This is a genomic window from Pseudoalteromonas sp. SG45-5, assembly GCF_014164085.1.
Taxonomy (GTDB): domain Bacteria; phylum Pseudomonadota; class Gammaproteobacteria; order Enterobacterales; family Alteromonadaceae; genus Pseudoalteromonas; species Pseudoalteromonas aliena.
This window is the reverse complement of record NZ_JACJEM010000032.1, coordinates 1-52,432: the sequence shown is the minus strand read 5'-3', so window position 1 is coordinate 52,432 and position 52,432 is coordinate 1. Positions and strand designations below refer to the sequence as shown.

The window sequence follows — 52,432 nt, the reverse complement described above, 5'->3', positions numbered from 1 at the left end:
AAAAATGACCCTTTTATTAAAACTAAAAACAATACTTTTTAACTATACAAAATCTAGTGTTTTTTTATGTGTTTTTTTATGTGTTTTTTTATTTTTTGTCATCTGCTTTGCTTTCAGAGAGTTTAAGCTCAGTTAAGCCCAATTTAAACTGGTTATAGGCACTATCCCACTCGGCTGTTGAATTAACGATTCGCGGCGTAACCAATACCACTAGCTCTGTTTTATTAGTGTTGTTATCGGTGCTATCAAATAATCGGCCAAACAATGGGATTGTTGAAAGAAACGGTACTGAGCGATCATTCAAGCTGCTGTTTTCGCTAATTAAGCCGCCCAACATAATAGTTTGCCCATCACCGGCTATGACCTCGGTTTGTAGTGAGCGATCAAAAATAATTGGATTGCCATTGGCTCCCGTAGCTTTTGCTTGATTACTTATTTTTTGGGTTATCTCCATTAATACCACCCCTTGGGCGTTGATGGTTGGAGTAACCTGTAAATTAATACCAGTTTCTAAATATTCAGACTCGGCGCGCGCGCCATTAACCGGATCGGTAATTATATCGCCCACCACAGGAATACGATTACCCACCGTTATACTCGCTTGTACGCCATCGCGTACTGCAAGGCTTGGGCGTGAAAGCACATTTACATAAGAATTTTTTTGCAGCAAATTCAGAGTGAAACTGCCTTGCATACCACTTAGTACGTACGATAGCCCTGTATCAGTACTGTTTAACTTAAAGCCACCTTGCTTTGCTACGCCTTGATTGGTTAACGCAAACTCCACCCCTTGTTTAAACTCATCGGTTAGGGTGACTTCGGCAATCATCATTTCGAGTACGACTTGTTTTGGCATTATATCAAGGCGCTTGATCATAGGTAGTAAATTACGATATGCATCCCCTGTGGTGTAAAAAATGAGTGAGTTAGAGCGCGAATCCACCACCATTTTCATGCCATCAACGCTGACTGAAATACTTTGCTTGGTGTTACTTTTAGTATTATTGCCACCGTTAACACTATTACCAATTTGCTTATTTTGGCTCGCCGCTGAGGTTGAGTTGCTCAAACTTTGAGAGGCTCCCCCGCCTAATAGTGCTTGTAGGCTTTCACCTAAATCTGATGCTCTGGCAAATTCAGGGTTAAACACAAAATATTGCGCTTGATTGCCATCGGCGGGTTGATCAAGTTGTTTCGCCCAATATGCGACTCTTTTTATAAAACGTTTGTCGTTGGTGAAAAATACCAAGGTATTAGTACGTTCTATTGGCACGACCGATACGGCTTGTTCATTTGAGGCATTAATGCTTACAGAAATACCCTCTTGCTTCATTAAGCTTTGTAGCTGCTTAGCTAGCTCATCAACCGGTATAAAGGTTGATTTATACATGCCTATTGAGCGGTTTCTAAATGCGGGTTGATCGACCAACTGCATAAATTCAAGCGCTTTTATTATGTCGCTGCGCTTGCCTTTAAACATAACCGCTTGCTGATCAAACATAGGCCTTGCGTCTACGCCCGTCAGCTGCTTAATGGTATTTGCTAGTGATACCTGCATGCCCGCTTTAAAGGGTGCCAATTGTACAATTTCGTTTGCTGAATTAGGGACGTTTTCTGGGCTTGCACCATAGCCGTACACTAAGTTACTTGAATTACCACTTTCAGTTTTATGAATATAGTAAACGCCCTCTTGATAACGAATGAGTATGTTGCGCTCTTGCAACATTTGCTCACTCAAGGAGAATAGCTTTTGCTTACTTAGCTCATCTTGCAGATTAAGGGTTATTTGATCTTTAGAATTATTAAGTTGCTCACCTAAAATGTAATTTACGTTAAGTAACTCACCAAACACATAATGCAGGTAGTCTTTTACTAATAAGCTGTCGGCAGTTAGCTTTACTGTTTCGGTACTGCTAAATTTACTGGCTAAGTCGGCTTGGGTGCTTTGGCTTGTTTTGTTGCTTGCTAAAGGCTCTAAATACGTGATGCCGTGCTGAGCTGCGGTTTTAGAATCGCTAGTGCTACTTGGGCTTTTTTCATCGTTTGCTTTAACGTTTACTATGGCATCTTTTTTTAAATACGATGGCTTAGGTGCAATACCGCTATTGGTGGTGTTACAACCCGCTAATACGCCACTTGCCAGTAATCCTAAAATAAGTGTTTTGCTGTGTTTCATAATTTTTCCGTGCAATAGTGTATTAAGCAATTAACCGCGCTGGTACATTACTAAAGTAATATGTTGCGGCGCGTTATTAAGCGCCACCTGTGTATTTGACAATATACTTAACGTATACCCTGCCACGCTTTGCTCATTTATATATTTAACTAGCGTAGTTTGCTGCGTTTTTATATTTTTTTGTTCTATAAGTACATAAGGTATTGGTGCAAAAATAACCGCTTTAAGGCTCAATTCTAAATCGCCTGCAAATACGCTTAATAACTCACCATTTTGCGCCGCTTGCGCTGCTTTACTCAGGCCTTGCTCTGTTTGTACTGGCTTAGTCACCTCAACATAATTAGTGTAAAGCTGTGTTAGCTGTGTATTTGCCGTATCTGACAATAAAGGCAGAGGCTGTATATTATTAATACCGGCAGCAAAGTCGTTGTGTGCCTGCGGCTGTTTTTGTATAAAACGCCCCGTAATATCGCTAATTAATAATAATGTACATGCCGCAATAGCCGCTAAGGTTAGTTTATTCATAGCGCCTCCTGCATTGCTGTAGTTTGTTCACTTTTTGACTGCTGCATATAAAAAGCAAGCTCTATGGTGCCTTCTACTCGGCCTAGCTGCTCATTATTTTGCCCTTTAAGGTTTATATTAAAGGTTTTTAACTCAGCCTTTGGCGCGGTGTTTTCAAGCAAGGTTATTAATTTTATATAATTGAGCGTACTGCCCTTTATATTTAAACGCAGTTGATGGCGCATTAATTGCCCATTAGCGACTAACAAACTAGGAAGCCAGCTACTGGTGTTTATTTGCAGCTGCTTGCTGGCAATGGTTTGCTCTATTTGCTGTTGCATGGCTAATTTAAATTCAGCCTCGCTTTTATAGTTAATAAATAAGCTATTAATTGCTTTTAGCTGTGCATTAATTTGCTGCTGAGTTTTACTTATTTGGTTTTGGTTAATAATTACATTTTGCGATTTGCTGGCACGTTTTTGTAAATTAGCAAGCTGACTCAATTGTTCATTTTGCCAATCAAACAATGGCACTATTATAAACTTTAAAGTAATAAGTAATGTTAATGCAGCGAGGGCCAACTGGTGTTTAGGCTGTTTTAAGTCAAACATGGTTATTTAGCCTCACGAGTTATATTGGATGCAGTAGGCATGCTTTGATCTTGTAACGTTGTGAGTGTAAAGCTAATTACAAAGCTCTCGCCACGGCGCTCTTTACGCGATGGGTAGTCAAATTTTGCGTTATTTACCCGTGGATTGTTTATTATTATTTGCAAGGCGTTAGTGGCTTTATCTGCGGTGCCGCGTAGTACATAACGACCCTCTTCAAAGCGTATATTACTGAGCTCTGCTGATAAAAATAACGGATGCAGTACAAAAAACAATGAACTTGAAATTTGCTGGCTTTGGGTAAAACTTTGCAGCGTTTTGAGCGTGTCGGACGAAGTTTGAAATTGCTCTAACGTAGTAAGCGCTTGGTTAACTGCACCTTTATTTTGTGCCAGTTCACTTTGCAGCGACTGTGTTTTATACATTAAATAACCGCTGGTTAACGCAACATATGCACCAAAAAATACGCTAAATATTATGGCTGATTTTTTTAGCTGTGCTTTAGTAAAAAGCCCTGAAGGCAACGTAAAAAATGCGGCTAGTTGCTGCTTAGGTTGTGCTTGCAAACCTTTAATTAGCGTTTGGGCGTACTGTGCGGGGTCGCTAATATTAATAACATGCTTGCAAGGTATGCCAAACATGGCAGCAAAGCGTTCAGCACTATTAACGAGCGGACTTGTTAACGCCGAAAACACACTTTGCTGATGCTGAGTTACAAACATAGCCGCAAATGCGCTGCTGCTTATAACTTGTTCAGTTTTGAGTGTTTGGCTTAGTAATAAAGTTTCGGGCAAGTTTAACCATGCTTTAGGCACGCCAGTAAAGTGCCAATGCGTTACTTTACTTTGATCTTGCTCTAGGGCCTTAATAATATAAGCACTGTGTGTATTAGGTTTATTAATAACAGTAGAGTTATTAATTTTAATTAAATTAATCAGCTCTTTTTTATTGCCTATGGGGTAGTTTTCACTTTGCTCTGAGTAATGTATACGCCCTACTATTTGTATTAGGGCTGTGTTTTTATTTTCATCACTTACAACGGGCATTGGTACTAAAGTGAATTTTTGCTCGCCATTTAAAGCAAACTTATAGGGTGCATTGCTGTAGTAAACTACATTTTTGCACAGCCACTTTTTTATCCATAATGTTAGTTTACTTTTAATCATTAAATACTCTACTGCGCCTTAACTGCAACAATGTTCACAACAAGCTGCTTATTTGGTTGCAAATGGTAATAAATTACTTTTTTTATGTTTGCATCGCCTACATGCGCTTGCAAGGTTACTTTAAATAAGTTTGACGGGTATAAAATAATATCTTCACTCTCGTGAAAACCCGTTACTTGTGCAAACTCATTTACTGTTAACTGTTTTGCATTACGCAGCATAATAACATGACTTGCTACGTCGTTACTTAACAAGGCATTAAGTAATGAATCTGGCGCTGTCATGGGGTTAAATAGCCCCCTTTTATATTGCGTTGTATTAGCCTGCAATGCATTTAACTGCTTTGGCTGTAATCCTAAATGTTTTAACTCACTAATATCGTGAATAGCAGCATGGCGCGCGGTTACATTATTTGGTAAGTAATCGCTGCGTGCATCTAAACTTTGCCAATCTATTATTTGCTGCGAAGTTAGCTGCGCATCATAATCATTTAGACCACTGTAGGTCAATAGTTGGGTTAAGCGCTGCTTATTAGGGTAGTGTAAATTAAGTAAGCCCCGTAAATCTTGCAACGCGATATTTACATATTCGTTGTATTTAAACTCTTTGTCATGAAAGTTCCAATTTGCAATAAGCGCGCTATTACTTTGATTAACTGTTTGCTTGCGAGATTGCGGATTTTTGTCTTCTGTTAGCAAAGCATACAGTATATTGGCTTCGGCGTTATGAAGCTCGACATAGGCTTGTGCTTTGTCGACCATTAAGGTGGCATTATGCACTTGGTTACGCGCTGATTGAGTAAAATATAAGGCTAATATAGAAAGCACCGCAACTATTAGCAGTACTTGTACTAAGGCAATGCCCGAGATACCGCGCTGCATTAAAAGTCACCTGTTTGTATATAGTTACTAAACCAGCTATTAGATTCTTTATCTAACTGGCTGTAAAACGCGAGTACTTGTTGGTTTTTAACGAGGATGATTTTTATTTTTTGTGGCGTAAGTTGCTGATCTAACCCCGAGTAGCTAGTTTGCCAAGTCGGCACTACGCCAGGAGTTTGCATTGCCATTTCATCCAGGCTTTTCCAGCCCAAATAACTTATGTTTACCTCATCTAAGTTAGTTAATAAGGTTTTTTGCTGTGTAAACTCTATATTTTGCTCGCTATTAATTAGCAGTAACTCACTGCCGGATATAGCTTGATAAACTAGGTTGTATTTACCATTGGGATTTTGCACAGCGGTTAGCCGAAATATTTCGGGGTTTTGTGTATCTATAAGGCCGCGCTTAGTAATGGCTAATAGGCTATCAGTGCCTCCTACAAAAAACATTTCTGGACGACCTTTTTTATTTTTAATTAAATAAGGTTCGATACCGTCAATGGTATTTTGTAATAGATAAACAGCTCTAGTTTGCGCTGCATTTTGTTCAAAACTGCCCAATTCTTTATCCCAACGCGAGGCTAACTGCATATACACGTAGTTACCAGTAAACATCAGTAACGACAGTAACGTTACCGATATTAGCAATTCAATAAGGGTAAAGCCTTGCTGCTTATGCATCGTGCCAGCTTACTTCGTTAAAGGTATAGTTTTTTACAATGCCGTTGCTGTTAATAGTTAAAACAACTTGCCATAATTTAAATTGCTTTTTTAATGCCATTTGCTCACCAAACTCTAACTTACTTACATCGTCGGTTACAGTTTTAGTTTGTTGCACCGTGGCTTGCCACGTATATGTACTTTGCCAAGCACTGCCTTGGCCGTTTAATTGCGTTTGCTGTGGGTTTGCATTTTGTACATCTTGTTTTATTTGGCTTAATAATGCGGGCACGTTAGCCACTATGTTAACGTGGTTGCTGGCTTTTTCGCTTGATATAAACGCACCTCGGTAAATAAGCGATACGGCCCCCATAGCGGTGAATAAAATAATGGTGGCAACCAGTAACTCTATGAGTGTAAACCCGCTATTGTTGTTATTTTTCATTCGCAAGCTCTAACGAAATAGATAATGGTTGCCCTCTAAAGTGGCCATTTATTTGTTGCGGACTAACAAAACCATTTGCATTAAAGTTAACCCACTGCAGGGTGAATTTTAGCGATTCTAAGGTTTTTGTTTTAATCAACTCGTTGCTTGGTTTTGAATATAAATTTAATGTATTGCCATTGAGTTCTAGTGCATAATTTTGCTGTTCGATGAACGCTTGAAAACCAATGTTTTTAATCCACTTTGTAGTAGTTAACAGCTCTGTTTTAGCTTCTGTTTTATCAACCGCTTTAATAGAAATAGGCGCGACAACTGCCAATAATAAACCGACAATACTAAGCACAATAATAAGCTCAATTAGGGTAAACCCTTTATTAAACCTACGAGTAACTAAGTACATTTAAAAACCTACGTCGTTTAATGAAATCATGCTCATTAGCATTACAACAACAATACCACCGACAAATCCGCCCATAAATAAAATCATTAATGGTTCTATTAATGCGGTCATGTTGTCGGTCCAGGTTTCAAAATCTTGGCGTGAGCGATTGGCTATTTCTTCAAACACAATATCGAGGTTTCCCGATTCTTCACCTACTTCGAGTAGTGAAATATAAAATGGTGGATACAAAGATGTTTGCTCAAGTGTAGGCGTTAGCTGGCTACCACGTTTAACTTTTTTACGGGCAATATTCATCTCGCGATTTAACACGTGATTTTTAATATTACCGGTTGAGAGCTCAAGGGCTTGATCGATAGGTACACCGGCTTTAAGCATTAAGCTTAAACCGCTATTAAAACGTATGCGCTCTACCGTTATAGTGGCGTTAGCAACAACAGGCAGTTTAAGTGCCGATGTGTGCCACCACTTTAAAAATGCTGGCTTTTTTGAAGCCCACATTAATGCCGGTATTGCAGCTACAACCCCTAGTACGAGCAACCCTTGGTATTGATTCATCCAGGCGCTAATAGATAACATTAGCTCAGTGTACCAAGGCATAGTGTCGAGCTGACCAAACATATCGGCCATTTTAGGTATGATAAAGTTAAATATAAAAAATATACTTAATACACATACAAACAAAATAACGCAGGGGTAGGTAAGCGAGCCTATTATTTTACGTTGCAGCTCTCGTTTAAATTTTAGATCTTTGGCAAGTCCTGCAAATATTTCGCTTAAATTCCCTGAGGCTTCACCTAACTCAATTAAGTTACAGTAAAGGTTATCGAATACCTCAGGATGCGCCCTACAGGCTTGCGATAAGCTACTGCCCTTTTTTATTGTGTTGCTTATGTCGCCTAGCATTTTAGCCAATGCAGGCTTTGCTTTGGTGCGCCTAATTATATCTAAACCACGATCGATTCTAACCCCTGTTGCTAATAACAAACTTAGCTCTGCGGTTAAAAATTCGAGATCCGATAACGATATTTTGTTATTAAACGATAGCCCAAACGATACGTGTTTTTTTTCTTCATTTACTTCAAAGGCTAGTAACTTTTGGCTTTTTAATTTTGCTATAGCATCTTGTTGGCTAAGCGCATCTATTTGCCCTTGCGATTTAGCGCCTGAAGCATCGTACGCCTTGTAATTAAATAGTGGCATTAACCTGCTACCCTAATCACTTCTGCTATAGTTGTGTGCCCAAGTACCGCTTTGTATAAACCATCTTCGAGCAATGTGCGTCTGTTTAAGCTTTGATTATGCTGCTTAGCTTTAGGTATAAAGTCGGCATCTTTAGGCATTGCTTTTATTTCGCTATCACAACGTAAATACTCCGTTACAGCCATACGGCCTTTATACCCTGTTTGGCTACAGTGCTCGCAGCCTTTGCCACGTTTTAATTCTATTTTTGGTAGATTAAAGCGCTGAGCAAAGCTATCTAAGTTGTATTTTTCTATGAGTTTTTGTGCATCTGGTTCTGGCTCTGAGCAATGCGCACAAATTTTACGAGCTAAACGCTGAGCAACAATTGATACGAGTGCTGCATTAAGTAAAAATTCTTCAACGCCTAAGTCAAGTAAACGTGTATACGCACTGGCTGCATCGTTGGTATGTACAGTACTAAATACTAAGTGCCCCGTTAGCGCTGATTGCAACGCTATTTGTGCTGTTTCTTTGTCGCGTATTTCACCTAACATTATGACGTCGGGATCTTGACGTACAATTGAACGCAGGCCTGCCGAAAAGTCAAAACCTATGTCACTGTTAACCTGTACTTGGTTTATACCAGGAAGCTGGTATTCAACAGGATCCTCTAAAGTAATGATTTTTACATCATCGTTATTTAAGGCGTTTAAAAATGTGTATAAGGTCGTTGTTTTACCTGAGCCTGTTGGTCCTGTAAGCAATACAACCCCAGCGGTCGTTTTTATGTCTTCTAAAATCATTTGATTAATATCAGCAGACAAACCTAATACTGACATGTCGTAACGCACGTTTTCTTTTCGTAAAAAACGCATTACAACTGACTCGCCATCATTTAAAGGCAAAGCCGATACTCGAATATCGATTTCTTGATTGGCAATTTTCATTTCTATTTTGCCATCTTGCGGACGACGTTTTTCGGCAATATCCATACCAGACAGTATTTTTAATCGTGTAATGATAGGCAACTGTTTGCGAGCCGAAATTGTTTCAGCTTCGTGTAATACGCCGTCAACACGAAAACGTGCACGATAACGCCCTTGATAAGGTTCAAGATGCATATCGGACGCACCTTGGCGTAATGCACGACTAATTAAGGAGTTAAGTAAGTTTACTGTTGGTGCTTCTGTGGCAAGCTCTTTGAGTCGCTCCTCTTCATCAAGTGGATTGTCGTCAAAAACATCTGCGGTTGGTTCTTCGTATTTAGCAATCAGAAGCTGTATATCAACTTCATTCGCTATAAATAACGAGTACGCTTGGTTGTTTTTAATTAACCATTCATTCATTACTTGGTTTAGCGGATCTTTACATGCAAACTCAATATGCTGGGCGCTTTCACTGATAGGCACCCAGTTTTGAGCTATAAAAATATCGAGCGTTGGTTTGTCGATTACCAAAGGCGTAAAATTTGCGTATTGCTCATTAGTAAATAAAGGGATATCCAAGTATTCACTAAGTAATAACGCAACTTGATCCTCTGGCAGGCTCCCCATATTGACAAGAATTTGCTCTAACCGGCCACTGTACTTTGCTTGGTAGCTTGTTGCACGTTCAAGATCGTGCGGATCTATGCTAAATTTATTTAACAGTAAGTCGTGTAATTGCATTATTGATGAATGATATCCGCGTTATTGTCTGTACCACCTTCTTTTCCATCACTACCATAAGATTTTAAAGTGTATGGATTACCGTTTGTACCTGGTGTTTTGTAGATATACGGGTTACCCCAAGGGTCTAGCGGGATATCTTTTGGCAAGTACGGGCCATCCCAACGAGGCTCATCACCTTGACGTAATTTTGATAGATCTGTTGGGTATTTACCTAAATCAAGACGATAAGTATCGATTGCGGTTTCAAATGATGACATTTGCGCTGCAGCAATTTTACGTTCAGATGAACTTAGTTTTGAGAAAAACTTAGGCGCTACTAACGACATTAGCAAACCCAAAATAACAATAACGACGAGTAATTCCATCATTGTAAAACCGTGATTTTTTTTCATAACTCTCTCTTTATTCATGAATGCTTACTATTTTTTTTTCTTAAAAAACGCGCTACTTTCCAGCAATGCTGTAACGCTAATGCGTAAAATACAAAAACAAGTATAAATAACGCAAGCATTAACCACTCTGGTACTTGTAATATTTCACCGATGATCCCTACTGAACTCATTACGATTGCAAAAAACAATATTGCACTCAAAGCTCTACGAGGACTGAAGCCTACTCTCATAAAAATATGATGCAAGTGATCTCTATCTGCATGAAACGGAGAAATGCCTTTACGTGTGCGACGAATTATTATGGCCATCATATCCATTAATGGCACTGCAATTATCCATAATGCAGTAACGGGCCTAAATGCTGGCTCACTCGCTTGTGTACTTACCATCAAAAACCATATTACGCTTAAGCCAATAAACATTGAGCCTGCGTCACCCATAAATATTTTCTTATTTTTATGGCCTTTAACACCTAAGTTAAAAGCTAAATAAGGCACAACTGTCGCAACAATAATAAGTGGCAGATAAGCAAATGCATAATTGCCACTCAATAGCATTAAAATAAAGACTGAAAGTAAAGTTAGGATACTCAGTGAGCCAGCAAGACCGTCTATGCCATCAATCATGTTAAAAGCATTTATACAGGCTATAACGCTAATTATTGTAAATATAATACCTAGCCAGCTTAAATTAACATCACCAAAGGAGAAGAGATCACCCAGATTTTGAATATAGACATCGCTACCCATTATCATAACCAAAGCAACCACAACCTGTATACATAAGCGTATTTTTACACCAAGTTGGCGGTAGTCATCGACTACTCCCAAAATAACAATTGCACCTGCACATACCAAGTAGCTAATAACTTGTGTTGTAAGGGGGTAAAACGCGATAACTGATATAAATACCGCCAAAAAAATCGATAAGCCACCAATTAATGGTATCGACCCATCATGCTGTTTGCGATTGCATGGCGTATCAACTAAACCAAATTTTACCGCCAATGGCGTAATAGCAAATATAACGGCATACGAAAAGCCGAATGCAAAAACCAGCATCATAAGTTCAAATATCATAGCGAAGACCCAATTTCTCTTTAGAAATATACTTCATGTTTACAGTTTACTAATAGCAGCCACCGCTATACCCGTTTGGTAAAGGATTTGTGTTGCGGTGCTCCACAACGTTAGAGTATCGGTATGCTCTGTGTCCAGTGGTATTACTATGGTATCGCCTGGGCTCAACTCATCTGCTTTATTAGATGCAAACCATGAACCTCTATTTGGTACTTCAACTAAACCACTGGCTTTAATTATGTATATACGATCTTCATCAGCGCGTTGTTTAAACCCACCGCTTCTATTAATGTAATCATCAAGTGACAAAGCTGGATTGTAAATATGCGACGTAGCAAAGTTAACCTCTCCTACAACACTAATACTGTTACTTTTTGTTGGAATGTAAAGTATGTCTTGGTTTTGTAGTGGTAAATGCTCTTTACCCTGTTCGATAGCTGTTAAATTTACAACTAAGCGACCTACCGCTTTTACCTTCGCTAAATCATTAATCAGGCTATCCATATCTTTATAACTAAGCGATGAATCTGTAACTGAGCTATTAAAGCTTTTGGTTGCAATATCGCGTCTTAAATCTTCAGATAACTTATTTAACTGCTGTTGTTCTTGAAACCTAATTGATTCACGAGTAAAAACAGAGCCCTGTGGATAAGCGAATTCAGTAAACCCACCGGCTCTTTTTAATACATTGGTAAGGTCTTCACCTTTACGAATACTATAGACACCAGGGAAACGTACTTCACCGACAATTTCTACTTGTAGATCTTTTTGCCAGTTAGGAATAGGGTAAATACTGATTGAGTCTTTACTTTGTATAGCAAAATGCTCTTTAGAGTCACTCGAAAGAGCTTTGTTTAAATTAACAGTTACATGATTTAATGCACTTTTATTTTCGTTGTCGTAACGTGTAATTTCTGCTTTTTCAAGGTATGTTGACTCTTTTAAGCCACCGGCAGCAAGCACTGCCTCTTTCATTGTTGCATTTGCTGGTAATGGATAAACACCACTAAAACGAACTTCGCCACGGATCCCAAATATTTTAACTTGGCTGGTATACGTTGACTGTTGATTAAGCTTTGCAATAATAGGTTTTAATAGTTTTTCTCGGCTAAAAACTGAGTAGTCACTGTCTTTTAGTTCTTTTTCTTGGCTATTAAGAAAATCAGTAATGTTAGTGATTTTTTGACTTTCTTCTTCGGCCAATTGCTCTGCTAATTCTTTTTCTAGCGAGCCACCTAGATCTATAAACTCATAAAATTGTTTTTCTTCGTATTTGTCCCACAGCTTGATTCTCTCGCGTAACGCTAACTGCTCTTTTGTTAGTGCTAATGTTTTTAACGCTGTTTCTTCATCTTGTTTTGTTTGAAAACGGCTAAAAATGACAATAATATCTCTAGGCTGAAGCGCTATATCACTTTTACTATTTTGCTTTGAAGCTTCAATAGGTGAAAATTGATATATTTCAATGTCACCTTTTTGATTAATTTCACGGACAACAAGTGCATATTCATAATCCGCAGTAGGTAATAAGTCGCTTTTAATAGAGGTAAACAAACGACTGATTTTATCTCCTTGTTGCCAAGAATAGTTACCAGGATAAGTAACAGCTCCCAACAACGTTACAGCGTTATCTAACTCATCACTTGATGTAGGCACTTTTATTGTGTCGCCATTTCTAGGCTTATATTCAGTACTTTTAGTCAGATCGAGTTGTAGAATAGTTTTAGAGCTATTACCTGTAAAGCGTTCAACTACTGTTTTTTGCTGATAGGCCTCAGCTTTAAGCCCGCCCGCCATCGCGATTAAATCATCCATTGACTCTGAGCCTGTTAGCTCAAAAATAGCTGGTCGACGTACTTCACCACTAACCGTGACTTGCTTACCTACCGGCGGTATAAATACTACATCACCCGGCTTTAAAATAACGTCGTTTGAACTATCGCCTTTTATTAGTAAGTCATATAGATCGAGTGTTTGTATTGTTTTCCCCGCACGCTTTAACTGAATATTGCGCAAAGAGCCAATGTCTGATAACCCGCCACTGACAAATAGGGCATGTGTTATTGATGATAATGAAGGAATAGTATAAGCGCCAGGCTTGTAAGCCTCTCCTAGCACCATTACTCTTATAGTACGAGTTTCCCCCATAGAAACGAATGCTTTTACACCAATCATTTCTTGTTCTACTTTTTGCTTAATTAGCTCAACAACTTCGTTATATTGCATACCAGCGACATTAACTGGTTGAAGCTTATCAATTGCGAGACGACCTTCCCGATCAACTATCACTTCTCCATTAAATGACTCTTTGCCATATAAGTTAATAGTAAATGTATCACCAGGGCCAACCACATAGGTATTTGGCACTAAAGCATTTTCAGATGGTTCAAACGTGGTTGGTTCACCAGAAAATAATTCATAACCGAATGGTTTTATTTCTTCTTCTTTAGGTTTGAATTTTTCTTCGTCGGTTAACTCTTCAGTGTCTTCATTTTCTAAATCGCGAGGAAGTATTGAAGGTAATTGTTTATCACCCTTTTCTTTATCTAATGTTTGGCTAGCATCTAAAAAACCAAGTGAATCTAAATCTATACCGTATTTTTCAGCTAACGCTTTTTGCTGTGACTTGGGAAGTTTTTTAAATTGTTCAAGTTGTTGTTCTGTTGGCGCAACCCCCTGACCACTTCCTTGCGCAAATGATGGTGTTACAATTGCAAAAACAAGCAATACCGTAATTAATTTAATTAACTTCACAAAGTTTCCTTCCAATAAAAAGATAAAGAGAGCCGCAGCATGTTACATTATTTTTTAAGTAAAAAAAATGGGTAAGCATGCTTACCCATTATATATCCTATAACGGTGTTAAAAACTGTAAACAAGTGTTAATGATGTTTCAGTATCTGTGCTTTCTTTGTCATCGGCGACGTCTGAGTTGTTTGTAATGTTGTAAGCAACTTTCATTTGTAGTGAGCCGTTGATTTTTGCTAGTAACGCAGTTTCAGTGCGAGTTTTGGTGTTTGTATCACCATATTCGATAGCCACTAACTGAGTGAAACGTGCATTATCTGAAATTTTCCAGTTGTAATCTAACTTACCAAGCGCAATCACTTCTCCGTCAGACTCGCCAGCGAGTAGCTTGCCGCTATCATCTGTTTCTGTGCTGTCGTCAGGGTATGTGAAATATTTATAACCTGGGCCTATCTCGGCGCTCAACCACATCGTTTTTTCATTTAATAAACGCAAGCCATAACCTGCAGAAATTACTGATTCACTTCTATATGAGCCAAAGTAGTCTGATACGTGTGAACCATAAATGAATAGGTGAGCGTGTTTTTCATTTAATTTGTAATTACCTTGAGCAGAAATAGAGTACTTTTCGTTTGTACGCTGTTTTTCCTTGCTGCCGTTATCATTTTCAACTTCATCTTCTTTGTAGATACCGTCGATTTTGTACTCATTGTTCCAGCTTTCTAAATTATGCTGTATTTTAATACCACCTTTGAGTGTGGTCGTTTCGGTGTTACCGCTAGTGATAATTGCGCCTAGCTCACTGGTAACTTCCCATGTTTTTTGCTCAGATACTGCGTCTTCTGCGAATGCGTTAGTTACTACAGATACAGCAACTACAGCTGATAAAAACTTTAATTTCATTAAAAATAACCTTTGTATTAATTTGCGCCTATTTTATTAAAGCATGGCTTGTTAGAGCAAGCTAAATAGCTCATAAACGATTATGTTTATGAGCTATTGTGTTACTCAAGCAATCAAAAAACAGCCAAGCATTTTAAAATTAGTCTTGTTTGTGTAAATGAACATCCATTTGTGGAAATGGAATTGTAATATCGGCTTCATCTAATGCAATTTTAATATTTTCCATTAAAGACCAGTATGTAGGCCAGTAGTCAGCTGAGTTAACCCAAGGACGAACAATAAAGTTTACGCTTGAGTCACCTAACTCAGATACAGCCACAGTGTAAGCAGGGTCTTTTAGTAGACGCGCTTCTGCATCGAGTACTGATTTCAATACTTCTTTTGCTTGGCGTAAATCAGCGTCGTAACCAACACCAATGACTAAATCAATACGACGAGTAGACTCTCGTGAGAAGTTAGTAATTGCGCCCGACATTATTTGCGAATTTGGCATGATAATAACTTTATTATCTGGGGTACGCATTTCAGTTGAAAATATTTCGATTTTTTTGATTGTTCCGGCTTTTCCGCCTGCTTCTACATAATCACCCGATTTAAACGGACGAAGTAAAATAATAAGAACCCCAGATGCAAAATTAGAGAGCGAGCCCTGTAATGCCAAACCAACAGCTAAACCAGCGGCACCTAAAATAGCAATGAACGATGTGGTTTCGATACCAATTTGCGAAAGTGCCATTAAAATAGTGACAGCAAATACAAGTGTGTACACAATACTTGAAACAAATGATCCAACCGCTTTGTCGACTTTCTTTTTGTCGAACGCTTTTTCAGTTAAACGAGCACAAAGCTTAGCGATACGGCTACCAAGCAAAAAGATAACAAGCGCAACAACAGCTTGAATGCCGTAATGCAATACTAGCCCTGAGTTTTCGTTAAGCCAATTAAGTACTGAATCCATATTTACTCCAAATATTATTTATTAAGCAATTTTAAGCGTTATCATACATTAATTTACAATCCATTCTCATAAAATAATGAATTCTCACTACTGATGAAACTTGTGTCCTCAATTTTAGGTGAATTAAAAACCAACACACTATAGCTAATATTTTGAGACCTAAGCAGTCATTTTATTTTATTTTGTTTTTTTTACAAAAAAGCTTCACAACATTTATTATTTTATGTATTATGCGCGCCACACCAAACAAGGTGTGTTGTGGCGGTTGTAGCTCAGTTGGTAGAGCCCCGGATTGTGATTCCGGTTGTCGCGGGTTCAAGCCCCGTCAATCGCCCCAATTTTTCTTCCTTTTTTTAATTTCTAATCCCCTCTATAAAAAACAATCTTGTAAACTGTAACTCTTTTACTTGCTTTTAATATGACTATTTTTGAAACCAAAAAATCGCATTAAAAACAGTACTCGACAGATTTATTTAATTTGAGCTTTGTTTATACCAATTGCATTAAATTAGTTATCTATTATAGGCGCGAAGAAAACAGCTCAATAACAAGGCAAAATTACGACATATAGTTGTTCTATATGAATAATTTTAGCGCAATAAGTGAGCTGTTTAATGCACTAGAATGATCATTTCTTTAATAAATTGGTATAATACCTAACCTGAACTCTGGTTAAAAAATTTACCAACATTGAACCATAGTGATATTTAAATTTATTTTTCTCTAACCTGAATTTCTCAGTGAAAACAAGGTAGCTTTACTTGCAATAGTTGACCTATTGCAAGTAAATTCAGCGCAGTTAGCGCTGAAATAGTGACTTGAGATAAATTTAATATCCAGAGTGCAGGTTACTTAATCAATTTGAGGAATAGAACTTGTCGCTAACTGCGTTAAAATTTCTGATATACGGCTGCATGGGTATGGAACAATGCAGGAGCAATTACCTAGAACAACTAAATAACTAAATTTTTGCTTTGTTATCAACAAAGTTTTCTACCTCAAAATAGACCACTTAGTTAAGTATGTTGATATTATTTAGTTTGCAGAGACTCATAGTAGCTGTCTAAGAAATCATAGCAATTTGAGAGCGAGCAAAAATTAACACCTTTTTGAGTGCCATAATCTAAAATTTTCTCTAAATCGGAAATGCTGATATGGAATTCATTTACCCAATCACCGATTACATGTGAACTTATATATAGAGTGTCGCCACCTTTTAACTTATCAATTTTCTTAAAAACAGAATCGAGATTAATTCTATGGGAGTCAATTGAATAGGATGTCATTATTCTTTTAGGACCACTAACGTTTAAATAAGCTATATTTGGTCTGGAATCGAACTTTCGTATATATTTAAAATATTTTTTTAACACAGCATCTGTTGCTTCTGTTCCCACACCGTATGGATAAGCAAATGAGTTAACGGCAAGACCTATATTTTTCATGGCATTAAGCTGCAAAACAACTTCTTTTTCTTCCCATTTTTTAATGCCATGTTTTTTAGTATAATCTACAGCATTATAATGAAGAGTAGAGTGGTGGCCGATCTCAACGCCATTTTGCTGCAAAAACAACATAGTATTTTTATCATATTGAAAAAAATGACTTAAAAAATATGTAAAACTTGCATCATACTTAGCAAAAATATCAACATTTTTAGCAATGCTTTTCATTGATACGCCGTCATCAAAAGAAATACTTATTTGTTTCGGCCATTTTGTTTCTCGGTTATATTTATATTCACTAAATACCTGTTTCAGATTTTTTACCTCTGTGCCTTCCCCTCTAATTGTTTTTCTTAAAATATCCAGAGCAAAATTATCTACACTTCCATCTTCATTATAAATATCAGTGATCCCTGCATTCATAAGCAGTTCTGCGTTAAGCTCGGTCGGGTTTTTTAGCTCATAGATAGTAATCACTGCGCAAACTTGACTTATAACTGCGTCAGTATTTTTTGAGTAGGTTTCAGTTGATAGAGTGTTTTTAGCCAAACCTAAAGAGCTTGCCGAAACACATGACAGTCCGTAGCGCTGAAAATCCTTTACGGTAAGTGATTTAGCATCTTCATTATTAATATAATCTAGAAGACTTTTATTTTTTTCTTCTGAACAGCTAACAATAAAAAAAATAAAAAAAATATAATATAATTTCATAAACTTCCTGCAATAAAATCCATTGGTTAAATTTAAAAAAGTGGTTTTTGTAGATCTTAGGGTCTGTTGACCTTTCAGGATTAAAATTTGTTCCTCTTAGGGCTATTTTATCGCAACGCGAAGTTTGTAAATCAGTGAGATCGGTAACTACTCTTGCGTTACTCTAATGACTAACATCCCTGCAGGAATAAATAAAAACCGATCAACAAATAGTTAATCGTCCCTAGAAAGAACCCAAAGGGCAGCGCATGTTTGCCATTTATGCTGCGTTATCGACTATTTATGGGGAATAACCACACACCATAGGCTCTGCCTTGCCTAAAAACCAAACAGTCAGCTAGTCAGCTGAAAAATCAATCACGAAAGGTCAACACGCCCTAGGATTAACGAGTTTATTTAAACCCTAGTACTAAACAAAGGCGGTATTTTGCTTTCAAATATAAGTTAAATCAAGTTATTAGAGTGAGTTTGGGCCCTTATAAAATGAAGTTCTATTGATTGAACTACAATTATGCGTTTTTTATAATTGAGTGAGGCTTTACCTTGATATCAACAAAGTTTTCTTACCTTAAAATAAATTGCTTAATTAAGGAGGTAAGCGACGCTTTCAGGGGGGATTTGGCTAATTGAATTACGGACCTCGTGGAACGATTACAAGGCCCCGTAGTAAATATTTGTAAATAATATTAGGGCTTACTTTAAAAGCAACCTTAAAAAAATGCCACCTTGCGGTGGCATTTACACACGGGGTTATTTCTACTTATAGAAATTCTTTTTTTATTAATTTTTATTTAACAAATATGCTGCTGCAAAGGTAGCATTTAGGGCTTTGTGAGGCAACAGCAAAGAGTAAAGATCATATATCTGCCACATTAGTGTAATAAACCAAGTTGGCTGAACTATTTACTGCAAAAGATAAGCGCAGCTTTAGCCGCGCTTGCAAGTGTGCTAAACCTTAATGCACACGTACTTTTCTTCTAGGTATTCATCAAGCCCTTGGTGCCCTCCTTCGCGCCCTAAACCTGATTGCTTTACACCACCAAATGGTGCAACAGGGTTTGATATAACACCTTCATTTACACCGATCATGCCAAATTCAAGCCCTTCACTTATTCGGTAAATTTGCTTGATATTCTGGCTGTAAAAATACGCTGCTAAACCAAATGGTACATCGTTAGCAAGCGCAAGCACTTCGCTTTCTTCATCAAAAGGAATAACCGTTAATACTGGGCCAAATACCTCTTCGTGGTAAATATCCATCTCAGTGGTTACATTATTTACTATTAATGGATTTTGAAAGCTGCCACCTAAATCACTATTATCGCCAATAAGGGTAGCGCCTTTATCGAGTGCATCTTGTATTAACTGTTGTACTTTCTCTTTTGCTTTAGGGTAAATGAGTGGACCAATATCAACATCGTCTTCAAAACCATTTGCTACTTTTAATGCGGTAACCTTAGGGGTAATTTTTGAAAGTACTTTGTCGAGAATATTACGCTGTATAAAAATACGGTTTGCAGCAACACAGGCCTGTCCGCTATTTCTAAATTTAGCCGCCATTAACCCTTCAACGGCTTCATCTAATTCAGCACTATCAAAAATAATAAAAGGCGCGTTACCGCCAAGTTCCATTGAAGTACGTTTAATGGTAGAAGCGCACTGTGATAGTAACTGCTTACCTACACCTGTGGAGCCGGTAAATGTGAATTTACGAACAACGTCTGAGTCAGTCAGCATTTTTCCTACTGTTTTAGCATCTTGCGATACAAGCACGTTAAATGCACCTTTTACAAAACCAGCTTGATCGGCTAGATAAGCGAGTGCAATGGCGCAAAGCGGCGTGTGTTCAGAAGGTTTTAATATAAAGCTACAGCCTGCTGCGTAAGCTGGAGCTACTTTGCGAGTAACCATAGCAACAGGAAAGTTCCAAGGCGTTATACCAGCGACAACACCTACTGGTTGCTTAAAGCTAGTTAACCTATGAGTGTTGTCTGTTGGCGGAATTACATCGCCGTAACTACGTTTAGCCTCTTCAGCAAACCATTTGATAAAACCGGCACCGTAATCAATCTCACCAAGGGATTCTTTGAGTGGTTTACCTTGCTCTTTGGTCATTAGCTCTGCAAGTGTTTGCTTGTGCTTTATAACTAGCTCATACCAGCGCATCAGCGTTTCACTTCGCTCGGTGGCATTCGTGGCTTTTAACTTAATAAAAGCCCCTTGTGCTGCGATTATTGCTAAACTTACACCCTGCTCGTCAATATCGCTTACATCAACAATACTTTTTTCGGTAGCGGGATCGTTAACGCTAAAATGCGTGTCCGTTTTATAAAATTCACCGTTAATAAATGAGTCTGAAAAAATAAGATTACTCAAAATACACCTCCAAAATTACGTTTTAAGTACATCACGCCAGCAAGCTGTGCGTCTACAAAATAAATGTATAACTTAAAGTTTGCTGTAGACGTTGAGCTTTCTCACGTGGGAAGCGCCGCTTCTATATTTACCTTCAAGCTAAAACACATTACGCAAGCAAGCTGCGCGTCTACAAAATAAATGTATAATTTAAAATTTACTTTCGATGTTGAGCTTGCTCACGTGGGGAGCGCCGCTTCTATATTTACCTTCAAGCTAAAACACATTACGCCAGCAATCTGCGCGTCTACAAAATAAATGTATAATTTAAAATTTACTGTAGACGTTGAGCTTGCTCACGTGAGAAGCGCAGCTTCTATATTTTTACACTTGAGCTAAAACACATCACGCCAGCAAGCTGTGCGTCTACAACATAACTTGCGGGCTTTGCGCGTCACGCCAGCAAGCTGCGCGTCTACAACATAACTTGCGGGCTTTGCGCGTCACGCCAGCAAGCTGCGCGTCTACAGAATAACCTACGAGCTTTACTCGTTGCGCTTACAATTGACAAACAAAAAAGCCGCTGTATCAAACAGCGGCTTTTAAAAAATACATCGTTAAAAACTAGTGCTCTTCATTAACGATATTGAGATTGTACTTAGGTATTTCAACTACTAGGTCTTCATCTCTTATAATTGCTTGGCAACCAAGGCGTGACTCTGGCTCTAAACCCCATGCTTTATCTAGCATGTCATCCTCTAGTTCATCACTTTCGTCAAGTGAATCAAATCCTTCGCGAATCACTAAGTGACACGTAGTACATGCACACGACTTTTCACAGGCATGTGCAATGCTAATACCATTTTTAAGTGCAGCGTCGAGTACCGTTTGGCCTGTAGGAGCTTCAATTGCAGCGCCGTCAGGACATAATTCAGGATGTGGAAGAAAAACAATTTGTGGCATTCTAATCTCTCTTAAATGTTGTCTACTGACTGCCCTGTAAGGGCCTTTTTAATTGATGCATCCATTCTGCGCGATGCAAAGTCGCTACTCGCATTATCGATTTTTTCGATAGCGGCTTTAATTTCGTTTGGTTCTTGTGCATTTTCGCGCACTTTTACTAGTTCTGCAATTTCAGCGCGTAAGTTTGCTAGTTGCGTATCGTCTAGTAATGATCCATCGCTTGCAAGTGATGCATTAAGCGCTTCAATTACGCGCAGTGCTTCTACTTGTTGCTCTTTAAGCATACGTGCTTGCATATCGCCTTTAGCGTTACTCATTGACTCTTTTAGCATATTAGCGACCTGATCGTCAGATAAACCAAACGACGGTTTAACTTGAATCTCCGCTTGTACGCCTGTTGATTTTTCCATAGCTGAAACACTTAATAGACCATCGGCATCAACTTTGAAGGTAACACGAATATGCGCAGCACCTGCCGCCATTGGCGGAATACCTTTTAAGCTAAACTTAGCAAGTGATCGACAATCATCAACAAGCTCACGCTCGCCTTGCAGCACATGTAATGACATAGCGGTTTGGCCGTCTTTAAACGTCGTAAATTCTTGCGCGCGTGCTACCGGAATCGTCGTATTGCGCGGAATGATTTTTTCAACTAAACCACCCATAGTTTCAAGACCTAGCGATAACGGTAAAACATCAAGCAATAACATGTCAGAATCGGGCTTGTTGCCAATTAATACGTCAGCTTGAAGTGCAGCGCCTAAGGCGACAACGCGATCAGGGTCGATAGAGGTTAGCGGCTCTTTATCAAAAAAGCTTTGAACTTGGCTACGCACTAGTGGCATACGGGTTGAACCGCCGACCATAATAACTTGCAGTACGTCTTCGTTTTCTATGCCAGCGTCTTTTACAGCACGTCGACACGAACGCAGCGTTTTTTTAACCAATGGCATAGCCAGCTCATCAAAGGTTTCGCGTGTTACTTCTACCGTATATTTTTGATCGTCAAACTCAAGACCTACATTCACTTTTGCATATTGGCTAAGTGCTTCTTTACACGCTTTTGCTTTATTGATGAATAAACGTAAAACTGAAGATGATAACGCTGACACACCAGTTTGCTGTTTAAAGTAATCAACAAGGAGCGAGTCAAAGTCATCGCCACCGAGGCTAGAGTCGCCGCCCGTTGCCATTACTTCAAATACACCTTGATGTAGTCTAAGTACTGATATATCAAACGTACCACCGCCTAAGTCGTAAACAGCAATAATACCTTCTTGGCCAGAATCTAAGCCATAAGCAACGGCTGCTGCTGTTGGCTCATTTAATAAACGCAGTACGTTAATGCCTGCAAGCTCTGCTGCATCTTTAGTACTTTGGCGCTGCGCGTCATCAAAGTACGCTGGTACAGTAATCACAGCACCTAAAATCTCTTGATTGCCAAAGCTTTGTTCGGCACGTGCTTTTAATGCAGCTAAAATGTGGCTTGATGCTTTAATTGGACTGATTTTACCTGCCGCAGTTTCTATTGCTAGCGCACCATTATCTTCACAGAACTGATACGGTAATTGGCCATAACTTTGCTCTATTTCAGTCTGAGTTTTACCTAAAAAACGCTTAACCGAAATAAGTGTATTCGCAGGATCTTGCGTTGCAGCTTGCGCTGCCTCTGCGCCAACGGTAATACCACCTGCTTGATAACGCACAACCGACGGTAACATAGCCGCGCCAAGATCATCAGTTAACGTGCGGGCTTCGCCACTTTGCACTGTTGCTACCAATGAATTGGTTGTACCAAGGTCAATACCAATCGCTAGTTTATGTTCGTGTGGTGCCGCGCTCTGCCCCGGCTCAGCAATTTGCAATAATGCCATAATGCTCTTTAAACTCGTGTTGCTCGCTTTGCAGCAAGTAATTAATCGTCAAATAAACTGTCTTCAATGCGCTCTAGTTCGTCACGTAACTTATAAACAAACTTCAGTCTGCGAATATTATCTGCAGCAAGCTGATATTGCTGCTCATCGTTACTTGCTAGTTGTTCAGCAAGTTGTGCACTGTATTGATTGTTTAGTTGCTTAATTTGTTTTTCAAAATTTGCAATCGCAGTATCAGGATCGCTTGCTGATGTTAGCTCTTCAAGTTCTTCGCGAAGTTCCATTTGCTGCATTAAAAACATTGGATCTTGTAAGGTTTGCTGCTCTGCACGAATATCAACGCCTAGCTCGCTCAGCATGTACTCGGCACGCTTTACTGGGTGCTTTAATATTTGCAACGCATCGTTAATTTCGGCGGCGCTTTGCACGGCCATTAATTTATCGCGGCTGCTCGCATTCGCGTGGCGATCAGGATGTACAGTACGCTGTAATTCCAAGTAGTGCTTGTTAACTGTTGCTAAATCAATATTGTAATCAACGGGGACTGCAAATAATTCAAAGTAACGCATAACTTCAACCAATAATATTCAGAAATTAATTTCAAAAATAACAAAGCCCTACATTAACTGGCAGGGCTTATTTATACTACAAAGATATTTAAAGCTTAAACGGTAAAGCTTTCGCCACAACCACACTCATCTGCTTGGTTAGGATTTCTAAATTTAAACCCTTCATTTAAGCCTTCTTTAGTGTAGTCGAGCTCTGTGCCATCGATGTAAACTAAGCTTTTAGCGTCAACAATTAATGTGACACCTTTAGCCGCAAAAGTTTCATCGTCTTCGTTTAAATCGTCAACAAACTCAAGTACATAAGCAAGACCTGAACAGCCCGTCGTTTTAATGCCAACGCGCAGGCCTAAACCTTTACCGCGGTTTGCTAAAAATGATTGTACGCGGTTTGCTGCCGCATCTGTCAATGTCACTGCCATGAGTTTCTCTTCTTACTTCGCTTGTTTACTTTTGTAGTCTGCAATTGCTGCTTGAATTGCGTCTTCGGCTAAAATTGAACAGTGAATTTTCACTGGTGGTAATTCAAGCTCTGCACTGATATCAGTGTTTTTAATTGTCGCTGCTTCGTCTAATGTTTTACCCTTAACCCACTCTGTTACAAGTGAAGATGAAGCAATTGCACTACCACAACCATAGGTCTTGAATTTTGCATCTTCAATAACGCCTTCGGCTGATACTTTGATTTGCAATTTCATTACGTCACCACATGCTGGTGCGCCTACCATACCCGTTGCCACTGACGGATCGTTCTTATCTAGAGTACCTACGTTACGTGGGTTTTCTACGTGGTCGATTACTTTATCACTATAAGCCATTATTCTATCCTCATTACCTGCTAGGGTATGTGCTCACACTATTAGTGGTGGGCCCATTCAACTGAATCTAAATCAATACCTTCTTGATGCATCTCCCAAAGTGGAGACATTTCACGTAGGCGACCGATAGAGTTTTTCATTAATTCAACGGTGTAATCAATCTCTTCTTCGGTAGTAAAGCGACCAATACTAAAACGAATTGAGCTATGTGCTAATTCGTCGTTACGGCCAAGTGCACGCAGTACATAAGAAGGCTCTAAGCTTGCAGATGTACAGGCTGAACCTGACGATACTGCAATGTCTTTTACTGCCATAAGTAACGACTCACCTTCAACAAAGTTAAAGCTGATGTTTATAATACCTGGTACTGATTGGTCTTGTGTGCCGTTAAAGTATACTTCGTCCATATCAGACATAATGCCGTCAATTAGACGTTTACGTAATGCACTGATGTGTGCGTAATCTTTTTCAAAATCTTCTTTGGCGATTCTAAATGCAGTCCCCATACCCACTAATTGGTGAGTAGCAAGCGTACCAGAGCGCATACCGCGTTCATGTCCGCCACCGTGCATTTGCGCTTCAAGGCGAGCACGTGGTTTACGACGAACGTAAAGTGCACCAACACCTTTAGGACCGTACGCTTTGTGTGCAGAGAACGACATAAAATCAACTTTAAGCTGCTGTATGTCGATAAGTACTTTACCCGCACTTTGCGCTGCATCTACGTGGAACATAATTTTACGTTCGCGACACATTTCGCCAATAGTCGCGATATCTTGAATTACACCTAGCTCGTTATTAACATGCATGATGCTTACAAGTACTGTGTCGTCACGCATTGTGTCGGCAAGTTTTTGTAAATCAAGTAGGCCGTTTTCTTCAACGTCCATATACGTTACTTCAAAACCTTGGCGCTCAAGCTCACGACATGTGTCGATAACAGCTTTGTGCTCAGTTTTAGCGGTAATAACGTGCTTACCTTTCTTTTTGTAAAACTGTGCGGCACCTTTAATAGCAAGGTTATTTGATTCAGTTGCACCCGAAGTGAAAACTATTTCACGTGGGTCTGCATTAATTAAATCCGCAATATCATTACGCGCTTGGTCAACGGCTTCTTCTGCTTGCCAACCAAAACGGTGTGAACGTGACGCAGGGTTACCAAATTTACCGTCCATTGTCAGGCATTGCATCATTTCTTTAGCAACACGTTCGTCAACAGGCGTGGTCGCTGCGTAATCTAAATAAATCGGTAACTTCATTTCTCTCTCCGCTGCAGGTCAACTTTAAAGTTGACAGCTTACTTGAATGTTTTCCAACTGCTTGATTGCATTATTAATACTGTTATCTTGGCGCGATGCTATTTCTTTCACATCTGACTTTTCCACCAATTCAGCAAGGGTAATATTGTTTAAAAATTCTTCTATACGTGCGCTTAAATCTGACCACAAATTATGTGTTAAACAACGCATGCCACTCTGACAGCCGGTATCGGCACCTTGGCAACGTGTTGCATCGACCGATTCGTCTACGGCGCTAATAATATCGCCAACAGAAATAACGTTCGTTTCTCGCCCTAGTAAATAACCACCACCAGGCCCACGAACAGAACTTACTAAGCCATTTTTACGTAAACGGGCAAATAATTGTTCAAGGTATGACAAAGAAATTTCTTGTCGCTGTGAAATATCAGCAAGGGCTACAGGACCTACACCTGTGTGCAGTGCAACATCCAGCATCGCTGTAACGGCATATCTGCCTTTTGATGTTAACTTCATAACGCCCCCTGCACAAAGAGTGCAAATTTTAATTACCAGAGTAGATTAGTCAAGTATTATCACTTGATAAAAATTTGATTTAAACACTCTTACTTTTAAATTGTAGAGTTAACAAATTTTCAATACTTGACCTCTTTAGTCAAGTATTACGGCCATTGTAATTACCTGAGTAATTTAGTCAAGTATTAGCGCCTTAATTAGTCTCGGTCTTTTATAACTAATCGCTATACCTAAGTTACTTAGGGATAGACTTATTAATTGAGGTGAGAATACCGCGTAAAATGTTCATTTCGGCATCTTCTGGACGAGCACGGTTAAATAAGCGACGTAGCTTTGTCATTACAATACCTGGGTGCTGTTTTATTATGAAGCCAGTTTTAAACAGTGTCTCTTCAAGGTGATCGTAAAATAGCTCTGTTTGTTTTGAACTCGGGTAAACTGTGTCATCCTCTTCAACCTTTTTAGGCTGTTGATTTAAAAACGCCATGCGTGTTTCGTAGCACAACGTTTGCACTGCCATCGCTAAGTTAAGCGAGCTATATTCAGGATTCGCAGGGATGCATACATGGTAATTACAAAGCTGTAACTCATCGTTGCTTAAACCACTGTTTTCACGACCAAACACAAGTGCTACAGGGCCATTTACAGCTTCTGCAACCAGTTTTTCACCACATTCACGTGGTTCAACCATAGGCCAAGAAAGCGTACGCGAGCGCGCACTGGTGCCAATTGTTAATGCACAATCGGCAATCGCTTCTTCAACAGTCCCAACAATAACTGCATTGCCTAAAACATCACTGGCACCTGCAGACAAAGCACTCGCGTGGCTGTCTATTTCACATGCGGGGTCAACTAAATAAAGTTTTGATAAACCCATGGTTTTCATGGCGCGAGCTGCTGAGCCAATATTGCCTGAGTGTGATGTGTTAACTAAAACAACGCGAATATCATCTAAGATCATTGCTATGCTACTTACCTATGCCAAAAATTGCGCGAATTCTAACATGAAAATGCCACAAGATCCTAGATTCAAAAAGCTAGATCCTAAGATCCAGCCCAATATAATGCTTCTTACATGAGCCGGCTTATTGTATAAAAACACCAATCTATGCTTAGTGTTTAAACCATTGCCGCTTTTACATACACATCAAAGCGATTTTTTTTAGTTTTAATTTGCATACTTGGGGTTTGATCATTTAAAAATGGGGCGTAATCGGGGCGCTTTACTACTACGCGTTTACTGGCGAGTGGGTAGGCGAATTCGAGTAAATCGTCGGCGTCGGTATCTGCACCAACAAGCTCTTGGAATACACGCATTTCTTTTTTAACAAGAGCTGATTTTTCACGATGCGGGAACATAGGATCTAAATAAACTACATCAGGGATGCTTTCACATTGCGATAGTAACGTATGGCTCGAACCAAATATGAGGCTCATACTTTGCTTCATCCATGAGCCAATTTCTATGTCGTTATAAGCGCGCTGTAAACCATCATACAATAACGCGGCCACTACGGGATGACGTTCATGCAATATAACGTTGCACCCTAGTGACGCAAGTACAAAACCATCACGACCTAAGCCTGCTGTTGCATCAAGCACAACGGGCGTTGCCCCTTTGTTTAAGCCAACCGCTTTTGCAATTGCTTGGCCTTTCCCCCCACCAAACTTACGTCTATGTGCCGCTGCACCGGTTACAAAATCAACATTGATTGCGCCTAATTTGGGTTCATCTGTTTTATATAAACTCAAGCCACTATCGTCATAATGTAGGCTAAAACCATTGCTTTGTTCTGCCCACTGAGCCAAACCAAAACGTGTTTCTAACTCATTTAAATAAGGGCGACACTCTTTAAAAACACACTGAATAACCACTATACACTCCGACGATAAAATACCTGATCAGTATATCAATCAGTGCAAGTTAAAGCACTAAAATAGCTCTATATCATTATTTTCAGTGGTATTTTGTAAGACAAGTTCACCAGCGTTACTACGCAAGCTAGCGAGTAACTCATTGCGAGTTTCATTAATTTGCTTAAGCTGACATTTAATAAATGCTAAATCGCTATTAGCAGAAGTAAATAGCTGCATAGTTTGATCTAGCTTAGTAAAGTAAGGTGTTAAGTCACAAAGCTTATCACTTTCTTTTTGCAGTTTAATTGCACAATCAAGCTCATGTAATTGTTCTATAAACTGTTTAGTAATACTGTTTTGTGCCTGATTCTGAGAAACTAATTGTTTTACTATATCTTCAAGCGCAATGCCTATTTGCGCGGCCTGTTCGTTGCTATTTTCATTATTTTGTATGGTGATCGCTTTTTCATTGGTGATCTCCAAAATGTGCGGAAACAAATCTTTGTAACGTCCAAATTTAGCACTATCGTCAACGGGCATATTTTTTATCAGTAATGATACTTTAGGGTAGTTAATAATGGTGCTGGCACCAACATCAACAAACCGCTGCGCATACCTATGTTGTTCTAGCAATTCTTGCTCTAATGGGCACACCGCACTTTGTAAGCTATAAAATATACCTTGGCTTTTGTACCAAAACACAACCACGACATCTAAATTGAAAGGAGTAAAAAATGCTAAAAAATATTCGCTTAATAATTGAAAATTATTAGCATGGTAACTTTGCCCAAAAAAACGCATTATTCGCCCCATATCTCCGGATTCAGTCATGGCTATTTGGGCCGTTTTTTCTGCATGCTCTACATCATTTTTTAACTTTATGCCTTGTTGACGATATTCATAAAGCACCTTTATGCGCGCCATCAATTCTTGGGCATTAAAAGGCTTAGCTATATAGTCAGATGCACCAGCACTGTAACCTTTTACACGATCAGCCAACTCGATATTGGATGATAGAAACATAACGGGGATGTCTTTGGTCTGCTCATTTTTTTTAATGACTTGGCAAACGTCAAAACCTGATTTACCCGGCATTTCTATATCGAGTAAGATAATATCTGGCTTGTATTTTTTTGTGAGTCTTAAACCTTCATCACCATTTTTCGCATGAATAATTTTACAAAAACCTGCTAAAGACTCCTCAATTATATGGTGAACCAACTTATCGTCATCAATTGCCAATATTAGCTTTGCCATGCCCTAGTCCATTTTGTTAGGTATGTTAAGAGCATAGCTTGGTAGACTGAATTTACTAAAAATTTTAGGGTAAAATTTAGATAATAAAAAAGCGCCATCAAGGCGCTTTAGTTTAGTTTGTGCTAAAAAATTTATTTTTAAGCCGCAATACCACTATGACGCAGTAAAGCATCTACATTTGGCTCGCGGCCACGGAATTTTTTAAATAGCTCCATCGGCTCCTCACTGCCGCCTTTTTCTAAAATATTTTGCATGAAGGCTTGCCCTGTTTCTGGGTTAAAAATACCTTCTTCTTCAAACTTAGAAAATGCATCAGAAGAAAGAACTTCAGCCCACTTATATGAATAGTAACCAGCACTATAACCACCAGCAAAGATATGACTAAAACCATGTTGAAAACGATTAAACTCAGGCGGATTAACCACCGACGTGCGGCTACGTACATCGTTTAATACCGTTTGAATTTGGCATTCTTCACCGGCTTTATAATCATTGTGGATTTTAAAGTCGAATAACGAGAACTCAATTTGACGCAGCATTTGCATGCCTGAGTTATAGTTTTTAGCCGCTAGTAACTTATCAAGTAGCTCTTTAGGTAACGGCTCGCCCGTTTCATAATGACCTGAAATAAAGCTCAGTGCTTCTTCTTCATAACACCAGTTTTCTAAGAACTGACTAGGAAGCTCTACTGCATCCCAAGCAACCCCATTAATACCCGCTACTGGTGCTGCATCAACTTGAGTTAACATGTGATGAATACCATGGCCAAACTCGTGGAACAAGGTTGTCACTTCGTCATGAGTAAACAGCGCAGGCTTATCGCCTACCGCTTTATTAAAGTTACATACTAAATAAGCAACCGGTGTTTGTAACTCGCCGTTAGCACGTACTTTACGACCCATACAGTCGTCCATCCACGCACCGCCGCGTTTACGGTCGCGCGCATATAAATCGAGATAAAAACGTCCGCGTAGGGTATTGCTGCTGTCTACAATTTCAAAAAAGCGTACATCTTTGTGGTAGCTGTCAAAGTCAGTAACTTCTTTTACGCTAATACCAAATAAGCGGTTAACGGTTTCGAATAAGCCACTTAATACTTTATTTGCTGGGAAGTAAGGACGTAGTACTTCGTCTGAAATTGCGTATTTTTCTTGCTTAAGTTTTTCGCTGTAGTAACCAAAATCCCATGCCTGCAATTCAGAAATACCATGCTTTTGCTCAGCGTAAGCTTTTAGCTCTGCCACTTCTTGCTCTGCTTGTGGTTTTGATTTAGCCGCTAGGTCTTCTAAAAACGAGAATACTTGCGCCGGTGTTTCGGCCATTTTAGTTGCCAGTGATTTTTCAGCGTAGCTGTTGAATCCTAGTAACTGTGCAAGTTCATGGCGAAGCGCAAGCTCCTCACTCATAATATCAGAATTATCAAATTCACCGGCGTTAGGGCCTTGATCGGATGCGCGGGTAGAAAACGCAGTGTAGGTTTCTCTGCGAAGCTCGCGGTTATCTGCATAAGTCATAATTGGCAAGTACGACGGAAAATCAAGGGTAAATACCCAACCGTCTAATTCTTTACTTTTTGCAGTGTCGGCTGCAAGTGCTAAGGCTGATTCTGGTAAACCGGCTAAATCGGCTTCGTCAGTAATGTGTTTGTGCCACGCTAAGGTCGCATCCATTACGTTATTACCAAACTTAGAAGCAAGCTCTGATAAACGCGAGCTTATTTCACCGTAGCGTTTTTGCTGCTTCGGCGCTAATGCAATACCCGATAATTTAAAATCACGCAGCGCATTAGTTATTGTTTTTTGCTGTGCTGTAGTCAGCGTTTTAAATTCGTCGCTGCTATAAAGCGTACTATACGCGTTGTATAAACCTTGATGCTGACCTACAAATGTTGAATATTCAGATATTAACGGTAAGCACTGCTCGTAAGCTTCGCGTAATTCGTCGTTATTCATTACTGAATTTAAATGCGATACAGGGGAGAACATGCGCGATAATTTATCGTCAGCTTCTTCAAGGGGTAATACTAAGTCATCCCACGTGTACGACCCTTTTGCAAGTACGTCATCAATGGCTTTACGACAAAGCTCAATACCGTCTTTAAGTGCTGGTACTACGTACTCAGGCTTTATTTTTGAAAATGGTGGTAAGCCTTCAAGGCCAATTAATGGGTTGCTCATAAATACTCTCTTTGCGTTAATGCATTACGTTTAAATTGGGTCTAAAAATAAAAAAACAACTCTTATCTAATCGGTAAATGGCGCTTACTTTGCCTAATAAAATCTAAAGCGGCCTCTGTTACGTATTCTTGATATCCTGATTTTGTGACTGTTAAACCGCTCTCTATTATTGTTTTGTTCAAGCAAAGTGATAAATTCGAATGTTTTTTTACTAAACATAGGTCACCTAAACACTCTTTATTTTTAAAACTTAATGTTATGCTAATGCGCATAAAACTCAACGCCTAAGGACATAAAATGACACAACACTTTGATTATATTGCAATCGGTGGTGGCAGTGGTGGTATTGCCTCTGCAAATAGAGCAGCGATGCGTGGCGCTAAAGTAGCACTTATAGAAGCAAAGCACATGGGCGGCACGTGTGTAAACGTAGGCTGCGTACCTAAAAAAGTAATGTGGCATGGTGCTCAGGTTGCTGAAGCAATTAATTTATATGCCCCAGATTACGGCTTTAATGTTGAAGTTAAAGGTTTTGACTGGAGCAAGTTAGTAGAAAGCCGCGAAGCCTACATAGGCCGAATTCATAAAGGTTATGACAGTGGCCTTGCCAGCAATGGCGTTACTGTAATTAAAGGCTTTGCTAAATTTGTAGATAATAAAACAGTTGAAGTAAATGGCGAGCATTACACAGCCGACCATATATTAATTGCAGTTGGTGGGCGCCCAAGTATTCCAAATATTGAAGGTGCTGAGCACGGCATTGATTCAAATGGCTTTTTTGAACTAAAAGAACAGCCTAAGCGCGTTGCCGTTATTGGCGCAGGCTACATAGCCGTTGAGCTTGCTGGTGTATTACACGGCCTAGGTACTGAGACGCATTTATTTGTACGTAAACACGCTCCACTTCGCAGCTTTGATTCGTACATTGTAGATACACTTGTTGAAGTAATGGCTGCCGAAGGCCCTACTTTACACACTCATTCTGTACCAAATAAATTGATAAAAGAAGATGATGGGTCTGTAACACTGCATTTAGATAACGGTAAAACTCATAACGTTGACCAAGTTATTTGGGCAATTGGTCGCGAGCCAACAACCAATGCTATTAACGTTGCAGCCGCAGGCGTAGAAGTAAACAGCAGTGGTTTTGTAAAAGTTGATGAGTATCAAAATACGACAGCTGAAAATGTATACGCAGTTGGCGATATCATCGAAAACGGTATTGAACTTACACCAGTAGCAGTAAAAGCAGGCCGTACCTTATCTGAGCGCTTATTTAATAAAGAACTACCTGATGATTTAAAAATGGATTACAGCTTAGTTCCTACGGTTGTATTTAGTCACCCACCAATTGGTACTATTGGTTTAACTGAGCAAGAAGCTATTTCCCAGTATGGTGAAGAAAACGTTAAAATTTACCAATCTGGTTTTACAGCTATGTACACAGCCGTAACCAAACATCGTCAGCCTTGTAAGATGAAACTTGTATGTGCCGGCCCAGACGAAAAAGTAGTTGGCCTACATGGTATTGGTTTTGCAGTTGATGAAATGATTCAAGGTTTTGCAGTTGCCATGAAAATGGGCGCAACTAAAGCTGATTTTGATGCCGTTGTTGCTATTCACCCAACAGGCTCAGAAGAGTTTGTTACCATGAAATAAGCTTTTTACAAATTTAAAAACATAAGCCCCTTCGTATTAATTTGCTAAGGGGTTTTTATTTGCATTAAGTTTACCAATTTGCTTAATAAATCAATATACTTAGTGTGTCTTAATCAACTCGTATCGAACTGGAAATTATGCTCACAGATATATTATCTCACCCATTTCTTATTTCATTAGTGATGCTCACAATTGCATTTATTCTCAAAGTACTTGTTGATAAATTAGCGAAAAATCGTGCAGAAAAAAAAGAAAAAGATATTCGCTACATTGCACATAATATTAAGCACTTTATTAATTTTGTAATGGTGTTATCACTACTATTTGTATGGTCTACTGAAATACAAAACTTTGCTCTCTCAATTGCCGCTTTTGCTGTTGCAATTGTACTTGCTACACGTGAATTTATTCAGTGTGTCATTGGCTTTTTTTACTTAGTGACAACGCGGCCATTTAGAGTCGGCGATTGGATTCAGGTCGGTGAGTATTATGGTGAAGTCGCCGAAACTGATTGGATAAAAACCACTATGCATGAAATTGATATGCATACTTATCAGTTTTCAAGAAAAACTATATACATACCTAACAATAAGCTGATCACCAGCCCAATTAAAAACTTAAATTTTGTAAAACGCTTTGCCACTCATCATTTTACTATTGTACGTAAAGAGAGTTTTAACCCATACCCAATTTACGACACGTTAACTGCTAAAGCTAAACTTTACTGTAAAGAATTTGAAGAAGTAGCCAGTCGATACAATTCAATTATTGAAAGAAAGCTGGATGCTAAAATTTCGGGCCCTGAGCCTGAAATTCACTTTGGTACAACGGATTTAGGTGAGTTTAGAGCCAGTTTTACGTTATTTTGCCCAACCGATAAAGCACTTGAAATTGAACATAAACTCACTGAATGTTTTATGGCACTGTGGTATGCACAAGCGCTGAAAAGTAGCACTGATGCGGGCGAGGTATAAATCTTACTTAACCTGAACTATAGTTAAGAGATTTACTAACGTATTGAATCATGGTGATATTTAGATTTATTATCCAGAGTTCGAGTGACTTATACCAATCGACATAAGCATTTAAACAAATTAACGAGTTAAATACTCCATAACATCGTTAAATAGACCCATATTTAAGCCGATTGTTATGGCAATAACCATCAAAAATAAGCGCGAGTTGATTTCGCGCTTATTTAACTTTTAGGCAGTACTGCAAACCATTCTTTGGTTTTTTTAGCCTAAACCTCGCCTATCTATAGCTCGTATTCAACTCGAAACGAAGGCAACTTATTTAATAATGGAATAAGCGAACGCTCTCGCCTCAAAGAGCTGCGCTCATCATCAAGTACCCTTCGCTCATTAATGAGTTCTCTGCGCTGATTACTGGAGACATTTGCAGCACTTAACTCATTGCTGATCACTTCAAGTCGTCTGTTTATTGTGTCGAGTCGGTTATTTATTTCGGTTTTTCTTGCTTCGATTTGGTAACGATCATTACCTTCTTCCCAGGCCTTTCGAAATTGTTTGCTGTTACACACACCATTAAATGATTCACCACGAATACCTACCGCAAAGCCGTTTTCAGGTTTACAATAGTGCTGCAGGCCATTGTTATAACCTTCTTTATACAAAGCAACGTCAGGTGAAATACCAAACTCTCGACAAGCTTTTACTGTATCAACACCTTGGTTATAAGCCTTGCCTGATTCGCCATGATCATAACCTAGCTGCTGCCAGTTTGCGTATGCACACTCTTCTTGCGATAAGCTAGTACAGCCACTAAGAGTAATAAGGGCTAGACTAAAAACAAGTTTTTTAATCATATCAACAACATCTGTTTTCATTTTAATATGGTAAACATACTATCCCCTATTTAGGGCCATATCAATAGGTCCTAAAGCTGCGTTATGTTTAGCCTATCATTCAGTGCTGTTACATTTTCCACCTTGCTATATGCTCTTTGCACATAAACTTTACATCTTGAAACTGTTTGAGGCACTAAATAAGCTTAACCCTCGCAAATACTTTATTATTGCTGATAAGGAAGGTAATCGGTATAACCTACCGCTGTGCCACCAAAAAGCGTTGCATAGTCAGTAATACTGCTTAATGGTAGTTGGTGCTCAATGCGATACGGTAAATCAGGGTTGGCAATAAAACGTCTGCCAAATGCAATAAAGTCGGCAAGGCCTTTATCGATAAGCTCAGCCCCTGTTTGTTCGGTGTAATTACCAGCAACCATAATAGCGCCGCTAAAGCCGCGACGTAGCGCCTCTCTAAATTCATGTGTCACTGTTGGCGCATCGTCCCAATCTGCTTCTGCTAGGTGAATATATGCAATACCAATGTCATCAAACTTATTTGCAGCGAGTAAAATTGTTTCAATGGCTTCACTGTCATCCATCCCGCGCTGGGTTATAAAAGGTGCGAGCCTGATACCGACTTTGTGCGCGCCAATAGCTCCACTAATTGCAGCGATAATTTCACACGCAAAGCGTATTCTGTTTTCTTGACTGCCACCATATTCATCAAGGCGCTTGTTCGATGAGCGTCGTAAAAACTGGTCAATTAAGTAACCGTTACCACCATGTACTTCAACACCATCAAAGCCTGCTTTTATTGCATTAATAGCCGCTTGTTTATAGTCGTTCACAATCGCTTTAATTTCTAAAGCACTAAGCGCTCGTGGGGTTGGGCAATCAAGCATGCGCCCTTGTCCATCATCACCCACAACCCAAACTTGTGCATCTGGAGCCAGTGCTGATGGCGCAACAGGTAAGCCATCACTATGAAATGAAGGATGTGACATACGCCCTACATGCCACAGCTGTAAAAATATTTTCCCGCCTTCGTTGTGCACCGCCTGTGTTACAAGTTTCCAACCTTCAATTTGCTCCTGCGAGTAAATACCAGGTGTGAACGAATAACCTTTACCTTGCGGGCTAATTTGCGTTGCCTCTGAAATAATCAGCCCAGCACTTGCGCGTTGAGCATAGTACGTTGCCATTAACTCAGTTGGAATATCACCTGGTTGCGCTGTACGTGAGCGGGTCATAGGCGCCATAACAATTCGATTATTAAGGGGTGTATCGCCAATTTTTTTAGCGTTGAATAACGATTTTATAGACATAATTTGCTCTCTTATTTAATAATTTACACTAGGGCCTGTTGACCTTTAGCGGTTGATTTTGCAGCTGCATGTTTGGTATTTAGGCAAGGCAGAGCCTATGGTGTGTGGTTATTCCCCATAAATAGGCGATAACGCAGTATAAATGCCAAACATGCGCTACCCTTTGAGCTCAATCTAGGGACGATTAACTCTTAATCGTCCCTAGATTGAACAAACTTCAATCCACAAAGGTCAACACGCCCTAGGATTAAAACTAAATTTCATTACTATTAAATAGCATTTCGATTTTTAGCCCTTCAGGCCCATCTATAAAAATCTGATGCTCTAGCAGCTCAGGCACTGAGCGCTCAAAGTAAATGACTCCAGTTTGATCTAAACGATTCTTGAATGCTTGATAACGTAAGCTACGAATTGCAATATGATCTACAACACCTCGGCCTTGCATTTTGCTATTAACCGCTGATAAATAACGCTGCTGTGCTTTATTTCCAGCAGCGTTGACTAAGTGGATTAACGCAATATTATCGGTGCCATATAGCCAACTACCTTCAAATGAAAAAGGTGGCCGATACCCTTGCGTTAATCCAATTGAGTTGATAAAAAATTGGCGCATTACTGGATAATCAGCACTCGCAATTAACACATGATCTAATCGCATTCGTTTTCTCTTGTCGTTTTTAATACAGCCAGTTTAATTGTTTATGATAATTTGATAATTGAGTTAATATTAAAAAGACTATTCATAAAAACTGAATATAAAAGTGAGGATTAATGGCTAAAATTGATGATATGCAGCTTTTTGTTCATGTAGTGAGATCCGCAGGACTTGCGGCAGCGGGACGGAAAATAGGTTTATCGCCAGCGAGCATGACGGCGCGAATTAATCAGCTCGAAAATCACTATCAAACACGTTTATTGATCCGTAATACCCGCAGCATTAAGTTAACGGATGCAGGTGAGCGATTTTATCAAGGCTGTTTAAGAGTGATTGCTGAAGTTGATGCCGCCGAGCAGAGCATCGCTATCAATGACTGTGAGCTTTCTGGCAGCCTAAAAATCACTGCACCTTCAGATTTTGGTAAGCAGTTTGTTGCCCCTGCGCTATCAAAATTTGTCGCCCTTAATCCGCAAGTAAAACCGCATCTTCATTTAACAGATGGCTTAATCAGCTTAATTGAAGAAGGCATTGATGTCGCTATTCGCTTTGGTAACTTACCAGACAGTAATTTAATCAGCCGTATGATCAAACCCAATAAACGGGTGCTATGTGCCTCAGCTGATTACATAGAAAAACATGGGCAACCTTTATCACCGGGTGATTTAGTTGATCATCGATGCCTGGTGATGGAACGATTTGGCCAGCCGATGAATGAATGGCATTTTAAAAACACAATAATACGTGTTCCAGTCGCTATGAGTAGCTGTGATGGTTCGGTGATCAGGCATTGGGCTATTAATGGAGCTGGTATTGCACTTAAATCATTCGTCGATATTAGTGTTGATTTAGCTAACGGTAGCCTAGTAACTTTACTCGATGAAGATATTCTTGGATTTAGTAATAAAGATAAAGAACAGATTGGTTTACAGTTTGTCTATCCGTCACGTAAATTTCAGCCTAGGCAAGCGGTGGCATTTATGGACTTTTTACAGCAACAATTAATATAAAAAAACCTTGAGAGCTTGCGCTTTCAAGGTTGTAATTTTGAGGCTATATGATACTTACAAAAGTTAAGCTGTACCACCAACGGTTAGATTATCAATTTTAAGACTTGGCTGACCAACGCCTACCGGTACGCTTTGACCATCTTTACCACAAACACCAACACCTTTATCAAGTGCTAAGTCGTTACCAACCATCGATATTTGCTGCATTACTTCTGGGCCATTACCAATAAGGGTTGCGCCTTTAATCGGCTGAGTAATTTTACCATTTTCGATTAAATACGCTTCTGATGCGCTAAATACAAACTTACCTGAGGTTATATCTACTTGCCCGCCGCCAAAGTTAGGCGCGAATACCCCTTTTTTAACGCTGCTGATAATATCGGCCTGGCTGTGCTCTCCACCTAACATGTAAGTATTGGTCATGCGAGGCATAGGTAAATGCGCGTAAGACTCGCGACGTGCGTTACCTGTAGGATTTACACCCATTAAACGCGCGTTTAGCTTATCTTGCATATAGCCTTTTAAAATACCTTTTTCGATCAGTACATTGTAAGCTGCAGGTGTGCCTTCGTCATCTACGTTAAGCGACCCTCGGCGCTCAGCCATTGTACCATCATCAACCACTGTACATAGTTCAGACGCTACTTTTTGGCCAACTTTACCGCTAAATGCAGATGCACCTTTGCGGTTAAAGTCACCTTCAAGTCCATGCCCTACAGCTTCGTGTAAAAGCACGCCAGGCCAACCATTACCAAGTACAACTTCCATAGTACCAGCAGGGGCATCAATTGCTTCAAGGTTTACTTTTGCTTGGCGCACGGCTTCTTCGGCAAATTCCATCCAACGTGGTTTACCATCAACAAGTTCTTTAAAATAACCATAGTCTAAACGTGCACCACCGCCTGCGCCACCGCGCTCACGGCGACCCTCTTTTTCAAGCAGTACCGAGCAGTTTAAACGAATAAGCGGGCGAATATCGGTGGCAAACGTGCCATCACTTGCCGCGATTAATACTTCTTCGTATACCGCCGACATTGAACTAATTACTTGCTCTGCATCGGGTGCTAGTTCACGAATATAGTTTTCAAGTTCGCGTAATAAGTTGACCTTGTCGGTATCGCTCATACTAGAAATTGGCTGATGTGGTGCAAACTGCTCTTTGGCTTTAACATCGCTAAATACTTTAATCGCTCTATCTTCACCTGCATCTGCAATGCTACGCGCTGCTGTTGCAGCTTTATTTAGTGCTTCAAGATTTATTGCATCAGAGTAAGAAAAACCTGTTTTTTCGCCGCTTACAGCACGTACACCAACGCCGCGCTCAACGTTGTAAGAGCCTTCTTTAACTAAGCCGTCTTCAAGCACCCATGATTCGTGGTGGCTTGATTGAAAATATAAATCAGCGTAATCCACTTTATGTTGATGTATGTAAGCGAGCGTTTTTTCGAGCTCTTCTCTATTTAGCTGGCTGTCGTGTAGTAAATGCTGTTCAACCGAATTCATAATAAATGCTCTCTAAATCGTTGATGAGACTGCACGGGCATATCTCGTCTAATTTTTTGTAACTGGTCTAAATCTGCGTTGCAGCTTATAAAACCGGTGCCTGTTGGCAATTCACTCAGGATATTACCCCAAGGTGAAATAATAATACTGTGGCCATATGTTTGTCGGCCATTTTCATGTGTTCCGTACTGAGCTGCTGCAACTACATAACATTGTGTTTCTATTGCGCGAGCTGCTAATAGCGGTTGCCAGTGTGCTTGCCCTGTTGGTACAGTAAAAGCACTCGGTACTAAAACAATATCCGCGCCTTGGCGTACTAGTTCGTTGAATAAGCCACTAAAGCGCAGATCATAACATACTGTTAAACCTATTTTGCCAAAGGGAGACTCAACTACCACCACATCGCTACCTGCTTGAGTAAAATCTGACTCTCGATAGTTTCCTGTTTTGTCATCAACGCTCACATCAAACAAATGTATTTTGTTATACGTTGCAACTAGCTCGCCTTGGTTATTGAATAAGTGCGACGCTGCATAATATTTATGTTCGTTAAATTGCTCAGGCATTGTGCCTGCATTTAACCAAATATTATGAAGTTTACACAATTTACTAAGTTGCAGTTTGTATTGTTCAACTTTCTTAGCAACAACGAGCGTATCGTGGCCACTTTTGCTAAAGACTAAAAAAGCCTCAGGTAAACAAACAAGCAATGGCCTGGTTGCTGGTAATGTTTTCAACACGCACTTTAAGCTTGCCATGTTTTCATCAGCATTTAGCGTTGAGCACATTTGCACAGCAACTATTGTAGGTGTTTTAAGGCTCTCGGTATTATTCATTGGCTGTTTTTACATCAGTATTTTTAAGCGTTAACTCTGTTGATGTTTGGGGCTGATTTTGCGCAGCTTGAGGTAGCGTAACTTCACGACTTTTTCTGTCGAGTTCTTGAACTATAGGATCGTTCATTTTACCCGTTACTTTAAAATTAATTTCTGAAATAACATTCGCTGAATGAATAACTTTATCAAGTGCTAGCGCCGCAAGCCCTGTTACTGGATTCACCATCCAAGCAACAATAACCGGAATACTCGACGTTACTTGTGGTGCGACAGCAAGATCGTAATTTATATCAAGGGTGTTTAAGTTTGCGTAGCCCTTAATGGTTAAATCGGCAGGTACACCGTCCATTTTAGTATCTTTGGTGTAAGCAATACCGTTTTCTAACTGCATAGTGCCTTGCATGCTGTTATAAAAAAAGCCTTTTGAAAAAACATCTCTAAAATCAAGTTTCAGTTTGCGCACTAATGAATCAAGGCTCAACAACGAAAATACGCGTGCACCACCATCACTAACTTCAGTTAAATGCCCTTCTCCTAAATCCCACTGTATTTCACCACTTAAACTTGCAACATCAAAGTCATAAGGAGCGCCTTGCCACCCTAAATTATAATTAATGGTTGTTTTAGAATCTTTAATCGCTGTAGTTATATCAAACTCATCAAACAAGGCACCTACATCATCACTTTTAAGCTCGCCATTAAGATTAGTTAAACCATTTTCCCATTGTCCTTTGGTTCGCAGTATATGGTCGCCTTTATCAACAACGAGTTCAGAAATAACAAGTCGCTTGCCATCACCTAATAGCGAGGCACTTACTTTATCTAATTGATAATGAGATATTTTACAGTCACTACATTCAAACTCTATTGCCGGCACTTTAGTTAACCAACTTAAATCTTCGTCGAGTTCTGCATCCTTGGTATCTAGCTCTTGTTGGATTCTCTGTGCAAAGTTAAGTCTTAAATAATCAGCATTAATACGTATTGGCTGACTCGGCTGAGAGGTAGGAATAAATACACCAGCACGTAACTCTTTTGCGTTTAATTTTAGAGACAAATCACTTTGCATAGGTGCCAACTGCATTTCAAAGTCATTAAATACAATACTACTTGCATTAAAAGTACCTATATTTGCAACAACCTTATTTAACGGCGGCATAATGCCTGATGATTGGCTATCTGGATCGTCTTTTGCTGCATCAATTATTTGATCAATAAGATCAATCCACGGGACTAACTCTGTTTGCTCGAGATTAATATTAACGCTTAAATCTTTTGGGCTAAGCCCTAAATCTTGTTTACCCAGTACAAAATGAGCATTGCTAAATTGCGACTTATTATTTTCTAAAATAGCATTAAAGTAAAATTGCTGATTTGCATTTGCTGTAATAAGATTTGAAATTTCATCGCCTTGCACAACAGCATCAAGTGCCCATATTTGTTCACTCGTTTTATTATAAGGTGCTGGTAAGTTGCTCGTTAAACCAAGTAGTTCTGAAGTTACCTGTGCACGATAATTAAAACCTTGCTCGGTAAAGTTAAGGACTAAACCAATATCAATATCACTTTGACCCTTAAGGTAATCTTTTAAAATACCTTGTCCGCGTGCTATTAAGGTATTGGCGTCAAGTTGCGCATTAATATCTATATTTACTTGGTAATTTTTAGCATCACTTTTACTGCTGTAGTTAATATTTAATGGCATACCAAGCCACGTAGCTGTAGCATTTTGAAGTGTGATATTGTCGTTTTTAAAACTAAGTTCACCACTTAGGTTTTTAAGTTCAATACCTGGAGTCGCAATGAATACTGGCAGATTACTTAAGTCAACTTTGCCACTCACACTTGCACCATCTTCAAACTTAGAGCCAATTAATAACTCAATACTGGCTTGTGCCTCTCCTTTGCCTTGCACAACAGTAAAAATCTCAGCAAGAGGATTGGCAATAGGAGTGGCTGCAAAAAAATCATGCAACTTTTCCATTGGTGCTTTTTTATCTATTTGTACAATAACTTCGTCAGCATTCATCAAATCGGCAATGCTTACTTTTACGCTGCTGCCTATGTCTAAATTTACTAGTTTGCCCTGCTGACTATATATATCCATACGTTCATTAGCAAAATGCAGAGCAACATTTGCATCAGTAACAGTTGGCCAATCAGGATCAAATTCATAGGTTGCATTATCTATTTGTGCCAATACATTAAACTGACCTGAACCATCAGCAAATGGAAATCCCGATACCGGTCCGGCAAATAAAATCTGCGCTTTGGCTATTTCACCACCTTTAATTGCACCATTTAGATAGCTAACAAGTTCTGAGCTCATCGCTTTAAGCGGAAAATAATTACCTGCAATGCTCGCATCTGGTGCGAACGCTTCTGCATATAAATCTAAGCGGGGGGTTTTACCTAAGCTCAGTGCCATCTCGGCAACTAATGTCACTTCGTTATTATCAAACCAAATATTATCACTGCTGATATGCCAGCTATCATTTTGCTTAGCTAAATCAAGCACAATATTAAGCTGGTTGTAAGCTATATCATTACTAAAGCTGTCGCCTGTAACCAATGTACCGTTTTCGCCAAACAATGAAATACGACCGCGGCTTTGGTTAACTAAACCGTTTACACGCAACCCTTGCACTGCTGGTATTGAATCCAATTCTTGCCAGCCAATCTCGTTCGCCTCGAACCATAACTGCCATTGCTGTGCATTATTAAAACTTACATAAGCTTGTTTTATTTGACCGCTAGGTTGTCGATTTAAAAATGGTTTAAGTGCATCAAAACGTGTAAGTTCCGCTAAATTAGCAAGTAACCCCAAATCAACTTGCTCTAACCATAGTTGCTTTTGAGTACCTAGTTGCGCTTCAAATTTTAAACTTGGCCACGTTGTTTTATTACTATTAAATGTTAAACCAGTGCTTTTTAAGTGCCAGCTGTTTTGCTCTGGATATAAATGAAAGCCGCCTTCACTCAAACTTACTTGCTGATTTTGCTCTGCACTTTTCCATCGAACAAAGCTAGGTAACCATTGCATTTTTATATCACTCACAAGCCCTTTTTCAAGCTTAAGCCACGCCTGTAAATTTATATCGCTACTTAATTGCTGCTTTTCAGTGTTAATGTATTGCGATAACAAATTAGACACATCAACTTTATTTGCTTGCACATATATATCACCCGCCACTTGCTCAATTGTTTCACCAGTAAGTGCAATGCGTGCATCAAAATTACCCACTGAAATCCCGGGTAAAGCTAAGGTGCCACTGCCTAAATGCTGGTTTTCTTCGTTTTGCCAAGTGATATTTTTGAGCAACAATTTCCGCTCTGTGCCATCTTCTAGCACAAAGTTAATGCTCGAATTTTCTACTGCAAAATGGCCTGTTTCACCTAAAAAAAGCTCTTCTATTAATTCTTTTTGTTCAAACGAAACCTCTTCAGTCTCGTTACTATTAAATAAATTAGCCATATTGACGCTGGTATGAAAACCATTAATAACAAAATAGTTAGATTTAAATTGCAGCGTTTTTAAGCTTTCCCACAAGTTAAGCTCTAAGCTTGTTTTGGCTATGGTGAGTGATATAGGCGCAGTTTCGTTATCTTTAAACGATAAGTTTTCAAGCACTAGAGCAGGCCCACTGCCCTGCCAGCTCGCCGAAATTGCGCCAATTGACAGGCTTATTGCAAACTTATCATATAGGTAGGTTTCAATATTGCTTTTGTAATCGTTTGCATAGGGTAGTGTATATTTTAAAATAGAGACAATAACGGCCAGTAACACTAAAGTGATGGCACAAGTTTGCCATAACTTTCTAAAACAAAAAAAACAGGCCGCTTTTACCTTCATTACATCATCACCACATCAAACTGTTCTTGGCTGTACAAACTTTCGGTTTGAATATGTACTTGCTTACCTATAAACAGTTCAAGTTCCGCAAGGTTATGATATTCATCATTGAGTAAAGCTTCGCTTACAGCAGGTGCGGCATAAACCATAAATTTATCTGCCGCATAAGCTCGGTTAACGCGGACTATTTCGCGTAATATTTCGTAGCAAACTGTTTCAACCGTTTTTTGCGAACCGCGACCTGAACAGGCAGGGCATACATCACATAAAATATGCTCTAAACTTTCACGGGTACGCTTACGAGTCATCTCTACCAAGCCAAGTGCTGAGAGTCCGTTAATGTTTGTTTTGGTTCGATCTTGTGATAAAGCCGCTTCAAGTGAATGAAGCACTCGACGTTTGTGATCCTCGCTTACCATGTCAATAAAGTCGATAATAATAATACCGCCTAAATTACGTAACCTAAGTTGGCGAGCTATGGCTGAAGTAGCCTCAACATTGGTATTAAAAATGGTTTCTTCTAAATTTCTATGACCCACAAACGCGCCAGTATTTACATCAACCGTAGTCATCGCTTCGGTTTGATCAATAATGATATAGCCACCCGACTTTAACGTAACTTTGCGATGTAGCGCTTTTTGGATCTCATTTTCAACATCAAATAAATCAAAAATTGGCCGTTCACCTGGGTAATACTCCAAGACTTGCGACAATTGTGGTACAAATTCTTCGGTAAATAGTTTTAATTCTTGGTAAGTGAGTTTTGAATCAACACGAATACGCTCCATGTCTTCACCGACATAATCTCGTAGCGTTCTAAAAGTAAGCGTCAGATCTTCATGTAATATACTGGCTTTGCTCGTTTTTTTACGACGGGATGTTATTCTCTCCCAGAGCTTTCTTAAAAAGCCGGCATCGTGCCGTAATTCAGCTTCACTAGCACCTTCTGCAGCAGTGCGAACAATAAAACTGCCATTTTCGTCACCATATTCAGCAACAATTTTTTTAAGGCGCGAACGCTCTTCTTCGGTTTCTATGCGCTGACTAACACCAACATGAGTCGCATCAGGCATAAAAACTAAGTATCGAGAAGGTATCGTTATATCAGTAGTAAGCCTAGCACCTTTAGTACCCAGAGGATCTTTTACCACCTGCACCATTATGAATTGGCCTTGGCGAACTAACTCTCTAATATCTTGTACTTTTTTTATTGGTACGTCGTCGACTCCTTCAACAATAGATGCACTGTTGACAATATCTGATGCATGTAAAAATGCCGCTTTTTCAAGACCGATATCAACAAAGGCCGCTTGCATACCAGGCAAAACACGGCTGATTTTTCCTAAATAAATGTTACCTACAATACCTAGGTTACCTATTCGTTCTAATTGAATTTCTTGTAATACGCCGTTTTCTATTAGGGCAACACGGCTTTCGCTTGGCGTGACATTGATCAGTAATTCTGTACTCATGTTACCTTCTTAAGAATGCTTGTAATAATTGTTCGGTCTCATATAAAGGTAAGCCTACTACACAAAAATAGCTACCCGAAATATGGGTAACAAAGCGACCGCCTAAACCCTGTATACCATAACCACCGGCTTTGTCTTGTGGCTCGCCACTTAGCCAATAAGCTTTTATTTCTTCATCGGTGAGGTCTTTAAAAGTAACGTCTGTTGTTACAACACAACTCAATATTTTTTCTTGTGTAGCAAAAGCAACTGCCGTTAACACTTGATGTGTTTTACCCGACAAGCGCTTTAACGTTTGTGTAAAGTCAGCTTCGTCCAAAGGCTTACATAAAGACTCGTTATCAATCACAACAACCGTATCACTGCCTAGCACTGGACGGTCAATATAGCCAAGCTCAACACCTGTTTTTGCTTTTAAACGCGCTAAGCGCTCTACATACTTCTGTGGTTGCTCATTAGGCAACTGGCTTTCGTCTGCGTCAACACTAAACTGCGAAAACTCAATACCTAGCTGAGCTAGTAATTCTTTACGACGGGGAGAGGCTGATGCCAAATATACTGCGGTAGTCATTTACCTAATCCTAAAATGTCTGCGATATTTACGAAGTAATAAAAAGACCCAAAACCAACTTAACATGCCGGTTAAAACTGGCCATAAATATTGTGGATTAAAGTAAACACCCAGTAAAAAGTGATTTAACCAAAACTGCATTAGGTGATAAAGCGTTAAAAATAAACCAATTAATAAGCTTTGTTGCCACAAAGAAAAATTGCGGATTTTTTGAAAATTACTAGCCGTTACAAAAATACAGATTGAATAGGTTAACGAGTTAACGCCAAGCGGCGAGCCAGATGCTAAGTCAATTAATAGACCAACCACCCATGCCGTACCAATATTTAAACGATGTGGCGCTGCAAGAGACCAGTACATTAATACCAGTAATACCCAATCAGGGCGAAATGGTTCGAACGAAAATGGCAACGGCATGAGCGCCATTATCAAAGCAAAAAATATGCTTAGTGCAATTAATAATGAATAACGGCTAATCATTATTTAAGCGCTCCTGTTCGTTTCGCCACAAAATAACTAATAAACGGACACGATCTAATTGTGCAATTGGCTCGGCATAAACTTGTGCAAACGGACGCCCTTCATCACGATTAATTTCGGTGATTACTGCAACAGGATAACCTTCGGGAAACGTTGCACCTAGCCCTGAAGTTACTAATATATCGCCAATACGTACGTCTAAACTATGTGGTACATGCGACAGCTTAACCACGTTAATTTTTCCGATCCCTTCGACCACGGTACGCACGTCATTACGTAAAATACGCACTGGTGTAGCATGAGTCGTATCTGTCATTAACAATACACGTGATGTGGTTGAGCCCACTTTTGTTAGCTGGCCTACAACGCCCATTTCATCAATGACAGCTTGACCTTCACTGAGTCCATCTGTTGTGCCACGATTTATAACGACTTGATGACTATATGGGTTTGAATGGACAGAAAGTACTTGGGCAATTATTTTTCGGTTAGATTGCTTTGCTGATGAGCCTAATAATGCACGTAATTTTTGATTTTCTCTGGCTAGGTACTGATACTGCTGAAGCTGCTCACTTTGTAACATTTGCTTTTTCTTCAGTGCTTCATTTTCAGTAAGCAGTTGATCGCGCGTATGTAAACTTTTAGCACTTAGACTAAATAATTCATAAGGTAAGTTAGCAACATAGATTAATGGGCTTACAAGCGTATTTAGGCTGGTACGAATAATCGTACTGCCTTGTGTATACCTATCACCTGCTATGAGTACGATACTCAAAAACACTGCGACAAAAAGTCGCAGTTGTAAAGACGCGGTTCTTTCAAACATTGATTTCATTAATCGTAACTAAAAACGTCACCACCATGAACATCAATCATTTCAAGTGCTTTACCACCACCACGTGCTACACACGTTAGAGGATCATCAGCAACTACAACCGGAATACCTGTTTCTTCCATTAATAAACGGTCTAAATCTTTTAGTAATGCACCACCGCCAGTTAAAACCATGCCGTGTGCAGAAATATCTGATGCGAGCTCTGGCGGAGATTGCTCAAGAGCTACCATAACAGCACTTACAATACCCATTAATGGCTCTTGTAATGCTTCTAATATTTCGTGTGAGTTAAGTGTAAATGAACGCGGCACACCTTCAGCAAGGTTACGACCACGTACTTCAATTTCAATTGGCTCATCTGTTTTAAACGCAGAACCGATTTGGTGTTTAATATTTTCTGCTGTCGCTTCACCAATTAAGCTGCCAAAGTTACGGCGCACATAATTAATAATTGCTTCATCAAATTTGTCTCCACCAATGCGAACAGATGATGAGTAAACAACACCATTGAGTGAAATAATAGCCACTTCAGTTGTACCACCGCCAATATCAACAACCATAGAACCGGTTGCTTCTGATACTGGTAGGCCTGCGCCAATAGCTGCTGCCATTGGCTCTTCAATTAAGTAAACTTCGCGTGCACCCGCGCCCATTGCAGATTCACGTATTGCGCGTTTTTCAACTTGAGTAGCGCCACACGGTACACAAATTAATACACGTGGGCTAGGTCGCATAAAGTTATTATTATGCACTTGCTTAATGAAGTGCTGTAACATTTTTTCTGTTACATAAAAGTCAGCAATAACACCGTCTTTCATCGGGCGAATGGCTTTAATATTACCAGGCGTTCGGCCTAACATTTGCTTTGCTTCTGTGCCTACAGATGCAACACTTTTAGGCCCACCAGCACGCTCTTGGCGAATCGCAACTACTGAAGGTTCGTTTAGTACAATACCTTCTTCTTTAACGTAAATCAGGGTATTGGCTGTACCCAAGTCGATCGATAGATCGTTAGAAAAAATACCACGGAGTTTTTTAAACATGAGGCTGGATGACCTTTGAAATATTTTGTATTAACGGCACTCTAATTTTTAGATTTTAAAATTCAAACTAAAAATAGAGGCTTCCTTTTATAAATTATCGCTCTCGCATTAAGCGAAAACCAATGTAATTAGCTCTAAAATCAGGGGCCAAAATTAAGCGCGTTGATGCTCGAGCAAGACTTGGAGCAAAATTCCACGCCCCGCCTCTAACTGCAACATCAGATTCTCCTGACTCTTTGTCAGTCCATTCCCACACATTACCAACTGTATCGTATAAACCAAACGCATTGGGAGAAAAAGAACCCACAGGTGCTGCACGCTTATTTGACCATTCACTACCACACCAACCACAGTTAGCTAAGTTTTTATCTATTTCGTTACCCCAAGGGTACTCAGTGTCAGTACCTGATCGTGCGGCATATTCCCACTCTACCTCATTTGGTAAGCGAAATTGTTGCCCTGTTTGACCCGACAGCCATTCTGCGTAGGCTTTTGCATCGTTATACGTTAAACATACAACTGGAAAATCATTACCTTGATCGAAACCTGGGTTACGCCAATTTAAATTAGTTTCCCATACCGGCTCACCATTTAAATAGTACGCACACCCCTTGCCCTGCTCTGCTTGCGTTTTATAGCCGCTGTTTAAAACAAACTTCTCGTAAGCGCCAACGGTTACTTCTTTACTTTGCATTGCAAAAGAGTTTGCAATCGTTTTTTCAACAACAGGGCGTTCGTTTGCTAAGCCACTGCCGTTAATATCGCCCATTTTAAACTTTCCCGCAGGAATAATGACAACAGGCTCATCAACGGTTGTATTTAATATTTTTACATTTTCATTTACTTGACTAGTAATGACTTCTGGTTGCTCACGAGTATATGTCGGTGCAGCAATCGACTTAGACTTTTTTACTAAATTAGCATGAATAGTTTGCGCTTTATTCAAGTCGATTCTAACTTGGTAAGGTTTATAGCCTAGTTTACGCACTTCTACATTGTGAATACCGCTTGGTAAACGAGTCACTAAGCGCGTTGATCCAAAGCTAACGCCATCAATAAACACTTCATCATCATATACGTTTGAACGCAGTGTTAATTCAATTGACTGGTTTTCATCTTGCCCAGCACTAATATTGTTATTTGTTGTTAGCGACTTCATCGCGTAATCAGATGAGGCTACACTATTATCAGCGTCATTACTGAATGTTAACTGACTATCTGAATAAGTATTGCTGCGGTAGCTTGGCTGATATGTTGTCGCCATCGGAGTACCGTATTCAGAACAATAGCGATTATCTATACTTAGTAAATTACATAAACGGCTGCTATTAACTTCGCCGCGCATCGTGACACTTAAGTTAACGTTATAATTGCCTTGCCCACTAAAAGCACTGCTTACTACATGGCTACTTAAAATTTGTACCTGAGCGCCTGCCATATTTCGCTTTGGCTCAACTAAACGCTCTTCGGTTAAATTAACAAATATTTGATCGACAAACCGCTTAGTTGCTTTTTGTAATCCCATTTGCTGGCCACGCTGCTCACACGCTGCAAGCGTTTCTGTACGCTTACAATTTATAGTGTGATCTACTTCTAATGTACCCTCACGCGTAAACTCATTACGTAATCGTTCAACACGCGCAGTGGTTAATTGCTCTTTTAAACTCTCTAATGTGTTTAAAAGTGTATGCTTGGCAACACGAATTTGTTCAATATCTTTACGGTGGGATGCAATTGCCGCCAACTGCATAGAAATATCGTTCTTATTTTGCTTATGATCGACCACCGCTTTTTGATAGCGCGATTGAGCCACACTAATATCAAGTGTCGGGTCGTCGATTAATCGGCGATACATTTCATTCATCGCATCAAGAGCTTGGTTTTTTTCTTTATCTAACTCTGTAGAGCGTGAACGAAGTAATTCAAGTTGACTTTGTAACTGATTTTCTTCTTTTAAGTGTTTATCAAGTATTCTTGTCGAGCTATCGTATTCAGTTTGTTTAATACTAATCTCAGACTCAATTCCAGTCACAGTGGCTGTATCTTGTGCAAATGCACTACTAGCTAATAAGCTAGCTGAAATTAGCAGAGATAAAGAAGCAATTCGCATATATTCTAGTCCCAAAAAGCGGCAATTATTTGGTCGTTATTTTTTTTATAATTAAAGTCTTATGCTATGTACTTGCGGCGCAAAACACAAGCTTTGTTCAATTATTATCTTAGTTTACAACTATTCCCGTGCTCCACGCCAGTAAATAACCCGATCATTTCTCCTAAAGCGGACAAATCGTAAAATAGTGCTGGGATCGAGTTCGAGTTTGTAACTTAGTAACCCAAGTAAAATTGTGTAACAAGGGGTAATTATCTTTAAAAAGAATCTTTAGTAATGTTTATTCTTTACAATTTTGCACTCGATTGAATGTGTATGACAAAAGCTTCATTTGTGCAAGTAGCGATAGCAACTGTATACTTAATCTGAACTCTGGATATTAAATCTATCTCAAACTGTTATTTTCAGCGCTAACTGCGTTGAAAATCTCTGACTAGAGAAAATAAATTTAAATATCATAATGGTTCAATATGCTAGAAGTTTAGGTTACTTATTCTTGTTCAAAAACACGCCCAGATAAAAAATATGAATTTTCCGCAGTTAAAAATAAATGAAAATAATGCTATTCAACAAATAAATACGACGTTTCTAAAAGAGAGGGATATTTATTTAGGTATAAAACGTGACGATTTACTTCACCCACAAATAAGTGGCAATAAGTGGCGTAAGTTAAAATATAACTTAACCCGTATGCAAGAGCTAAAAAAAACAGAATTACTTACTTTTGGAGGTGCTTTTTCAAATCATCTTCATGCTTGTGCTGCCGCAGGAAAAGAGTTTAATTTAGTCACCCATGCTATTGTTAGGGGTCCTGAACTCGATAACAATAACCCCACAATTCAATTTGCACAGCAATGCGGGATGAATTTACACGTAGTTAATAGACTTGAATATCGGCAACGTAATAACCCTGAGTATCTTAAAGAAATTCAAGCTCGCTTCCCAAATGCATACATCATTCCTGAAGGAGGAACAAATGAGTTTGCCATACAAGGTTGCATTGAGTTAGCGCAAAGCTTGCCTCAACATGACTATTTAGTTTGCCCTACGGGAAGTGGCGGAACACTCGCGGGACTCATTGAAGGCAGTGAATTAACAACTCAAGTTATTGGTATAGCTGTGCTTAAGCAGGCTGAATACTTGAAAAGTGAAATATGTAAACTAAGCAATAAAGCTAAGACTCAAACTAATTGGCAATTAATGACTGATTTTCATGGTGGAGGTTATGGTAAGTTTACCCCTGAACTCTGGCAATTCTGTCAATATATGAATAACACTCACAACTTACCTTTAGAGCCAATTTACAGTGGAAAAATGATGCATGCCTTGTGGCAGCTTATTGAGCAGGATTACTTCCCGACTGACAGTAAAATAATTGCAATACACACCGGTGGATTGCAAGGATTGAACGGCCTAAAATACCGAGGGCTGATTTAGCCTGAACGCTGGATAATAAATCTCTCTCGAGCAGCTACTTTCAGCGCTAACTGCGTTGAATTTACTTACAATAGGCCCGCTATTGATGCATAAATTCGCCTTGTTTTCACTGAAATTCTTTGGTTATACCAATCTACTTATATATGGGGTCTATTTAACGTTAAGAAAATTACGCTAGAACTAGGCAAAAATTTTTGTATCTAGTTGTTCTAAATAAAAAATTTTTAACGACGTTATAGTGCAATTTAATTCGTTAAATTG

General features: G+C 39.3%; 44 protein-coding genes and 1 tRNA gene. 5 read left to right on the top strand and 40 right to left on the bottom strand.

The genetic code is table 11. The features are described from left to right. Nucleotides 1-88: 88 nt before the first annotated feature. The 15 genes from H5119_RS11795 to H5119_RS11725 form a co-directional block, all read right to left on the bottom strand. The gene (locus H5119_RS11795; protein WP_220492844.1) at nt 89-2,176 is read right to left on the bottom strand and encodes a secretin N-terminal domain-containing protein; all 2,088 of its coding nucleotides are present in this window, start codon (nt 2,174-2,176) and stop codon (nt 89-91) included. Nucleotides 2,177-2,206: 30 nt separating this feature from the next. Next, the gene (locus H5119_RS11790) at nt 2,207-2,701 is read right to left on the bottom strand and encodes a hypothetical protein (protein ID WP_182702365.1); all 495 of its coding nucleotides are present in this window, start codon (nt 2,699-2,701) and stop codon (nt 2,207-2,209) included. After that, entirely contained in the window at nt 2,698-3,291 is a 594-nt protein-coding gene (locus tag H5119_RS11785; RefSeq protein WP_182702364.1) for a hypothetical protein, read from the bottom strand. The genes H5119_RS11790 and H5119_RS11785 overlap by 4 nt, the downstream gene beginning before the upstream one ends. A gap of 2 nt (nt 3,292-3,293) precedes the next feature. Continuing rightward, complete coding sequence (locus tag H5119_RS11780) at nt 3,294-4,454, bottom strand: hypothetical protein (protein ID WP_182702363.1); 1,161 nt, start codon at nt 4,452-4,454, stop codon at nt 3,294-3,296. An 8-nt stretch (nt 4,455-4,462) separates the two neighbouring features. Continuing rightward, nucleotides 4,463-5,335 (bottom strand): type II secretion system protein GspK, encoded by an 873-nt coding sequence (locus H5119_RS11775; protein ID WP_182702362.1) that lies wholly within the window; start codon nt 5,333-5,335, stop codon nt 4,463-4,465. After that, the gene (locus H5119_RS11770) at nt 5,335-6,015 is read right to left on the bottom strand and encodes a type II secretion system protein J (RefSeq protein ID WP_182702361.1); all 681 of its coding nucleotides are present in this window, start codon (nt 6,013-6,015) and stop codon (nt 5,335-5,337) included. Before H5119_RS11770 ends, H5119_RS11775 begins: the two co-directional genes overlap by 1 nt. Further along, entirely contained in the window at nt 6,008-6,439 is a 432-nt protein-coding gene (locus H5119_RS11765; RefSeq protein ID WP_182702360.1) for a type II secretion system protein J, read from the bottom strand. Before H5119_RS11765 ends, H5119_RS11770 begins: the two co-directional genes overlap by 8 nt. Then, a complete protein-coding gene (locus H5119_RS11760) occupies nt 6,429-6,839 on the bottom strand; it encodes a type IV pilin protein (protein WP_182702359.1) in 411 nt (136 codons plus the stop codon). Before H5119_RS11760 ends, H5119_RS11765 begins: the two co-directional genes overlap by 11 nt. Beyond that, a complete protein-coding gene (locus H5119_RS11755; RefSeq protein ID WP_182702358.1) occupies nt 6,840-8,042 on the bottom strand; it encodes a type II secretion system F family protein in 1,203 nt (400 codons plus the stop codon). Further along, a complete protein-coding gene (locus tag H5119_RS11750) occupies nt 8,042-9,691 on the bottom strand; it encodes a GspE/PulE family protein (RefSeq protein ID WP_182702357.1) in 1,650 nt (549 codons plus the stop codon). Before H5119_RS11750 ends, H5119_RS11755 begins: the two co-directional genes overlap by 1 nt. After that, on the bottom strand, nt 9,691-10,086 hold the full coding sequence (gene gspG, locus H5119_RS11745) for a type II secretion system major pseudopilin GspG (protein WP_182702356.1): 396 nt from the start codon (nt 10,084-10,086) through the stop codon (nt 9,691-9,693). Before gspG ends, H5119_RS11750 begins: the two co-directional genes overlap by 1 nt. Before the next feature lie 14 nt (nt 10,087-10,100). Beyond that, nucleotides 10,101-11,165: a UDP-N-acetylglucosamine--undecaprenyl-phosphate N-acetylglucosaminephosphotransferase gene (gene wecA, locus H5119_RS11740; RefSeq protein ID WP_182702355.1), complete on the bottom strand. Its 1,065-nt coding sequence runs from the start codon at nt 11,163-11,165 to the stop codon at nt 10,101-10,103. Between the two features lie 39 nt (nt 11,166-11,204). Beyond that, on the bottom strand, nt 11,205-13,910 hold the full coding sequence (locus tag H5119_RS11735) for an SLBB domain-containing protein (RefSeq protein WP_404936260.1): 2,706 nt from the start codon (nt 13,908-13,910) through the stop codon (nt 11,205-11,207). A 117-nt stretch (nt 13,911-14,027) separates the two neighbouring features. Then, nucleotides 14,028-14,816: a YdiY family protein gene (locus tag H5119_RS11730; RefSeq protein ID WP_182702353.1), complete on the bottom strand. Its 789-nt coding sequence runs from the start codon at nt 14,814-14,816 to the stop codon at nt 14,028-14,030. A 139-nt stretch (nt 14,817-14,955) separates the two neighbouring features. After that, nucleotides 14,956-15,774, bottom strand: a complete 819-nt coding sequence (locus H5119_RS11725) for a mechanosensitive ion channel family protein (RefSeq protein ID WP_182702352.1) — start codon at nt 15,772-15,774, stop codon at nt 14,956-14,958. A gap of 261 nt (nt 15,775-16,035) precedes the next feature. Between H5119_RS11725 and H5119_RS11720 the strand changes: the two genes are divergently transcribed. After that, nucleotides 16,036-16,111 (top strand) — tRNA-His (locus H5119_RS11720). A gap of 694 nt (nt 16,112-16,805) precedes the next feature. On the opposite strand, the gene H5119_RS11715 is transcribed toward H5119_RS11720, so the two are convergent. From H5119_RS11715 to prlC, 13 genes are all read right to left on the bottom strand, one after another. Next, nucleotides 16,806-17,930, bottom strand: a complete 1,125-nt coding sequence (locus tag H5119_RS11715) for a polysaccharide deacetylase family protein (RefSeq protein WP_182702351.1) — start codon at nt 17,928-17,930, stop codon at nt 16,806-16,808. Between the two features lie 948 nt (nt 17,931-18,878). After that, nucleotides 18,879-20,306, bottom strand: a complete 1,428-nt coding sequence (locus H5119_RS11710; RefSeq protein ID WP_182702350.1) for an NAD-dependent succinate-semialdehyde dehydrogenase — start codon at nt 20,304-20,306, stop codon at nt 18,879-18,881. A 603-nt stretch (nt 20,307-20,909) separates the two neighbouring features. Continuing rightward, on the bottom strand, nt 20,910-21,248 hold the full coding sequence (gene fdx / locus H5119_RS11705) for an ISC system 2Fe-2S type ferredoxin (RefSeq protein WP_007377671.1): 339 nt from the start codon (nt 21,246-21,248) through the stop codon (nt 20,910-20,912). 11 nt (nt 21,249-21,259) lie between these two features. Then, a complete protein-coding gene (gene hscA, locus H5119_RS11700; protein WP_182702349.1) occupies nt 21,260-23,122 on the bottom strand; it encodes a Fe-S protein assembly chaperone HscA in 1,863 nt (620 codons plus the stop codon). 41 nt (nt 23,123-23,163) lie between these two features. Next, nucleotides 23,164-23,691: a co-chaperone HscB gene (hscB, locus tag H5119_RS11695; RefSeq protein ID WP_182702348.1), complete on the bottom strand. Its 528-nt coding sequence runs from the start codon at nt 23,689-23,691 to the stop codon at nt 23,164-23,166. Between the two features lie 95 nt (nt 23,692-23,786). Continuing rightward, nucleotides 23,787-24,110, bottom strand: coding sequence for an iron-sulfur cluster assembly protein IscA (gene iscA, locus H5119_RS11690; protein ID WP_007377674.1), 324 nt, complete (start codon nt 24,108-24,110; stop codon nt 23,787-23,789). Between the two features lie 12 nt (nt 24,111-24,122). After that, a complete protein-coding gene (gene iscU, locus H5119_RS11685) occupies nt 24,123-24,506 on the bottom strand; it encodes a Fe-S cluster assembly scaffold IscU (RefSeq protein ID WP_007377675.1) in 384 nt (127 codons plus the stop codon). A 41-nt stretch (nt 24,507-24,547) separates the two neighbouring features. Continuing rightward, complete coding sequence (locus H5119_RS11680; RefSeq protein WP_077536140.1) at nt 24,548-25,765, bottom strand: IscS subfamily cysteine desulfurase; 1,218 nt, start codon at nt 25,763-25,765, stop codon at nt 24,548-24,550. A 24-nt stretch (nt 25,766-25,789) separates the two neighbouring features. After that, on the bottom strand, nt 25,790-26,281 hold the full coding sequence (iscR, locus tag H5119_RS11675) for a Fe-S cluster assembly transcriptional regulator IscR (protein ID WP_024612845.1): 492 nt from the start codon (nt 26,279-26,281) through the stop codon (nt 25,790-25,792). 235 nt (nt 26,282-26,516) lie between these two features. After that, the gene (trmJ, locus tag H5119_RS11670) at nt 26,517-27,242 is read right to left on the bottom strand and encodes a tRNA (cytosine(32)/uridine(32)-2'-O)-methyltransferase TrmJ (RefSeq protein WP_182702347.1); all 726 of its coding nucleotides are present in this window, start codon (nt 27,240-27,242) and stop codon (nt 26,517-26,519) included. A 158-nt stretch (nt 27,243-27,400) separates the two neighbouring features. Continuing rightward, complete coding sequence (locus H5119_RS11665) at nt 27,401-28,156, bottom strand: class I SAM-dependent methyltransferase (RefSeq protein ID WP_182702346.1); 756 nt, start codon at nt 28,154-28,156, stop codon at nt 27,401-27,403. A gap of 57 nt (nt 28,157-28,213) precedes the next feature. Next, complete coding sequence (locus H5119_RS11660) at nt 28,214-29,395, bottom strand: PleD family two-component system response regulator (protein WP_182702345.1); 1,182 nt, start codon at nt 29,393-29,395, stop codon at nt 28,214-28,216. 137 nt (nt 29,396-29,532) lie between these two features. Further along, on the bottom strand, nt 29,533-31,572 hold the full coding sequence (prlC, locus tag H5119_RS11655) for an oligopeptidase A (RefSeq protein ID WP_182702344.1): 2,040 nt from the start codon (nt 31,570-31,572) through the stop codon (nt 29,533-29,535). A gap of 297 nt (nt 31,573-31,869) precedes the next feature. Here prlC and gorA point away from each other — a divergent pair, with 297 nt between their 5' ends. Next, the gene (gene gorA, locus H5119_RS11650) at nt 31,870-33,231 is read left to right on the top strand and encodes a glutathione-disulfide reductase (RefSeq protein ID WP_182702343.1); all 1,362 of its coding nucleotides are present in this window, start codon (nt 31,870-31,872) and stop codon (nt 33,229-33,231) included. Between the two features lie 137 nt (nt 33,232-33,368). Then, on the top strand, nt 33,369-34,205 hold the full coding sequence (locus H5119_RS11645; RefSeq protein ID WP_077536151.1) for a mechanosensitive ion channel family protein: 837 nt from the start codon (nt 33,369-33,371) through the stop codon (nt 34,203-34,205). Between the two features lie 284 nt (nt 34,206-34,489). On the opposite strand, the gene H5119_RS11640 is transcribed toward H5119_RS11645, so the two are convergent. From H5119_RS11640 to H5119_RS11630, 3 genes are all read right to left on the bottom strand, one after another. Beyond that, nucleotides 34,490-35,080, bottom strand: coding sequence for a DUF2799 domain-containing protein (locus H5119_RS11640; protein WP_259398968.1), 591 nt, complete (start codon nt 35,078-35,080; stop codon nt 34,490-34,492). A gap of 185 nt (nt 35,081-35,265) precedes the next feature. Continuing rightward, nucleotides 35,266-36,366, bottom strand: coding sequence for an alkene reductase (locus tag H5119_RS11635; protein ID WP_182702342.1), 1,101 nt, complete (start codon nt 36,364-36,366; stop codon nt 35,266-35,268). A gap of 253 nt (nt 36,367-36,619) precedes the next feature. After that, a complete protein-coding gene (locus H5119_RS11630) occupies nt 36,620-37,024 on the bottom strand; it encodes a hypothetical protein (protein ID WP_077536155.1) in 405 nt (134 codons plus the stop codon). A gap of 113 nt (nt 37,025-37,137) precedes the next feature. Here H5119_RS11630 and H5119_RS11625 point away from each other — a divergent pair, with 113 nt between their 5' ends. After that, entirely contained in the window at nt 37,138-38,031 is an 894-nt protein-coding gene (locus tag H5119_RS11625; protein WP_182702341.1) for a LysR family transcriptional regulator, read from the top strand. A gap of 63 nt (nt 38,032-38,094) precedes the next feature. On the opposite strand, the gene tldD is transcribed toward H5119_RS11625, so the two are convergent. From tldD to H5119_RS11580, 9 genes are all read right to left on the bottom strand, one after another. Further along, nucleotides 38,095-39,534: a metalloprotease TldD gene (gene tldD, locus H5119_RS11620; RefSeq protein WP_182702340.1), complete on the bottom strand. Its 1,440-nt coding sequence runs from the start codon at nt 39,532-39,534 to the stop codon at nt 38,095-38,097. Next, entirely contained in the window at nt 39,531-40,370 is an 840-nt protein-coding gene (locus H5119_RS11615) for a carbon-nitrogen hydrolase family protein (RefSeq protein WP_182702339.1), read from the bottom strand. The genes tldD and H5119_RS11615 overlap by 4 nt, the downstream gene beginning before the upstream one ends. After that, complete coding sequence (locus tag H5119_RS11610; RefSeq protein WP_182702338.1) at nt 40,363-44,223, bottom strand: YhdP family protein; 3,861 nt, start codon at nt 44,221-44,223, stop codon at nt 40,363-40,365. Before H5119_RS11610 ends, H5119_RS11615 begins: the two co-directional genes overlap by 8 nt. Then, on the bottom strand, nt 44,223-45,695 hold the full coding sequence (gene rng / locus H5119_RS11605) for a ribonuclease G (RefSeq protein WP_077536165.1): 1,473 nt from the start codon (nt 45,693-45,695) through the stop codon (nt 44,223-44,225). The genes H5119_RS11610 and rng overlap by 1 nt, the downstream gene beginning before the upstream one ends. 1 nt (nt 45,696) lies before the next feature. Beyond that, a complete protein-coding gene (locus tag H5119_RS11600) occupies nt 45,697-46,266 on the bottom strand; it encodes a nucleoside triphosphate pyrophosphatase (protein WP_138584338.1) in 570 nt (189 codons plus the stop codon). Continuing rightward, nucleotides 46,267-46,746 (bottom strand): rod shape-determining protein MreD, encoded by a 480-nt coding sequence (mreD, locus tag H5119_RS11595; protein WP_077536168.1) that lies wholly within the window; start codon nt 46,744-46,746, stop codon nt 46,267-46,269. Then, nucleotides 46,739-47,581, bottom strand: coding sequence for a rod shape-determining protein MreC (mreC, locus tag H5119_RS11590; RefSeq protein ID WP_171037454.1), 843 nt, complete (start codon nt 47,579-47,581; stop codon nt 46,739-46,741). Before mreC ends, mreD begins: the two co-directional genes overlap by 8 nt. Next, on the bottom strand, nt 47,581-48,624 hold the full coding sequence (locus tag H5119_RS11585; protein ID WP_002958401.1) for a rod shape-determining protein: 1,044 nt from the start codon (nt 48,622-48,624) through the stop codon (nt 47,581-47,583). The genes mreC and H5119_RS11585 overlap by 1 nt, the downstream gene beginning before the upstream one ends. A gap of 94 nt (nt 48,625-48,718) precedes the next feature. Continuing rightward, nucleotides 48,719-50,734, bottom strand: coding sequence for a formylglycine-generating enzyme family protein (locus H5119_RS11580; RefSeq protein WP_182702337.1), 2,016 nt, complete (start codon nt 50,732-50,734; stop codon nt 48,719-48,721). A 525-nt stretch (nt 50,735-51,259) separates the two neighbouring features. On the opposite strand from H5119_RS11580, the gene H5119_RS11575 reads away from it, so the two are divergent. Next, nucleotides 51,260-52,171, top strand: a complete 912-nt coding sequence (locus H5119_RS11575) for a 1-aminocyclopropane-1-carboxylate deaminase/D-cysteine desulfhydrase (protein ID WP_182702336.1) — start codon at nt 51,260-51,262, stop codon at nt 52,169-52,171. The last annotated feature ends 261 nt before the right edge of the window (nt 52,172-52,432 follow it).

Bases quoted from the DNA above. Each gene is read 5' to 3' on its own strand.
- H5119_RS11795 (WP_220492844.1), bottom strand. From the start codon at position 2,176: ATGAAACACAGCAAAACACTTATTTTAGGATTACTGGCAAGTGGCGTA.
- H5119_RS11790 (WP_182702365.1), bottom strand. From the start codon at position 2,701: ATGAATAAACTAACCTTAGCGGCTATTGCGGCATGTACATTATTATTA.
- H5119_RS11785 (WP_182702364.1), bottom strand. From the start codon at position 3,291: ATGTTTGACTTAAAACAGCCTAAACACCAGTTGGCCCTCGCTGCATTA.
- H5119_RS11780 (WP_182702363.1), bottom strand. From the start codon at position 4,454: ATGATTAAAAGTAAACTAACATTATGGATAAAAAAGTGGCTGTGCAAA.
- H5119_RS11775 (WP_182702362.1), bottom strand. From the start codon at position 5,335: ATGCAGCGCGGTATCTCGGGCATTGCCTTAGTACAAGTACTGCTAATA.
- H5119_RS11770 (WP_182702361.1), bottom strand. From the start codon at position 6,015: ATGCATAAGCAGCAAGGCTTTACCCTTATTGAATTGCTAATATCGGTA.
- H5119_RS11765 (WP_182702360.1), bottom strand. From the start codon at position 6,439: ATGAAAAATAACAACAATAGCGGGTTTACACTCATAGAGTTACTGGTT.
- H5119_RS11760 (WP_182702359.1), bottom strand. From the start codon at position 6,839: ATGTACTTAGTTACTCGTAGGTTTAATAAAGGGTTTACCCTAATTGAG.
- H5119_RS11755 (WP_182702358.1), bottom strand. From the start codon at position 8,042: ATGCCACTATTTAATTACAAGGCGTACGATGCTTCAGGCGCTAAATCG.
- H5119_RS11750 (WP_182702357.1), bottom strand. From the start codon at position 9,691: ATGCAATTACACGACTTACTGTTAAATAAATTTAGCATAGATCCGCAC.
- gspG (WP_182702356.1), bottom strand. From the start codon at position 10,086: ATGAAAAAAAATCACGGTTTTACAATGATGGAATTACTCGTCGTTATT.
- wecA (WP_182702355.1), bottom strand. From the start codon at position 11,165: ATGATATTTGAACTTATGATGCTGGTTTTTGCATTCGGCTTTTCGTAT.
- H5119_RS11730 (WP_182702353.1), bottom strand. From the start codon at position 14,816: ATGAAATTAAAGTTTTTATCAGCTGTAGTTGCTGTATCTGTAGTAACT.
- H5119_RS11725 (WP_182702352.1), bottom strand. From the start codon at position 15,774: ATGGATTCAGTACTTAATTGGCTTAACGAAAACTCAGGGCTAGTATTG.
- H5119_RS11715 (WP_182702351.1), bottom strand. From the start codon at position 17,930: ATGAAATTATATTATATTTTTTTTATTTTTTTTATTGTTAGCTGTTCA.
- fdx (WP_007377671.1), bottom strand. From the start codon at position 21,248: ATGCCACAAATTGTTTTTCTTCCACATCCTGAATTATGTCCTGACGGC.
- hscA (WP_182702349.1), bottom strand. From the start codon at position 23,122: ATGGCATTATTGCAAATTGCTGAGCCGGGGCAGAGCGCGGCACCACAC.
- hscB (WP_182702348.1), bottom strand. From the start codon at position 23,691: ATGCGTTACTTTGAATTATTTGCAGTCCCCGTTGATTACAATATTGAT.
- iscA (WP_007377674.1), bottom strand. From the start codon at position 24,110: ATGGCAGTGACATTGACAGATGCGGCAGCAAACCGCGTACAATCATTT.
- iscU (WP_007377675.1), bottom strand. From the start codon at position 24,506: ATGGCTTATAGTGATAAAGTAATCGACCACGTAGAAAACCCACGTAAC.
- H5119_RS11680 (WP_077536140.1), bottom strand. From the start codon at position 25,765: ATGAAGTTACCGATTTATTTAGATTACGCAGCGACCACGCCTGTTGAC.
- iscR (WP_024612845.1), bottom strand. From the start codon at position 26,281: ATGAAGTTAACATCAAAAGGCAGATATGCCGTTACAGCGATGCTGGAT.
- trmJ (WP_182702347.1), bottom strand. From the start codon at position 27,242: ATGATCTTAGATGATATTCGCGTTGTTTTAGTTAACACATCACACTCA.
- H5119_RS11660 (WP_182702345.1), bottom strand. From the start codon at position 29,395: ATGGCAAAGCTAATATTGGCAATTGATGACGATAAGTTGGTTCACCAT.
- prlC (WP_182702344.1), bottom strand. From the start codon at position 31,572: ATGAGCAACCCATTAATTGGCCTTGAAGGCTTACCACCATTTTCAAAA.
- gorA (WP_182702343.1), top strand. From the start codon at position 31,870: ATGACACAACACTTTGATTATATTGCAATCGGTGGTGGCAGTGGTGGT.
- H5119_RS11645 (WP_077536151.1), top strand. From the start codon at position 33,369: ATGCTCACAGATATATTATCTCACCCATTTCTTATTTCATTAGTGATG.
- H5119_RS11640 (WP_259398968.1), bottom strand. From the start codon at position 35,080: ATGAAAACAGATGTTGTTGATATGATTAAAAAACTTGTTTTTAGTCTA.
- H5119_RS11635 (WP_182702342.1), bottom strand. From the start codon at position 36,366: ATGTCTATAAAATCGTTATTCAACGCTAAAAAAATTGGCGATACACCC.
- H5119_RS11630 (WP_077536155.1), bottom strand. From the start codon at position 37,024: ATGCGATTAGATCATGTGTTAATTGCGAGTGCTGATTATCCAGTAATG.
- H5119_RS11625 (WP_182702341.1), top strand. From the start codon at position 37,138: ATGGCTAAAATTGATGATATGCAGCTTTTTGTTCATGTAGTGAGATCC.
- tldD (WP_182702340.1), bottom strand. From the start codon at position 39,534: ATGAATTCGGTTGAACAGCATTTACTACACGACAGCCAGCTAAATAGA.
- H5119_RS11615 (WP_182702339.1), bottom strand. From the start codon at position 40,370: ATGAATAATACCGAGAGCCTTAAAACACCTACAATAGTTGCTGTGCAA.
- H5119_RS11610 (WP_182702338.1), bottom strand. From the start codon at position 44,223: ATGAAGGTAAAAGCGGCCTGTTTTTTTTGTTTTAGAAAGTTATGGCAA.
- rng (WP_077536165.1), bottom strand. From the start codon at position 45,695: ATGAGTACAGAATTACTGATCAATGTCACGCCAAGCGAAAGCCGTGTT.
- H5119_RS11600 (WP_138584338.1), bottom strand. From the start codon at position 46,266: ATGACTACCGCAGTATATTTGGCATCAGCCTCTCCCCGTCGTAAAGAA.
- mreD (WP_077536168.1), bottom strand. From the start codon at position 46,746: ATGATTAGCCGTTATTCATTATTAATTGCACTAAGCATATTTTTTGCT.
- mreC (WP_171037454.1), bottom strand. From the start codon at position 47,581: ATGAAATCAATGTTTGAAAGAACCGCGTCTTTACAACTGCGACTTTTT.
- H5119_RS11585 (WP_002958401.1), bottom strand. From the start codon at position 48,624: ATGTTTAAAAAACTCCGTGGTATTTTTTCTAACGATCTATCGATCGAC.
- H5119_RS11580 (WP_182702337.1), bottom strand. From the start codon at position 50,734: ATGCGAATTGCTTCTTTATCTCTGCTAATTTCAGCTAGCTTATTAGCT.
- H5119_RS11575 (WP_182702336.1), top strand. From the start codon at position 51,260: ATGAATTTTCCGCAGTTAAAAATAAATGAAAATAATGCTATTCAACAA.